Annotated in this window: 58 protein-coding genes, 1 tRNA gene, 1 other RNA gene and 1 pseudogene (2 of these 61 only partly in view); 25 read left to right on the forward strand and 36 right to left on the reverse strand. The window is 56.1% G+C overall.

Features of this window, described 5'->3' with window-relative positions; genetic code table 11:
* The 3 genes from MX657_RS18365 to actS all read right to left on the reverse strand — a co-directional run.
* Positions 1-184, reverse strand: the 5' portion of a protein-coding gene (locus tag MX657_RS18365; RefSeq protein WP_029739941.1) for a DUF1778 domain-containing protein. It extends 83 nt beyond the left edge of the window; the window shows 184 of its 267 coding nt (coding positions 1-184); the start codon lies at positions 182-184; the stop codon falls past the left edge of the window.
* Between the two features lie 349 nt (positions 185-533).
* Positions 534-607: transfer RNA gene (locus MX657_RS18370), tRNA-Gly, on the reverse strand.
* Between the two features lie 80 nt (positions 608-687).
* Complete coding sequence (actS, locus tag MX657_RS18375) at positions 688-1,431, reverse strand: amidase activator ActS (RefSeq protein ID WP_119917109.1); 744 nt, start codon at positions 1,429-1,431, stop codon at positions 688-690.
* Between the two features lie 162 nt (positions 1,432-1,593).
* Between actS and idi the strand changes: the two genes are divergently transcribed.
* Positions 1,594-2,136, forward strand: coding sequence for an isopentenyl-diphosphate Delta-isomerase (gene idi / locus MX657_RS18380; protein ID WP_346806345.1), 543 nt, complete (start codon positions 1,594-1,596; stop codon positions 2,134-2,136).
* Between the two features lie 38 nt (positions 2,137-2,174).
* Here idi and lysS read toward each other — a convergent pair whose 3' ends face one another.
* From lysS to xerD, 5 genes are all read right to left on the reverse strand, one after another.
* Positions 2,175-3,692 (reverse strand): lysine--tRNA ligase, encoded by a 1,518-nt coding sequence (gene lysS, locus MX657_RS18385; protein ID WP_014885130.1) that lies wholly within the window; start codon positions 3,690-3,692, stop codon positions 2,175-2,177.
* 9 nt (positions 3,693-3,701) lie between these two features.
* A protein-coding gene (prfB, locus tag MX657_RS18390; RefSeq protein WP_096151315.1) for a peptide chain release factor 2 occupies positions 3,702-4,800 on the reverse strand; the annotation gives its coding sequence in 2 pieces (ribosomal slippage) (positions 3,702-4,724 and positions 4,726-4,800; 1,098 coding nt in all).
* Between the two features lie 90 nt (positions 4,801-4,890).
* Positions 4,891-6,624: a single-stranded-DNA-specific exonuclease RecJ gene (gene recJ, locus MX657_RS18395; protein WP_346806347.1), complete on the reverse strand. Its 1,734-nt coding sequence runs from the start codon at positions 6,622-6,624 to the stop codon at positions 4,891-4,893.
* A 5-nt stretch (positions 6,625-6,629) separates the two neighbouring features.
* The gene (dsbC, locus tag MX657_RS18400; protein WP_346806348.1) at positions 6,630-7,343 is read right to left on the reverse strand and encodes a bifunctional protein-disulfide isomerase/oxidoreductase DsbC; all 714 of its coding nucleotides are present in this window, start codon (positions 7,341-7,343) and stop codon (positions 6,630-6,632) included.
* A gap of 28 nt (positions 7,344-7,371) precedes the next feature.
* Positions 7,372-8,268, reverse strand: a complete 897-nt coding sequence (gene xerD, locus MX657_RS18405; protein WP_080330070.1) for a site-specific tyrosine recombinase XerD — start codon at positions 8,266-8,268, stop codon at positions 7,372-7,374.
* Between the two features lie 101 nt (positions 8,269-8,369).
* Between xerD and fldB the strand changes: the two genes are divergently transcribed.
* On the forward strand, positions 8,370-8,891 hold the full coding sequence (gene fldB, locus MX657_RS18410) for a flavodoxin FldB (protein WP_080330069.1): 522 nt from the start codon (positions 8,370-8,372) through the stop codon (positions 8,889-8,891).
* A gap of 5 nt (positions 8,892-8,896) precedes the next feature.
* Here fldB and MX657_RS18415 read toward each other — a convergent pair whose 3' ends face one another.
* Both MX657_RS18415 and sdhE read right to left on the reverse strand, forming a co-directional pair.
* A complete protein-coding gene (locus tag MX657_RS18415; RefSeq protein ID WP_028014322.1) occupies positions 8,897-9,307 on the reverse strand; it encodes a protein YgfX in 411 nt (136 codons plus the stop codon).
* Complete coding sequence (sdhE, locus tag MX657_RS18420; protein WP_010435322.1) at positions 9,288-9,554, reverse strand: FAD assembly factor SdhE; 267 nt, start codon at positions 9,552-9,554, stop codon at positions 9,288-9,290. Before sdhE ends, MX657_RS18415 begins: the two co-directional genes overlap by 20 nt.
* Positions 9,555-9,848: 294 nt before the next feature.
* On the opposite strand from sdhE, the gene ygfZ reads away from it, so the two are divergent.
* Positions 9,849-10,829, forward strand: a complete 981-nt coding sequence (ygfZ, locus tag MX657_RS18425; protein WP_346806350.1) for a tRNA-modifying protein YgfZ — start codon at positions 9,849-9,851, stop codon at positions 10,827-10,829.
* 110 nt (positions 10,830-10,939) lie between these two features.
* Here the strand turns inward: ygfZ and trhA are convergent, their stop codons facing one another.
* Entirely contained in the window at positions 10,940-11,599 is a 660-nt protein-coding gene (gene trhA, locus MX657_RS18430) for a PAQR family membrane homeostasis protein TrhA (protein ID WP_217480594.1), read from the reverse strand.
* A 265-nt stretch (positions 11,600-11,864) separates the two neighbouring features.
* Between trhA and MX657_RS18435 the strand changes: the two genes are divergently transcribed.
* Together MX657_RS18435 and bglA are read left to right on the forward strand one after the other, a co-directional pair.
* Positions 11,865-12,596 carry a MurR/RpiR family transcriptional regulator gene (locus tag MX657_RS18435; protein WP_119917103.1) on the forward strand — a complete coding sequence of 244 codons (732 nt, stop codon included), beginning with the start codon at positions 11,865-11,867 and terminating at the stop codon, positions 12,594-12,596.
* A 116-nt stretch (positions 12,597-12,712) separates the two neighbouring features.
* The gene (gene bglA, locus MX657_RS18440; RefSeq protein ID WP_346806352.1) at positions 12,713-14,146 is read left to right on the forward strand and encodes a 6-phospho-beta-glucosidase BglA; all 1,434 of its coding nucleotides are present in this window, start codon (positions 12,713-12,715) and stop codon (positions 14,144-14,146) included.
* 47 nt (positions 14,147-14,193) lie between these two features.
* Here bglA and MX657_RS18445 read toward each other — a convergent pair whose 3' ends face one another.
* The 8 genes from MX657_RS18445 to MX657_RS18480 all read right to left on the reverse strand — a co-directional run bounded on the left by MX657_RS18445 (position 14,194) and on the right by MX657_RS18480 (position 24,167).
* Positions 14,194-14,937, reverse strand: coding sequence for an SDR family oxidoreductase (locus MX657_RS18445; RefSeq protein ID WP_119917101.1), 744 nt, complete (start codon positions 14,935-14,937; stop codon positions 14,194-14,196).
* 67 nt (positions 14,938-15,004) lie between these two features.
* Positions 15,005-17,878, reverse strand: a complete 2,874-nt coding sequence (gene gcvP / locus MX657_RS18450; RefSeq protein WP_119917100.1) for an aminomethyl-transferring glycine dehydrogenase — start codon at positions 17,876-17,878, stop codon at positions 15,005-15,007.
* 70 nt (positions 17,879-17,948) lie between these two features.
* Positions 17,949-18,338: a glycine cleavage system protein GcvH gene (gene gcvH, locus MX657_RS18455; protein WP_014885143.1), complete on the reverse strand. Its 390-nt coding sequence runs from the start codon at positions 18,336-18,338 to the stop codon at positions 17,949-17,951.
* Between the two features lie 23 nt (positions 18,339-18,361).
* Complete coding sequence (gene gcvT / locus MX657_RS18460; RefSeq protein WP_346806354.1) at positions 18,362-19,456, reverse strand: glycine cleavage system aminomethyltransferase GcvT; 1,095 nt, start codon at positions 19,454-19,456, stop codon at positions 18,362-18,364.
* 397 nt (positions 19,457-19,853) lie between these two features.
* Positions 19,854-21,056 carry an FAD-dependent 2-octaprenylphenol hydroxylase gene (gene ubiI / locus MX657_RS18465; protein WP_346806356.1) on the reverse strand — a complete coding sequence of 401 codons (1,203 nt, stop codon included), beginning with the start codon at positions 21,054-21,056 and terminating at the stop codon, positions 19,854-19,856.
* Between the two features lie 12 nt (positions 21,057-21,068).
* The gene (gene ubiH / locus MX657_RS18470) at positions 21,069-22,247 is read right to left on the reverse strand and encodes a 2-octaprenyl-6-methoxyphenyl hydroxylase (protein ID WP_346806358.1); all 1,179 of its coding nucleotides are present in this window, start codon (positions 22,245-22,247) and stop codon (positions 21,069-21,071) included.
* Complete coding sequence (gene pepP / locus MX657_RS18475; RefSeq protein WP_346808574.1) at positions 22,244-23,557, reverse strand: Xaa-Pro aminopeptidase; 1,314 nt, start codon at positions 23,555-23,557, stop codon at positions 22,244-22,246. The genes ubiH and pepP overlap by 4 nt, the downstream gene beginning before the upstream one ends.
* A 31-nt stretch (positions 23,558-23,588) precedes the next feature.
* On the reverse strand, positions 23,589-24,167 hold the full coding sequence (locus MX657_RS18480; RefSeq protein WP_072265689.1) for a YecA family protein: 579 nt from the start codon (positions 24,165-24,167) through the stop codon (positions 23,589-23,591).
* A 167-nt stretch (positions 24,168-24,334) separates the two neighbouring features.
* Here MX657_RS18480 and zapA point away from each other — a divergent pair, with 167 nt between their 5' ends.
* The 3 genes from zapA to MX657_RS18495 all read left to right on the forward strand — a co-directional run bounded on the left by zapA (position 24,335) and on the right by MX657_RS18495 (position 25,510).
* Positions 24,335-24,664, forward strand: coding sequence for a cell division protein ZapA (gene zapA / locus MX657_RS18485; RefSeq protein WP_006811891.1), 330 nt, complete (start codon positions 24,335-24,337; stop codon positions 24,662-24,664).
* A 41-nt stretch (positions 24,665-24,705) separates the two neighbouring features.
* A non-coding RNA gene (ssrS, locus tag MX657_RS18490) (6S RNA) lies at positions 24,706-24,889 on the forward strand.
* 24 nt (positions 24,890-24,913) lie between these two features.
* Entirely contained in the window at positions 24,914-25,510 is a 597-nt protein-coding gene (locus MX657_RS18495; protein WP_119917097.1) for a 5-formyltetrahydrofolate cyclo-ligase, read from the forward strand.
* A 103-nt stretch (positions 25,511-25,613) separates the two neighbouring features.
* Here MX657_RS18495 and serA read toward each other — a convergent pair whose 3' ends face one another.
* The gene (serA, locus tag MX657_RS18500; protein WP_041908347.1) at positions 25,614-26,846 is read right to left on the reverse strand and encodes a phosphoglycerate dehydrogenase; all 1,233 of its coding nucleotides are present in this window, start codon (positions 26,844-26,846) and stop codon (positions 25,614-25,616) included.
* A gap of 266 nt (positions 26,847-27,112) precedes the next feature.
* On the reverse strand, positions 27,113-27,772 hold the full coding sequence (gene rpiA, locus MX657_RS18505) for a ribose-5-phosphate isomerase RpiA (RefSeq protein ID WP_080330058.1): 660 nt from the start codon (positions 27,770-27,772) through the stop codon (positions 27,113-27,115).
* A gap of 127 nt (positions 27,773-27,899) precedes the next feature.
* On the opposite strand from rpiA, the gene argP reads away from it, so the two are divergent.
* Positions 27,900-28,793 (forward strand): DNA-binding transcriptional regulator ArgP, encoded by an 894-nt coding sequence (gene argP, locus MX657_RS18510; RefSeq protein WP_003860089.1) that lies wholly within the window; start codon positions 27,900-27,902, stop codon positions 28,791-28,793.
* 43 nt (positions 28,794-28,836) lie between these two features.
* Here argP and MX657_RS18515 read toward each other — a convergent pair whose 3' ends face one another.
* The 7 genes from MX657_RS18515 to tkt form a co-directional block, all read right to left on the reverse strand.
* Positions 28,837-29,568: an oxidative stress defense protein gene (locus tag MX657_RS18515; RefSeq protein WP_080330057.1), complete on the reverse strand. Its 732-nt coding sequence runs from the start codon at positions 29,566-29,568 to the stop codon at positions 28,837-28,839.
* A 93-nt stretch (positions 29,569-29,661) separates the two neighbouring features.
* A complete protein-coding gene (gene argO / locus MX657_RS18520; RefSeq protein ID WP_003860085.1) occupies positions 29,662-30,297 on the reverse strand; it encodes an arginine exporter ArgO in 636 nt (211 codons plus the stop codon).
* Between the two features lie 143 nt (positions 30,298-30,440).
* On the reverse strand, positions 30,441-31,295 hold the full coding sequence (gene mscS, locus MX657_RS18525; RefSeq protein ID WP_119917093.1) for a small-conductance mechanosensitive channel MscS: 855 nt from the start codon (positions 31,293-31,295) through the stop codon (positions 30,441-30,443).
* Between the two features lie 186 nt (positions 31,296-31,481).
* Entirely contained in the window at positions 31,482-32,561 is a 1,080-nt protein-coding gene (gene fbaA / locus MX657_RS18530) for a class II fructose-bisphosphate aldolase (RefSeq protein ID WP_061097137.1), read from the reverse strand.
* Between the two features lie 92 nt (positions 32,562-32,653).
* A complete protein-coding gene (gene pgk, locus MX657_RS18535; protein WP_023309116.1) occupies positions 32,654-33,817 on the reverse strand; it encodes a phosphoglycerate kinase in 1,164 nt (387 codons plus the stop codon).
* 49 nt (positions 33,818-33,866) lie between these two features.
* Entirely contained in the window at positions 33,867-34,886 is a 1,020-nt protein-coding gene (gene epd / locus MX657_RS18540; protein WP_080330054.1) for an erythrose-4-phosphate dehydrogenase, read from the reverse strand.
* Between the two features lie 337 nt (positions 34,887-35,223).
* Entirely contained in the window at positions 35,224-37,215 is a 1,992-nt protein-coding gene (gene tkt / locus MX657_RS18545) for a transketolase (RefSeq protein WP_218727421.1), read from the reverse strand.
* A gap of 272 nt (positions 37,216-37,487) precedes the next feature.
* On the opposite strand from tkt, the gene MX657_RS18550 reads away from it, so the two are divergent.
* Entirely contained in the window at positions 37,488-38,246 is a 759-nt protein-coding gene (locus MX657_RS18550) for a M48 family metallopeptidase (protein WP_080330052.1), read from the forward strand.
* A 211-nt stretch (positions 38,247-38,457) separates the two neighbouring features.
* Positions 38,458-39,726, forward strand: coding sequence for an OprD family outer membrane porin (locus MX657_RS18555; protein WP_218727427.1), 1,269 nt, complete (start codon positions 38,458-38,460; stop codon positions 39,724-39,726).
* A 50-nt stretch (positions 39,727-39,776) separates the two neighbouring features.
* Here the strand turns inward: MX657_RS18555 and speB are convergent, their stop codons facing one another.
* From speB to MX657_RS18580, 5 genes are all read right to left on the reverse strand, one after another.
* Positions 39,777-40,697 carry an agmatinase gene (gene speB / locus MX657_RS18560; RefSeq protein WP_002434404.1) on the reverse strand — a complete coding sequence of 307 codons (921 nt, stop codon included), beginning with the start codon at positions 40,695-40,697 and terminating at the stop codon, positions 39,777-39,779.
* 203 nt (positions 40,698-40,900) lie between these two features.
* A complete protein-coding gene (speA, locus tag MX657_RS18565; protein ID WP_080330050.1) occupies positions 40,901-42,877 on the reverse strand; it encodes a biosynthetic arginine decarboxylase in 1,977 nt (658 codons plus the stop codon).
* A gap of 8 nt (positions 42,878-42,885) precedes the next feature.
* Positions 42,886-43,017, reverse strand: a complete 132-nt coding sequence (gene yqgB / locus MX657_RS18570; RefSeq protein WP_057979949.1) for an acid stress response protein YqgB — start codon at positions 43,015-43,017, stop codon at positions 42,886-42,888.
* A gap of 94 nt (positions 43,018-43,111) precedes the next feature.
* A complete protein-coding gene (locus tag MX657_RS23735) occupies positions 43,112-43,255 on the reverse strand; it encodes a hypothetical protein (RefSeq protein ID WP_419179132.1) in 144 nt (47 codons plus the stop codon).
* 68 nt (positions 43,256-43,323) lie between these two features.
* On the reverse strand, positions 43,324-43,542 hold the full coding sequence (locus tag MX657_RS18580; RefSeq protein WP_139784218.1) for a hypothetical protein: 219 nt from the start codon (positions 43,540-43,542) through the stop codon (positions 43,324-43,326).
* A 138-nt stretch (positions 43,543-43,680) separates the two neighbouring features.
* On the opposite strand from MX657_RS18580, the gene metK reads away from it, so the two are divergent.
* From metK to ruvX, 8 genes are all read left to right on the forward strand, one after another.
* Positions 43,681-44,835: a methionine adenosyltransferase gene (metK, locus tag MX657_RS18585; protein ID WP_014885184.1), complete on the forward strand. Its 1,155-nt coding sequence runs from the start codon at positions 43,681-43,683 to the stop codon at positions 44,833-44,835.
* Between the two features lie 395 nt (positions 44,836-45,230).
* Positions 45,231-46,628: a galactose/proton symporter gene (gene galP, locus MX657_RS18590; RefSeq protein WP_346806366.1), complete on the forward strand. Its 1,398-nt coding sequence runs from the start codon at positions 45,231-45,233 to the stop codon at positions 46,626-46,628.
* A gap of 58 nt (positions 46,629-46,686) precedes the next feature.
* Positions 46,687-47,184, forward strand: a complete 498-nt coding sequence (locus MX657_RS18595; RefSeq protein ID WP_346806368.1) for a SprT family zinc-dependent metalloprotease — start codon at positions 46,687-46,689, stop codon at positions 47,182-47,184.
* Between the two features lie 94 nt (positions 47,185-47,278).
* A complete protein-coding gene (endA, locus tag MX657_RS18600; protein WP_346806370.1) occupies positions 47,279-47,986 on the forward strand; it encodes a deoxyribonuclease I in 708 nt (235 codons plus the stop codon).
* A 51-nt stretch (positions 47,987-48,037) separates the two neighbouring features.
* Positions 48,038-48,769, forward strand: a complete 732-nt coding sequence (gene rsmE / locus MX657_RS18605) for a 16S rRNA (uracil(1498)-N(3))-methyltransferase (protein WP_346806372.1) — start codon at positions 48,038-48,040, stop codon at positions 48,767-48,769.
* Positions 48,770-48,788: 19 nt separating this feature from the next.
* Positions 48,789-49,736 carry a glutathione synthase gene (gshB, locus tag MX657_RS18610; RefSeq protein ID WP_033146605.1) on the forward strand — a complete coding sequence of 316 codons (948 nt, stop codon included), beginning with the start codon at positions 48,789-48,791 and terminating at the stop codon, positions 49,734-49,736.
* Positions 49,737-49,810: 74 nt separating this feature from the next.
* Entirely contained in the window at positions 49,811-50,371 is a 561-nt protein-coding gene (locus MX657_RS18615) for a YqgE/AlgH family protein (RefSeq protein WP_008499752.1), read from the forward strand.
* Positions 50,371-50,787 carry a Holliday junction resolvase RuvX gene (gene ruvX / locus MX657_RS18620; RefSeq protein ID WP_021242076.1) on the forward strand — a complete coding sequence of 139 codons (417 nt, stop codon included), beginning with the start codon at positions 50,371-50,373 and terminating at the stop codon, positions 50,785-50,787. The genes MX657_RS18615 and ruvX overlap by 1 nt, the downstream gene beginning before the upstream one ends.
* Positions 50,788-50,797: 10 nt before the next feature.
* Here ruvX and MX657_RS18625 read toward each other — a convergent pair whose 3' ends face one another.
* On the reverse strand, positions 50,798-51,778 hold the full coding sequence (locus tag MX657_RS18625) for a type IV pilus twitching motility protein PilT (RefSeq protein WP_218727435.1): 981 nt from the start codon (positions 51,776-51,778) through the stop codon (positions 50,798-50,800).
* Between the two features lie 17 nt (positions 51,779-51,795).
* Between MX657_RS18625 and MX657_RS18630 the strand changes: the two genes are divergently transcribed.
* From MX657_RS18630 to MX657_RS18655, 6 genes and pseudogenes are all read left to right on the forward strand, one after another.
* The gene (locus MX657_RS18630) at positions 51,796-52,497 is read left to right on the forward strand and encodes a YggS family pyridoxal phosphate-dependent enzyme (RefSeq protein WP_080330043.1); all 702 of its coding nucleotides are present in this window, start codon (positions 51,796-51,798) and stop codon (positions 52,495-52,497) included.
* A 21-nt stretch (positions 52,498-52,518) separates the two neighbouring features.
* A complete protein-coding gene (locus tag MX657_RS18635; RefSeq protein WP_080330042.1) occupies positions 52,519-53,085 on the forward strand; it encodes a YggT family protein in 567 nt (188 codons plus the stop codon).
* Positions 53,082-53,378, forward strand: coding sequence for a DUF167 family protein YggU (yggU, locus tag MX657_RS18640; protein ID WP_014885193.1), 297 nt, complete (start codon positions 53,082-53,084; stop codon positions 53,376-53,378). The genes MX657_RS18635 and yggU overlap by 4 nt, the downstream gene beginning before the upstream one ends.
* A 3-nt stretch (positions 53,379-53,381) precedes the next feature.
* Positions 53,382-53,975: an XTP/dITP diphosphatase gene (locus MX657_RS18645; RefSeq protein ID WP_048979374.1), complete on the forward strand. Its 594-nt coding sequence runs from the start codon at positions 53,382-53,384 to the stop codon at positions 53,973-53,975.
* Positions 53,968-55,110 carry a radical SAM family heme chaperone HemW gene (gene hemW, locus MX657_RS18650; RefSeq protein ID WP_346806377.1) on the forward strand — a complete coding sequence of 381 codons (1,143 nt, stop codon included), beginning with the start codon at positions 53,968-53,970 and terminating at the stop codon, positions 55,108-55,110. The genes MX657_RS18645 and hemW overlap by 8 nt, the downstream gene beginning before the upstream one ends.
* A 24-nt stretch (positions 55,111-55,134) precedes the next feature.
* Positions 55,135-55,254: pseudogene (locus MX657_RS18655) on the forward strand (DUF559 domain-containing protein); the annotation flags it as partial.
* A gap of 95 nt (positions 55,255-55,349) precedes the next feature.
* On the opposite strand, the gene MX657_RS18660 reads toward MX657_RS18655, so the two are convergent.
* Both MX657_RS18660 and MX657_RS18665 read right to left on the reverse strand, forming a co-directional pair.
* Complete coding sequence (locus MX657_RS18660) at positions 55,350-56,066, reverse strand: DUF2884 domain-containing protein (RefSeq protein WP_346806379.1); 717 nt, start codon at positions 56,064-56,066, stop codon at positions 55,350-55,352.
* Positions 56,067-56,123: 57 nt separating this feature from the next.
* Positions 56,124-56,335: the 3' portion of a YggL family protein gene (locus tag MX657_RS18665; protein WP_003862421.1), read on the reverse strand. The gene runs 115 nt beyond the window's last position; only the last 212 of its 327 coding nucleotides appear in the window; its start codon lies beyond the right edge, outside the window; the stop codon is at positions 56,124-56,126.

Raw genomic sequence — 56,335 nt, forward strand, 5'->3', positions numbered from 1 at the left:
ACTCTGCATACTGCTCATCGTTAAAATTAAATACGCGACGATCGAGGATCACATTCTCCGCAGCCTGACATGCCATTTCCAGGATGAAGTCTGTGCGTGATTTATGGAGAATCTCTGCTGCAGCATCAATGAGTGCTCTTTGAGACTCCTTAGCTCTAAGGTTGAGCTGAACATCTGATTTCATGGTGCCTCCTTGTATAGCAATTGCTTTACAAGCATAACACAAGCAAAGCGTATAGCAAACGCTATACAAATTCACCAGAAAGTACCTTCAAACTATCGTATGTTAGATACGCCAGAAAATGAGCAGGGAAAAGTCCTGTTGCTGCAAGTTTTCCTTGGTGTGTTGCTCTATGGGATGAAGTGGTGAAGTGCATTACCGGGTGTGTCGGCCTCGGGATATTTGGTCGACATTCTGGTTTTGGGGAGGGCTTGGGTTGGCGGTCTAGTTACCTGGACTGATTATTTTCTGCACCAGAGACGAATACGCATACTCAAAATCATGTTGAAGAAATCAGCACTTGATCAAAGACTGGAGCGGGCGAAGGGAATCGAACCCTCGTATAGAGCTTGGGAAGCTCTCGTTCTACCATTGAACTACGCCCGCTTTGAGGTGCGTAAGGCATTATAGACCTTACAAACCTTCATACAAGCCTCTTCGCAACTAACCGGCGATTAAATAATCACTTAGCACTTCGGTTTGCTGCCGGGCGCAGGAAGATAACGCTGCGGATCGATGGCCGTCGCCTTATAGCGGATCTGGAAGTGCAGCTTCACCGAATCCGTACCGGTGCTGCCCATGGTGGCAATCTTCTGCCCCGCCTTCACGTTCTGCCCGTTGTTGACCAGCATCGTGTCGTTATGTGCGTAGGCGGTGATGTAATCTTCCCCGTGCTTAATCATGATCAGGTTACCGTAGCCGCGTAGCTGGTTACCGACGTAAACCACCTTCCCTGCCCCGGAGGCATAAACCGGCGTACCGCGCGCGGCAGCAATATCGATACCTTTGTTACCGCCCTCAGACAGGGAGTACGGCAGCACCACTTTCCCGCTGGCAGGCCAGATCCAGCAGCGCTGGCCAACCGGTGGCCATGAAGACTGCGGTACCGCGTAAGACGGCGTCACTTTGGCGGTTTTGCCTTTCGATGAGGATTTTTTACCCGAGGACGAACTGCCATTCACCTTCAGTTTTTGCCCAACCTCAATGGTGTACGGCGGAGAGATGTTATTCAGGCGCGCCAGATCCTTCACGCTGGTTCCCGTTGCACGTGAAATCCGATACAGCGTGTCCCCGCGCTTAACGGTATAAACCGAACCGGAATAGCTACCCATATCCGACGATTTGCTCCCGGAACAGCCGACCAGGAGTAGCGTCAGCGTCAAGCAAAAGATGGCGATGATGGGTTTTCTCGTCAGGCTTCCTGCAAACAAAACAGATCCTCGGTCAGCGTGAATGGCGCACTATAATACCAGCCCGAACGGATATGGGTCAGCCCTTTTAAGCTCCGCGAGATAAACCGTTCATATCAGAATCCAGTATAATGTTGCCGCTGATGGTGCAGAACCATCCGCATCGTTGGCACTGGAGCATGAATGAGTATTCAAGAACACGTTATTTTGGTTAATGACCAGGGAATGGTGATTGGCACTCAGGAAAAATACGCCGCGCATACTGCCCAAACCCCGCTGCATCTGGCGTTCTCATCCTGGCTGTTTAACGCCGAAGGCGAGTGTCTGGTAACCCGACGCGCACTAAGTAAAAAAGCCTGGCCGGGCGTCTGGACGAATTCTGTCTGCGGTCACCCTCAATCTGGTGAACCAACGGAAGAGGCAATTATCCGTCGCTGCCGCGATGAGATTGGTGCAGAAATTACCGCGATTACGCCTGTCGCCTCAGAATTCCGCTATCGCGAAACGGATCCTTCCGGGATCGTGGAAAACGAGATTTGCCCGGTCTTCGCGGCACGGGTCACCAGCGACCTGCGTATTAATCACGATGAAGTCATGGAATTTGAGTGGGTCACGCTGGAATCATTATTCCGCGCGCTGGACGCCGCACCATGGAGCTTTAGCCCGTGGATGGTGCAGGAAGCAACGGTCGCGCGAGATGCGCTGAGAGCATTCGCCACGCAATAAAAAAGCCCCTTTCGGGGCTTTTTTTGCTTCTTTACGCCTTACTTCACCGGACGCATCGCCGGGAACAGGATCACATCACGAATGGTGTGGCTGTTGGTGAACAGCATCACCATACGATCGATACCGATACCCAGACCCGCCGTTGGTGGCAGGCCGTGTTCCAGCGCGGTCACGTAGTCTTCGTCGAAGAACATCGCTTCGTCGTCGCCTGCCGCTTTCGCGTCAACCTGATCCTGGAAACGCTGCGCCTGGTCTTCCGCATCGTTCAGCTCGCTAAAGCCGTTGCCGATTTCACGGCCGCCGATGAAAAATTCGAAACGGTCGGTGATTTCCGGGTTCTCGTCATTACGACGCGCCAGCGGAGATACTTCCGCCGGGTATTCGGTAATGAAGGTCGGCTGAATCAGATGTGCTTCCGCCACTTCTTCGAAGATCTCGGTCACAATACGGCCCAGACCCCAGCTCTTCTCAACCTTGATGCCGATGCTTTCAGCGATGGCTTTCGCAGAGTCGAAATTATCCAGATCCGCCATGTTGGTTTCTGGACGGTATTTCTTGATCGCTTCGCGCATGGTCAGTTTTTCGAACGGCTTGCCGAAGTCGAAGACTTCTTCACCGTAAGGGACCTGCGTGGTGCCAAGAATATCCTGCGCCAGGGTGCGGAACAGGGATTCGGTCAGCTCGATCAGATCTTTGTAATCCGCATACGCCATATAGAGTTCCATCATGGTGAACTCTGGGTTATGACGAACGGAGATACCTTCGTTACGGAAGTTACGGTTGATTTCGAACACGCGGTCGAAACCACCGACCACCAGACGCTTCAGGTACAGTTCCGGCGCGATACGCAGGTACATGTCCAGGTCCAGGGCGTTGTGATGGGTGATGAACGGACGCGCAGACGCGCCGCCAGGGATCACCTGCATCATCGGGGTTTCCACTTCCATAAAGTCGCGGTTCACCATGAACTGGCGGATACCGGCCATGATCTGGGAGCGAATTTTGAAGGTCTTGCGGGATTCATCATTAGAGATGAGATCCAGATAACGCTGACGGTAGCGCGCTTCCTGATCCTGCAGGCCGTGGAACTTGTCCGGCAGCGGGCGCAGGGCTTTGGTCAGCAGACGCAGCTCGGTGCAGTGGATAGACAGTTCACCGGTTTTAGTTTTGAACAGTTTACCTTTCGCGCCCAGGATATCGCCCAGGTCCCACTTCTTGAACTGCTCGTTGTAGATGCCTTCAGGCAGGTCATCACGGGAAACGTACAGCTGAATACGGCCGCCTACGTCCTGCAAGGTCACGAAGGAGGCTTTACCCATGATACGACGGGTCATCATGCGGCCTGCAACAGCCACTTCGATGTTCAGCGCTTCAAGCTCTTCGTTCTCTTTACCGTCGAAGTCAGCGTGCAGTTGGTCTGAGGTATGGTCACGACGAAAATCGTTCGGGAACGGCACGCCCTGCTCGCGCAGCGCTGCCAGCTTCTCGCGGCGGGTTTTCAGTTCGTTGTTAAGATCGACTACCGCGTCAGCGCCCTGTGCTTGTTGTTCAGACATGTTGGTTCCTCATAACCCTGCTTTCAAACTTGCTTCGATAAATTGGTCCAGGCTGCCGTCCAGCACCGCCTGCGTGTTGCGGGTTTCAACCCCGGTACGCAGGTCTTTGATGCGGGAGTCATCAAGGACGTAAGAACGGATCTGGCTGCCCCAACCGATGTCAGACTTGTTGTCTTCCATCGCCTGTTTCTCAGCATTTTTCTTCTGCATCTCCAGCTCATAAAGCTTCGCTTTCATCTGCTTCATGGCCTGGTCTTTGTTCTTATGCTGGGAACGGTCGTTCTGGCACTGTGTTACCAGCCCGGTTGGAATGTGGGTAATACGCACCGCCGATTCCGTACGGTTAACGTGCTGACCACCCGCGCCGGATGCGCGGTAAACGTCGATACGCAGGTCCGCCGGGTTAATTTCGATATCAATATCTTCGTCAACTTCCGGGTACACAAACGCGGAACTAAAGGAGGTATGACGACGGCCACCGGAGTCGAACGGGCTCTTACGCACCAGGCGATGAACGCCAGTCTCGGTACGCAGCCAGCCGTAGGCGTAATCGCCAATAATTTTGATGGTCACGGATTTCAGACCCGCAACTTCACCTTCAGACTCTTCGATAATTTCGGTTTTAAAGCCGCGCGCTTCCGCCCAACGCAGATACATACGCGTCAGCATGCTGGCCCAGTCCTGCGCTTCGGTACCGCCAGAACCTGCCTGAATATCGAGATAGCAGTCAGCGCTGTCGTATTCACCGGAGAACATACGGCGGAATTCCAGCTGCGCCAGCTTCTCTTCCAGCACGTCGAGTTCTGCCACGGCTTCGTTAAAGGTTTCTTCGTCGTCGGCTTCGACGGCCAGCTCCAGCAAACCGGAAACATCTTCCAGCCCCTGGGCCATTTGATCCAGCGTATCTACGATAGCTTCGAGAGAGGAACGCTCTTTACCCAGCGCCTGTGCGCGTTCAGGTTCGTTCCAGACGTCCGGCTGTTCCAGCTCGGCGTTTACTTCTTCAAGACGCTCTTTCTTGGCATCGTAGTCAAAGATACCCCCTAAGAACGTCAGAGCGCTCCGTGAGGTCCTGAATACGGTTTTTTACCGGATTAATTTCAAACATGGTCTGTTTTCTTTTATGGACTTGTCAAAATGCGGTGATAAGAGCGGGATTGTACCGAATCCACGCCCTTTTTTATAGAGATTACTGCCGCTAAATTGGCCAGATATTGTCGATGATGATCTGAAGGGTGCGGTTACCGCGAAACTCGTTTATATCCAGTTTGTACGCCAGCTCAACCTCGCGCACGCCGTTGTCCGGCCAGATGGATGTGTCAACGTTGAAGGCGATGCCGTCCAGCAGCGGTCCGCCGCCCACGGGCTCGACCATCACTTTCAGATGACGTTCGCCGACGATACGCTGCTGCAGCAGACGGAATCGCCCGTCGAACAGCGGTTCCGGGAACATCTGCCCCCATGGACCGGCATCGCGCAGCATCTGCGCGACCTCCATCGTCATTTCGGAGACAGAAAGCTCACCGTCAGAGACCACTTCGCCCTGCAGCAGCGCCGGGTCAATCCAGTCAGTCACCAACTCGCCAAACAGGCGCTGGAACTCGTCGAACTTCGCCTCTTCCAACGACAGGCCTGCCGCCATCGCGTGGCCGCCGAACTTGATCATCAGACCCGGATACAGCGTATCCAGACGCTCCAGCGCATCGCGCATGTGCAGCCCCTGAATCGAACGGCCAGAGCCTTTCAGCGTGCCGTCGCCCGCAGGCGCAAACGCGATCACCGGGCGGTGGAAGCGCTCTTTAATGCGCGACGCCAGAATGCCGACCACGCCCTGATGCCACTCAGGATGGTACATCGCCAGCCCGCCCGGCAGCGTATCGCCGCTGCGCTCAAGTTTTTCGCACAGGGTCAGCGCTTCGGCCTGCATCCCCTGCTCAATCTCCTTACGGGTCTGGTTCAGGGCGTCCAGTTCGTTCGCCAGCACGCGCGCTTCGCCAATGTTGTCGCACAGCAGCAACGCCACGCCGACGGACATATCGTCCAGCCTTCCGGCAGCGTTAAGACGCGGCCCGAGGGCAAAGCCTAAGTCACTTGCCGCAAGCTTAAGCGGGTCGCGGTTGGAGATTTCCAGCAGCGCCTTAATCCCCGGGCGGCACTTGCCTGCCCGAATGCGGCTTAAGCCCTGCCAGGTGAGAATACGGTTGTTGGCATCAAGCGGCACCACGTCCGCCACGGTGCCCAGCGCCACCAGGTCGAGATATTCGGCCAGGTTTGGCACGGCAATCCCGCGGAACTCGAACCAGCCCTTATCGCGTAACAGGGTACGCAACGCCAGCATCAGATAAAACGCCACGCCCACGCCAGCGAGGGATTTCGACGGGAAATCGCAGTCACGCAGGTTGGGATTAATAATCGCTTCTGCATCCGGCAGCGTTTCGCCGGGCAGGTGATGATCGGTGACCAGCACCGGGATCCCTAAAGCGTGAGCATGATCGACGCCCGCATGGGAAGAGATCCCGTTATCGACGGTCATGATCATCTGCGCACCGCGGGCGTGGGCCTGATCGACCACCTCCGGGCTGAGGCCGTAGCCGTCTTCAAAGCGGTTCGGCACCAGATAGGTGACGTTATCGCAGCCCAGCGCGCGCAGGCTGAGCACGCTCAGCGCGGTGCTGGTTGCGCCGTCGGCGTCGAAATCGCCAACCACCACAATGCGCGTTCCCTCACGAAGCGCGTTGTAGAGCATTTCGGTAGCTTTTTCGATACCGCTCAGCTGCTGCCAGGGCAGCATCCCTTTCACGCTGCGCTCAAGATCCTCCGCGCGACGCACGCCGCGGCTGGCGTAGAGGCGCTTCAGGAGCGCCGGGAGATCGTCCGGCAAATCAACGTGTTCAACCGCCTCGCGGCGGCGCAATTTGATGGGGGCTTTCACGCGAATTATTTACCACCAAATTGTTTCTGGTGCGCGTCGAGGAACTCTTTCATCTCTTTCGGCCCCTGGTAGCCCGGAACAACGTAGCCGTTACTCAGGACAATCGCTGGCGTACCGCTCACGCCAAACTGCACGCCCAGCGCGTAGTGGTTAGCAATGTCGATGTCGCAGGAGGCAGGCTTAACGTCTTTACCGTTCATCGCGTCATCAAACGCTTTGTTGCGGTCTTTGGCACACCAGATCGCTTTCATGTCCTGCTCTGGCTTGCTCTGTACGCCTGCGCGCGGGAAGGCCAGGTAACGCACGGTAATGCCCAGCGCGTTATAGTCTTTCATCTGTTCATGCAGCTTGTGGCAGTAGCCGCAGGTGATGTCGGTGAAGACGGTAATAATGTGTTTTTCCTGCGCCGCTTTATAGACGATCATCTCTTTTTCGAGCGCGTTCAGGTTTTTCATCAGCAGTTGGTTGGTGACGTTCACCGGCTGCGCACCGCTCACGTCGTACAGCGGTCCCTGAATGAAGTGTTTGCCGTCTTCGGTGACGTACAGCACGCCGCTGTTCGTCAGTACCGTTTTCATACCGGCGACCGGCGCAGGCTGGATGTCGCTGCTGGTAACGCCAAGCTTAGCCAGGGACTGTTTGATGGCGGCGTCATCCGCATGGGCGAAACCGGTAAATGAGGCTGCCAGCAGGGTGAACAGCGCGAAAGACTTTTTCATAATTGATCCTGTTACAATTTGTCGGCACTCACGCACGAGGGTGGTGCTGTTGGTGTAGCTGCCGCAGGCGTTCCGTCGCGACATGGGTGTAAATTTGCGTCGTTGAAAGATCGCTGTGTCCCAGCAGCATCTGCACCACGCGTAAATCTGCGCCGTGGTTTAACAGATGCGTCGCGAAGGCGTGACGCAATACGTGCGGCGAAAGCTTTTCACTGTCGATACCCGCCAGTGTGGCGTAATGCTTGATGCGATGCCAGAAGGTTTGTCGCGTCATCTGCTGCGCGCGCTGGCTCGGAAACAGAACGTCGACAGACGCGCCATTGAGCAGCCAGGGGCGGCCGTGCTCAAGGTACGTTTCCAGCCAATAAACCGCCTCTTCTCCCAGCGGAACCAGCCTTTCCTTATTGCCTTTACCGATGACGCGCACCACGCCCTGACGCAGGCTGATGTCGCTCATCGTCAGGCCAACCAGTTCCGAAACGCGCAAGCCGGTAGCATACAATAGCTCAAGCATGGCTTTATCGCGTAACTCCAGCGGCAGGTCAACAGCCGGTGACTGTAATAATCTCTCAACTTGTGCTTCGCTGAGATCTTTCGGCAGCCGCTGCGGGAGTTTCGGGGACGCCAGCAGCGCGCTGGGATCGTCTTCGCGAAGTTTCTCACGGTAAAGGTGCTGGAAAAGCCGACGCATGGCGCTGAGCAAACGTGCAGAACTGGTGGCTTTGTACCCCCCTTCTACACGCTCAGCAAGCAGCGCCTGCAGGTCGTCGCTTTGCGCGCTCGCAAGCGATAACTCCCGACGCGCCAGCCACTCCACCAGCATGGTGAGATCGCGCCGATAGGCACTGAGCGTATTCTCAGCCAGATTCTTCTCCAGCCACAGTGCGTCGAGAAACTGTTCAACGAGTGCGAGATCCTTTTCCACATCAGCCCCTTTGATTCTGCAGTCAGGCCATTATGCCTGATTGCGGCCGGTTTCTGGTACACTACGCGCAAAGACAAAGCATGAATTGAGATAGTTACGCGATGAATATTGGTCTGTTCTATGGTTCCAGCACCTGCTACACCGAAATGGCGGCAGAGAAAATTCGCGACATCATTGGCCCGGAACTGGTGACGTTGCATAACCTGAAAGATGATGCGGTCGCGCTGATGGAGCAGTACGACGTGCTTATCCTCGGCATTCCAACCTGGGATTTTGGTGAGATACAGGAAGACTGGGAAGCCATCTGGGATCAGCTCGATTCCGTGAATCTCGACGGCAAAATTATTGCGATGTACGGCATGGGAGACCAGTTAGGCTACGGAGAATGGTTCCTGGACGCACTCGGCATGCTGCACGACAAGCTGGTGCCGAAAGGGGTGACGTTTATCGGCTACTGGCCAACCGAAGGGTATGAGTTCACCAGTCAAAAACCGATTATTGCCGACGGCGAGCTGTTTGTCGGGCTCGCGCTGGATGAAACCAATCAGTACGATCTCAGCGATGAGCGCCTGCAAACCTGGTGCGAGCAGATCCTTGGCGAAATGGCAGAAAAATTTAGCTAACGCCCCTACTCCTGCGTCGGCTGTTGCAGCAACATCCGGCGCAGATCTCGCCATTCAGACGCGTCCATACTGTCCGCCGCCAGCCACAGGTGTTGGCAACGTCCGCCCCCCACTTTGCGTAACCGTAGCATCATGCCGGCGTTAAGCATCCAGGGCACACCGAGAATATCCCACTCTTTTCCCTGCCAGCGCAGGCGGGAATCCATCAGCAGCTTGATCTCGCCCTGACGCGCGTTAATGCGACGCTGGCTACGTACGCTGTCAAAAACAACAAACGAAAGTAACAGCAGCCACAGCGGCGTATAGCTGAGCGGCCATGGCATCAGTAGCACGATGGCCGCAACCAGGCCGTGGAGCAACAAAGACATCCACTGCGAGCGCCACGAGACGCGAAGATCAGATTGCCACAGGACCACGTTCCCGATTCCGTGTTTGAATTAATTGCACCATCCGTTGCAACTCGGTGTCGGCGGGTTTGCCGTGGTTCATCAGCCAGTTGAATAAATCTGGATCATCAGACTCAAGCAGACGAACAAACAGACGCTTATCATCATCGCTTAAGCTGTCGTATTCATATTCGAAGAAAGGCATGATGGAAATATCAAGTTCACGCATGCCGCGACGGCATGCCCAGTGAATACGGGCCTTGTTGTTAATATCCATGTTCAGGTTCCTGCATTACGTTTGGCACAGTCGGTACCCCGTTCTCTGTTCTTAATTTCTCTACGGGGACACCAGCTAGTGTAACGTGTTTTTGACCGTTTCATTACTGGAATATTGCGATCGACGAGCTGGCTTCCAGAATAATCCCTACAAAGACAGCGGATTACACTATTTTGCGTAGCGCTACGCATAACCGGTTTATGGCACAAATGGTCTGCTGAAAGCGCTTGCAATGCCTGCAGGCTCTTTTACCATTAGGCATTATCAAAGCGTTAAGCAATTCAGGATACCGTTATGGCATTTACACCATTTTCTCCTCGCCAGCCCGCCGCCTCTGCGCGTCTGCCGCTGACGCTTATTTCTCTTGATGACTGGGCGCTGGCAACCCTCTCCGGCGCCGACGCCGAAAAATACCTGCAGGGTCAGGTGACTGCGGACGTTGCGCAGTTGACTGAACACCAGCATCTGCTGGCCGCGCACTGCGATCCTAAAGGCAAAATGTGGAGCAACCTGCGTCTCTTCCGCCGTCAGGACGGTTTTGCCTTTATTGAGCGCCGCAGCCTGCGCGATGCGCAGCTCAAAGAGCTGAAAAAATACGCGGTCTTTTCCAAAGTCACCATCGCCCCGGACGACGAACATGTTCTGCTGGGCGTGGCGGGCTTCCAGGCGCGTGCGGCGATGCAAAATCTGTTTGCTGCGCTACCGGATGCGGAAAAACAGGTGGTCAGCGAGGACGCAACCTCCATCCTGTGGTTTGAACATCCGGCAGAGCGCTTCCTGTTAGTCACCGATGTCGCAACGGCGGAACGGGTCACCGAGGCACTGCGCGGCGAAGCGCAGCTCAACAACAGCCAGCAATGGCTGGCGCTGAACATCGAAGCGGGTCTGCCGGTGATTGACGCGGCCAACAGCGCGCAGTTTATTCCCCAGGCAACCAACCTTCAGGCGCTGGGCGGCATCAGCTTCAAAAAAGGCTGCTACACCGGCCAGGAAATGGTAGCGCGTGCAAAATTCCGCGGGGCAAACAAACGCGCGCTGTGGACGCTGGCGGGCCATGCCAGCCGTGTACCGGAAGCGGGTGAAGACCTGGAACTGAAGATGGGTGAGAACTGGCGCCGCACCGGCACCGTGTTAGCCGCCGTACAGCTTGATGATGGCCGTCTGCTGGTGCAGGTTGTCATGAACAACGATATGGAAGCCGACAGCGTATTCCGTGTACGTGACGATGCCAATACATTGAGTATTGAGCCGCTGCCGTATTCACTGGATGAGTGATGCTGTATCGCCCGGTGACGCTGCGCTTACCGGGCCTACGGTTTTGGTGTCCTCCCTCTCCCCGGGGGAGAGGACCGGGGTGAGGGCAACCGCCCGCACGGTAGAAAAAACTACACCTGCCCCACGTACAAATAAATCGCCAAAAAGTGGCACACGCTGCCGCCCAGCACAAAGCCATGCCAGATGGCATGGTTGTATGGGATGCGCTTGCAGACGTAGAAAATGACGCCCAGCGAGTAGACCACACCGCCCACCGCCAGCAGCGTAACGCCCCCTACTGCCAGCTTAATCGCCAGCTGATACACCACAATCAGCGACAGCCAGCCCATGGTCAGATAGGTGACCAGCGACAGCACCTTAAACCGGTGCGCGATGGTCAGCTTAAACAGGATCCCCAGCAGCGCCAGGCTCCAGATAACAATCATCAGGCCACGCGACAGGGGGGAATTGAGCCCCACCAGCAAAAACGGGGTGTAGGTGCCTGCAATAAGCAGATAGATTGCGCAGTGGTCAAATTTCTTGAGCCATATCTTAGCCCGCTGATGTGGAATCGCGTGATAGAGCGTCGATGCCAGGAACAGCAGGATCATGCTTCCGCCATAAAGGCTATAGCTGGTAATTGCCATCGCGCTGGCATTGGTATCTATCGCCTGTACCAGCAATAACACTAAACCGACAATCCCAAACACCAGGCCAATGCCGTGGCTGATGCTGTTGGCTACTTCCTCAGCCAGCGAATATCCCTGTGCGATTAATGGTCTGCTCGCCATACAAAACTCCGGGAAAACGTAAGATGATTATTCATCGCATATCTATGCTAACTGAGAATGATTCCAGTGAACACCTGTTAGCTAAAATAAATTCATTTCAAAATTTATACCTGAAAATCATAGATATATACAAACCTTTCACCTAACAATTGTTCACGTAAAAATTTAATCATTAAGAATCAAGGGCATAAAATTGGATCCTGCCGCCTGGCTGCATGGTATGATGGATAAATGAGGTCTGAATGAGAGTTTTGCCACTGTGAGTATGTTCACCCACTCCGCCATTGCCAGTCTCAATAATCTGGAAATGATGGTCTATAACTATGTCATTAAAAATCGTGACAAAGTGATGTACATGACCATCCGCGAGCTGGCGGATGCGGCTGGCGTCTCAACCACCACCATCCTGCGCTTTTGCCGCAAGCTCAACTGCGAAGGGTATTCTGAATTTCGCGTGCGCTTTAAGCTCTATCTTGAGCAGAACGAGCCCCAGCAGACGAATTTCGGTGCAAGCGAAATTATCAGCTTCTTTAAAAGCGTGAATAACGAAGAGTTCGATGCGTTATTAAATGACGCGGTAAATATCATTCTCTCTTCAGAGCGCATTATATTTGTCGGGGCGGGAACGTCAGGCTCACTGGCGAAATATGGTGCACGTTTCTTTTCGAATATTGGTAAATTCAGCAATCATATTGATGATCCTTATTTCCCGGTCACCAATGATATGGCGAAAAATGCGCTGGCGATTGTGCTCTCCGTCTCGGGTGAAACTGAGGAGATCCTGCGCTTCGCCAGCCAGTTCAGCCTGCATCACTGCAAGGTGCTCTCTATTACCAGCCACGAGCACTCGCGCCTGGCAAAACTGGCGGATTTTAATCTCTCCTGGCACGTTCCCCAGACGCGAATTGGCGGTGTCTACGATATCACCACGCAAATTCCCGTCATCTATATTCTGGAATCTCTCGGACGCAAGCTGGCGAAGAAACTGACGGAATAAAACACCCTGTTTTTTCGATGTGACAAATTACAATTTCCGCAAATTGTTATATCGTGACATTCAATTTCGCTTTGCTAGACTCGATGCCAGTAAGCCATTTATTGAGAATAGTAGCGATGAAAAAATTAACCTTACCGAAAGATTTTCTATGGGGCGGCGCGGTGGCCGCTCACCAGGTTGAAGGCGGCTGGAACAAAGGCGGCAAAGGGCCAAGCATTTGCGACGTGCTGACCGGCGGCGCACACGGCGTGCCGCGCGAAATCACGCAGGAGGTGGTGCCGGGTAAATACTACCCAAACCACGAGGCCATCGACTTCCACGGCCACTACAAAGAAGACATCAAGCTGTTTGCCGAGATGGGCTTCAAGTGTTTCCGCACCTCTATCGCCTGGACGCGCATCTTCCCGAAAGGTGATGAAACGCAGCCAAACGAAGAAGGGCTGAAGTTCTATGACGACATGTTCGATGAGCTGCTGAAGTACAACATCGAGCCGGTGATCACCCTCTCCCACTTCGAAATGCCGCTGCACCTGGTGCAGGAGTACGGCAGCTGGACCAACCGCAAAGTAGTCGATTTCTTTGTACGCTTCGCGGAAGTGGTGTTTGAGCGCTACAAGCACAAGGTCAAATACTGGATGACCTTCAACGAAATCAACAACCAACGCAACTGGCGCGCCCCGCTGTTCGGCTACTGCTGCTCGGGCGTGGTCTATACCGAACATGAAAACCCGGAAGAGACCATGTACCAGGTGCTGCACCACCAGTTTGTGGCCAGCGCCCTGGCAGTGAAAGCCGCGCGACGCATCAATCCGGAGATGAAAGTCGGCTGCATGCTGGCGATGGTGGCGCTCTATCCGTTCTCCTGCAAACCGGAAGACGTGATGTTCGCCCAAGAATCTATGCGTGAGCGCTATGTCTTTACCGACGTCCAGCTGCGTGGTTACTACCCGTCCTACGTACTGAACGAGTGGGAGCGCCGCGGTTTTTCCATCAAAATGGAGGCGGGCGACGAGCAAATCCTGCGTGAAGGCACCTGCGATTACTTAGGCTTTAGTTACTACATGACCAACGCGGTGAAGGCGGAAGGCGGCACCGGTGACGCCATCTCCGGCTTCGAAGGCAGCGTGCCGAACCCGCACGTGAAGGCGTCCGACTGGGGCTGGCAGATTGACCCGGTGGGCCTGCGTTATTCCTTGTGCGAGCTTTACGAGCGTTATCAGAAGCCGCTGTTTATCGTGGAAAACGGCTTTGGCGCCTACGATAAGGTGGAAGAAGACGGCAGCATCAACGATGACTATCGCATCGACTACCTGCGTGCCCACGTGGAAGAGATGATCAAAGCCGTCACGCACGATGGCGTGGATCTGATGGGCTATACGCCGTGGGGCTGCATCGACTGCGTGTCGTTCACCACCGGCCAGTACAGCAAGCGCTACGGCTTTATCTACGTCAACAAGCACGACGACGGCACGGGCGACATGTCCCGCTCCCGTAAGAAAAGCTTCGAATGGTATAAAGAGGTGATTGCCAGCAACGGCGAGAAACTTTAACGCCGTGATCCCCTCTCCCCTTTGGGGAGAGGGTTAGGGTGAGGGGTTTATTTCCCGCCAGCCAACTCTAAAAAACTGCCCGTCACGTAAGACGCCTTCTCGCTCAGCAGCCAGACAATCGCCTGCGCCACCTCTTCCGGCTGGCCGCCGCGCTGCATCGGCAGCAACGATTTCACGCGATCCACCCGCCCCGGCTCTCCGCCGGACGCGTGAATATCGGTATAAATCAGCCCAGGCCGCACGCAGTTCACGCGAATACCCTGCGCCGCCACCTCCAGCGATAGCCCGGTGGTCAGGGAATCTACCGCGCCTTTAGAAGCAGCGTAATCGACATATTCTCCCGGCGCGCCCAAACGCGACGCCGCGGAAGAGACATTCACAATCGCCCCGCCCTTGCCGCCATGCTTGATGGACATGCGTTTCACCGCCTCACGACAGCAGAGAAAGTAGCCCGTGACGTTGGTCGCCAGCACGCGGTTAATGCGCTCTGCGGACAGATTCTCAATGGTGGATTGCTCAAACAGAATGCCCGCATTATTGACCAGCGCACGAAGCGGCTCGCCTTCACGATCGATGCTGTCGAACATCGCCAGTACCTGCGCTTCGTCGCTGATGTCCGCGCGCACGGCAAACGCTTTACCACCTGCCTCAACGATCTGATTGATGACGTCCGTCGCGGCTTTAATGTTGTGGTGATAGTTCACCGCCACGGTGTAGCCTTCGTGTGCCAACTGCAGCGCGGTGGCTTTCCCAATGCCGCGGCTGGCGCCGGTGACCAGTGCAATTGCCATTCACAACCTCCAGAAAAAAAAAGCCGGGTGGCGCTAACGCTTACCCGGCCTACAGTATGGCAAATAATTACTGGTATTCGCTCATCGGCACGCAGGAGCAGAACAGGTTACGGTCGCCGTACACGTCATCAAGACGCTTCACGGTCGGCCAGTATTTGTTTGCCACACCTGCCGGGAAGACGGCCAGTTCGCGGGAATAACCGTGGTTCCATTCGGACACCATCTCATGCTGGGTGTGCGGGGCGTTAACCAGCGGGTTATCTTCCAGCGTCCACTCGCCGTCCTGCACGCGATCGATCTCCATGCGGATGGCCAGCATCGCGTCGATAAAGCGGTCCAGCTCGGCTTTGCTTTCAGACTCGGTTGGCTCCACCATCAGCGTGCCCGCAACCGGGAACGACATGGTTGGCGCGTGGAAGCCGTAGTCGATCAGACGCTTGGCAATATCCAGTTCGCTGATGCCCGTCGCTTCTTTCAGCGGACGAATATCCAGAATGCACTCGTGCGCCACGCGACCGTCACGGCCGGTATAGAGCACTGGGAAGGCGGACTTCAGGCGAGTCGCAATATAGTTAGCGTTCAGGATAGCCACCTGGCTCGCCTGCTTCAGCCCTTCCGCGCCCATCATGCGGATGTACATCCAGCTGATAGGCAGGATTGATGCGCTACCGAACGGGGCCGCAGAGACCGCGCCCTGACGGGTCAGCATGCCTTCAATCTGCACCACGCTGTGGCCCGGCACAAACGGCGCCAGGTGCGCTTTCACGCCGATTGGTCCCATTCCCGGGCCGCCACCACCGTGCGGAATGCAGAAGGTTTTGTGCAGGTTCAGGTGCGACACGTCCGCGCCGATAAAGCCCGGAGAGGTAATGCCCACCTGAGCGTTCATGTTCGCGCCGTCGAGGTAAACCTGACCGCCAAACTGGTGCACCACTTCGCACACTTCACGGATGGTCTCTTCGTACACGCCGTGGGTGGACGGGTAGGTCACCATGATGCAGGAGAGTTTGTCGCCCGCCTGCTCGGCTTTCGCACGCAGGTCGGCCAGATCGATGTTGCCGTTCTTATCGCAGGCCACGACCACCACTTCCATGCCCGCCATCTGGGCTGAGGCCGGGTTGGTACCGTGGGCGGAGCTTGGGATCAGGCAGATATCGCGGTGACCTTCGTTGCGGCTTTCGTGATAGTGACGGATCGCCAGCAGGCCCGCGTATTCACCCTGCGCGCCGGAGTTCGGCTGCATGCAGAGCGCGTCGTAACCGGTCAGCTTCACCAGCCAGTCGGAAAGCTGGTTGATCATCATGTGATAACCTTCCGCCTGCTCTGGCGGGCAGAACGGGTGCAGCTCGGAGAATTCAGGCCATGTGATCGGGATCATCTCTGCCGCGGCGTTCAGCTTCATGGTGCAGGATCCCAGCGGGATCATCGCCTGGTTCAGCGCCAGATCTTTGCGCTCCAGAGAGTGCATATAGCGCATCATCTCGGTTTCGCTGTGGTAGCGGTTAAACACCGGGTGAGTCAGGATCGCGTCATTGCGCAGCATGCTTTCCTGAATAGAGCGGCTGTCGAGCGCGACCTCTTTGTCAAGCGTATCAATGTCCAGACCGTGTCCGTCGCCCAGCAACACGCTGAACAGATTCAGGATATCGTCGCGAGTGGTGCTTTCATCCAGCGTAATGCCGACCGCATTGTGGATGTCGCTGCGCAGGTTGATTTCTGCTGCATCCGCGCGCGCCAGCACGGCCGCTTTGTCTGCCACTTCCACGCACAGGGTATCGAAGTAGTGGGCGTGGCGCAGCTTGAGGCCTTTCTGCTGCAGGCCGCAGGCCAGAATATCGGCCAGGCGGTGAATGCGGCTGGCAATGCGCTTCAGGCCAGCCGGACCGTGGAATACCGCATACAGGCTGGCGATGTTTGCCAGCAGGACCTGGGAAGTACAGATGTTGGAGTTCGCTTTCTCACGGCGGATATGCTGCTCGCGGGTCTGCATCGCCATGCGCAGCGCGGTGTTACCGGCAGCATCTTTTGACACGCCGATGATACGGCCTGGCATGGAGCGTTTGAATTCATCTTTCGCGCCGAAGAACGCCGCGTGCGGGCCGCCGTAGCCCATCGGCACGCCAAAGCGCTGCGCGGAGCCGAATACAATATCCGCGCCCTGTTTGCCCGGCGCGGTCAGCAGCACCAGCGCCATAAAATCGGCGGCAACGCTGACAACCACTTTGCGGGATTTCAGCTCGGCAATCAGCGCGCCGTAGTCGTGTACTTCACCGGTGGTGCCCACCTGCTGCAGCAGCACGCCGAAGACGTCCTGGTGATCCAGCACTTTGTCGGCGTCGTCGACGATCACGTCAAAGCCGAAGGTTTCCGCGCGGGTGCGCACCACGTCCAGCGTCTGCGGATGCACGTCTGCCGCCACGAAGAAGCGGTTGGCATTTTTCAGCTTGCTCACGCGTTTTGCCATCGCCATCGCTTCGGCGGCGGCGGTCGCTTCATCCAGCAGAGACGCGGAGGCAATGTCCATACCGGTCAGATCCAGCGTCACCTGCTGGAAGTTCAGCAGCGCTTCCAGACGGCCCTGGGAGACTTCTGGCTGATAAGGGGTGTAAGCGGTGTACCAGCCCGGGTTTTCCAGCATGTTGCGCAGGATAACCGGCGGCAACTGCACGTTGGTGTAGCCCATGCCAATGTAAGACTTATAGCGCTTGTTCAGGCCTGCGATAGCCTTCAGCTCCGCCAGCGCGGCGAACTCCGTGGTGGCTTCCCCCACCTGAGGCGGCGTGGCAAGCTGGATATCTTTTGGCACAATCTGGCCGATCAGTGCGTTTAATGAATCCGCGCCAACCGTCTTCAGCATCTCCTGCTGTTGCTGAGCATCCGGCCCAATGTGACGTTCAATGAAGGCGCCACGGTTTTCAAGCTGGCTTAAAGTCTGTGTCATGAGCGATGGTTCCTGAAACGTGCAGTGAATGTGTTTTCTCCCTCTCCCCAAAGAGGAGAGGGATAATGGCTTACTCGTCTTCTAACAGTGCTTCGTACGCGGTCGCATCCAGCAGCGCGGCAACCTGAGATTCGTCGCTGGCTTTGATTTTGAAGATCCAGCCGCCTTCATATGGCTCGCTGTTAACCAGTTCCGGGGAGTCGCTCAGCGCGTCGTTCACGGCAACAATCTCGCCGCTTACCGGTGCGTAGATATCGGATGCCGCTTTGACGGACTCCGCCACGGCGCAGTCATCGCCCGCGCTGACGGTTGCGCCCACTTCAGGCAGGTCAACAAACACCATGTCGCCCAGCAGCTCTTGCGCGTGCTCGGTGATCCCAACGGTATAAGTGCCGTCCGCCTCTTTGCGCAGCCACTCGTGTTCTTTGCTGTATTTCAGTTCTGCTGGCACATTGCTCATTGAAGTTCTCCTGATAAAAATAGTTAGGCGACCGGCTTACCGGCGCGAACAAAAATCGGTTTGGTCACGTGGACCGGCATTTCGCGGTTGCGGATTTGTACCACCGCCGTGTCGCCAATGCCCGCCGGCACGCGTGCCAGTGCAATACTGTAGCCCAGCGTCGGGGAGAAGGACCCGCTGGTGATCACGCCTTCGCGAGGATTGCCGTCGGCATCGGTAAAACGCACCGGCAGTTCGCCGCGCAGCACGCCTTTTTCCTTCATTACCAGACCAACCAGTTGTTCAGTGCCCTTCTCACGCTGCATCTCCAGCGCTTCACGGCCAATAAAGTCACGGTCAGCTGGTTCCCATGCGATGGTCCAGCCCATGTTAGCGGCCAGCGGAGAGACGCCTTCATCCATCTCCTGACCGTAGAGGTTCATCCCGGCTTCCAGACGCAGCGTATCGCGTGCGCCCAGACCCGCAGGCTTCACGCCCGCTACCACCAGCGCACGCCAGAAATCGGCGGCTTTCTCGTTCGGCATCGCAATTTCGTAGCCCGCTTCCCCGGTGTAGCCGGTGGTGGCGATAAACAGATCGCCCGCCTGCACGCCGAAGAACGGCTTCATGCCTTCAGTTGCTTTACGCTGCTCGTCGTTAAACAGAGACGCGGCTTTCGCCTGCGCGTTCGGCCCCTGCACGGCGATCAGCGACAGATCGTCACGGACGGTGATGTCGATGGCATAAGGTTCGGCGTGTTGGGTGATCCAGGAGAGGTCTTTTTCGCGGGTGGCGGAGTTTACAACGAGGCGGAAGAAATCTTCAGTGAAGTAGTAGACGATAAGGTCATCAATCACGCCGCCCGAGGCATTCAGCATGCCGGTATAGAGCGCTTTACCCGGCGTCTTCAATTTGGCGACGTCATTTGCCAGCAGATAACGCAAAAACTCCCGGGTGCGGCTACCGCGCAGGTCGACAATCGTCATGTGGGACACGTCGAACATACCGGCATCGGTGCGCACCGCGTGGTGCTCATCAATCTGCGAGCCGTAGTGCAGCGGCATCATCCAGCCATGGAAGTCCACCATGCGGGCGCCGCATAACACGTGCTGTTCGTACAAAGGAGTCTGTTGAGCCATCTTGTCCTCGTTGAAAAATTCACCGTGAAACCCGGTATCGGCCTCGTTCCCGAATGCCGACGCAAACGTTCTCTTTTACCTGAACTTACCACCGAAACCGGCGGTTAACCATAAGGTAAAACGGGTCATCACATTAGCTTATGACCAAAAAACGCTGAAAAGCCTACAGAGTTATTCACTGGAAAAATGCGATTAACCCCGCACAAAATTAACAATGATCTAACAGGATTTAGCACATGGTGATATTTCGTGCGGAAAAACGGGCCGAATTTCCGTCACATAAAAATCATGACATGAGAAAAACTAATGCGAAAAATGGCGTGGAATTAGAATATTTCAAACGAGGGAATTCCCCCGGCGCAGAGGCCGGGAAAATAAAGTGTGACGGGGATCGAGATTAGCGTAACCAGTCGGGAAGATCGTTAAGACCCATTGCCTGACGCAGAAGTTGAGGTTTGACGCCGGGAAGGGTATCTGCGAGTTTAAGACCGATATCGCGCAGCAGTTTTTTCGCCGGATTTGCCCCGGCAAACAGCTCGCGGAATCCCTGCATCCCCGCCAGCATCATCGCCGCGCTGTGCTTGCGGCTGCGCTCATAGCGACGCAGATACAGATGCTGACCGATATCTTTACCTTCACGGTGCAGGCGACGTAGTTCTTCCACCAGTTCCGCCGCGTCCATAAAGCCGAGGTTAACGCCCTGCCCCGCCAGCGGATGAATGGTATGGGCCGCATCGCCCACCAGCGCCAGACGGTGCGCCGCAAACTGACGCGCGTAACGGCCGGTTAACGGGAACACCAGCCGCTCGCTTTCAAGCGTGCACAGGCCAAGACGGTTATCAAACGCCACGCACAGCGCCTGGTTAAAGGCCTCCGGTGTCACATCCTGCATCTGCTGCGCTTTTTCCGGCACCAGGGACCAGACAATCGAGCACAGATGCGGATCGGCAAGCGGAAGGAAGGCCAGAATACCGTCGTTGTGGAAAATCTGCCGCGCCACGCCGCCGTGCGGCTCTTCGGTACGGATCGTTGCCACCATCACATGATGGCGGTAATCCCAGTACGTCAGCGGAATATCGGCCTTGTTGCGCAGCCAGGAGTTGGCGCCATCGGCCCCCACAACCAGGCGCGCGGTCAGCATGTCACCGCTTTGCAGAGTGATAAACGCCTCGTTTTCGCCCCATGCCACCTGTTGGATCTGCGCAGGTGCTACCAGCGTCACGTCGCTGCACTGCTCTGCTTTCTGCCACAGCGCGTGGTGGATCACCGCATTCTCAATTATATGGCCCAGATGGCTATAGCCCATGCTTTCATCATCAAAGGCAATGTGGCCAAAACTGTCTTTGTCCCACACTTCCATGCCGTGATAGCAGCTGGCACGCTGGGCAATAATATCTGACCAGACGCCGAGACGCGTCAGCAGCTTTTCGCTGGCCGCGTTAATCGCCGACACGCGGAGTTCCGGCGGGGCATCAGGTGCGACAGGCTGAGGCTGCTTTTGCTCCAGCACGGCCACGCGCAGGCCGCTGCCCTGTAAACCGCAGGCCAGCGCCAGCCCAACCATTCCGCCGCCAACGATAGCAACATCAACATTTTGCACAGTGATAACTCCTTAACGCGCGACCCAACCCAGGGTCCGCTGCGCCAGCACGTCACGTGCCGGAATGAACAGTTCCATCGCCATCAGCCCGAGGTTGCGACCGGCAACCAGCGGCGCCCAGCGATTGGCAAACAGATGGACCAAACCATCGGTGACGCCGATTGTCGCCTCTTTATCGGCCTGACGTCGCTTCTGGTAATGGCTTAGCACCGAATAAGCGCCGCAGTCTTTTTGTTCGCCCCACGCCTGAGAAAGGGTTTCGGCCAGGCTCATCACATCCCGCAGGCCGAGGTTAAAGCCCTGACCTGCGATAGGGTGAAGGGTCTGCGCCGCGTTGCCGACCAGCGCCACCCGGTGGGAAACAGACTGTGATGCGGTGGTTAACGATAGCGGATAGACCGCACGTTTTCCCGCCAGGGTAATACGCCCGAGCCGCCAGCCAAAGGCTTTCTGCAGCTCGTTACAAAAACGTTCGTCGGACCAGGACTTAACCTCTTCGGCTTTATCCAGAGGGTGGCACCAGACCAGCGAACAGCGACCTTCCGACATCGGCAGCATCGCCAGCGGACCGTGCTGCGTGAAGCGCTCAAACGCCCGGCCATTGTGTTCCGCGGCGGTCGAGACGTTCGCAATAACCGCAACCTGCCCGTAAGGCTGCTGACGCCACTCTACACCACACTGGGTGCCGAGCGCCGAGCGCGATCCGTCCGCGGCAACCAGAAGCTGGCCATCGAGAACAACACCATTATCCAGCGTCACGCTGACCGCATCTTCACTGCGGGTGAAGCTATCAACGCGTGCCGGACAGTGCAGCGTCACGCCTGGCGCGTCCTGCAACAGACGGAACAGGCGCAGGCCGACATCGTGGAGTTCTACAACCTGGCCCAGCGCGGCAATACGGTAGTCATGGGCATCCAGCGTGACAAACCCGGCATGGCCGCGATCGCTCACGTGCACGGTATTAATGGCGGTGGCGCAATCGGCGATGGCCTGCCAGATACCAATCCGGGACAGCTGCTGGCAGGTGCCCTGCGCCAGGGCAATGGCGCGTGAATCAAACCCAGGGTGATGCTTCGCCTGCGGCGCGACGGCTTCAACCAGATGAACCGGAAGCTGACCCTTCGTCAACTGCGAGATGGCTAACGCCAGCGTGGCGCCGGTCATGCCGCCGCCCACGATGATCACGCTCATACGCGCGCCGCTGCCATCAGCGCCTCGATATCATCCGCTTTTTTTACCACGCTCGCGGTCAGGTTTTCGTTGCCGGTTTCGGTGATGACGATGTCGTCTTCAATACGAATGCCAATTCCGCGGTATTCCTCTGGCACATCGGCATCCGGCGCGATGTACAGCCCCGGCTCGACGGTCAGCACCATGCCCGGCTCCAGCACGCGCGAACGTTCAGGGCCGTAAGCGCCCACGTCATGCACATCCAGCCCCAGCCAGTGGCTCAGGCCGTGCATAAAGTACGGGCGGTGAGCGTTCTCGGTAATCAGGGTGTCGACATCCCCTTTGAGGATCCCAAGCTTAACCAGCCCGGTAATCATGATGCGCACCACCTCGCCGGTCACTTCCTGAATGGAGGTACCCGGGCGATACAGCGTCAGCGCCGTCTCGAGTGATTCGAGAACAATGTCATAAATCGCCCGCTGCGCCGGTGAGAATTTACCGTTCACCGGGAAGGTACGGGTGATGTCGCCCGCATAGCCCTGATATTCGCAACCGGCGTCAATCAGCACCAAATCGCCGTCGCGCAGCGCGCTTTCGTTTTCGGTGTAGTGCAGAATGCATCCGTTTTCCCCGCCGCCAACAATGGTGTTGTAGGACGGGAAGCGCGCGCCGTGGCGGTTAAATTCGTGGTGAATTTCGCCTTCAAGCTGGTATTCGAACATTCCGGGACGGCATTTTTCCATCGCGCGGGTGTGCGCCAGGGCGCTGATTTCGCCCGCGCGGCGCAGCACGTTGAGCTCTTCTTCAGACTTAAACAGGCGCATCTCGTGCACCACCGGACGCCAGTCCGTGAGCGTTGCGGGCGCGGAAAGGTTCTGGCGCGAACCTTTACGCAGCTTATCCAGCGCGTTGAAAACAATCTCATCGGCGTAGGCGTATTCGCCCTGGGCGTGGTAGAGCACGTCCAGGCCATTCAGCAGCTGATAAAGCTGCTGGTTGATTTCGCTAAACGCCAGCGCGCGGTCAACGCCCAGCTTTTCCGGTGCGGCCTCTTGCCCTAAGCGGCGGCCAAACCAGATTTCAGCCGTCAGATCGCGCACGCGGTTGAAAATCACGCTGTGGTTGTGGGTGTCATTGCTCTTGATCAGCACCAGTACCGCTTCCGGCTCGTTAAATCCGGTGAAGTACCAGAAATCGCTGTTCTGGCGATAGGGGTATTCGCTGTCGGCGCTGCGCGTCACTTCCGGCGCGGCAAAAATCAGGGCCGCGCTGCCCGGCTGCATGTTTGCCAACAAAGCCTGGCGGCGGCGAGAATACTCTTGTTGCGAGATAACCATGACACCCTCCTGTGCGTTATTTTTCTTAATGTAAGGTTGGCTTGCGAACTTCCGGCGCGGTCGGCTGCGAGCGCGTAAAGTTGTCGTGGCACAGCAGCGCCGCCACGCGCACGTACTCGATGATCTCTTCGAGAGACATCTCCAGCTCTTCCTGATCTTCGTCTTCATCGTAGCCAAGCTGGGCGATGTTGCGCAGATCGTCGATCGCTTCACCCGCTTCGCCGGTCACTTTATCGAGCTTCGGCTGGGTAACGCCCAGGCCAAGCAGATAGTGGTTTACCCAACCCGCGAGCGCATCGGCGCGATCGAAGACGCTGACATCGTCGCCTTCAGGCAGATAAAGCTGAAAAAGGAAGCCATCGTCTTCCAGCGAATCGCTGGTTGCGGCGTGCATTTTACGCAGCGCTTCCGCCAGTTCGTGGCCAAACGCCAGCCCTTCGTTCGTGAGGTCGTGGATCAGCGGCTGCCATGAGCTGTCGCTGTTTCCGCCGCACAGTATGCCGCTGATCAGACCGTGCATTTCGGCAGGGGTAAGACCGACTCCCTGCTGGTTCAGTAACTGGTTTAAATCCTTGTAACCAGGCATTTCGTTCTGTATAGACATACGCATTCGTCATCAAAGGGAGGATATTCATGATATGCTACCACTTTGGACCCTGGTGATACCAGAAAAGGGCTTGTATCTTCACATCAGGGTAGCTATAGTGTCGCCCCTTCGCAGCCCCCGGGCCAGTTAGCGAAGGCAGCGCAGTCAATCAGCAGGAAGGTGGCATGTCTGCACAACCCGTCGATCTCCAGATTTTTGGCCGTTCACTGCGAGTGAATTGTCCGCCTGAACAAAGGGATGCTTTGAATCAGGCTGCGGACGATTTGAATCAGCGGTTGCAAGATCTAAAAGAACGCACTAGAGTCACAAATACTGAGCAGCTGGTTTTCATCGCCGCGTTGAATATCAGCTATGAACTGACTCAGGAAAAAGCGAAGACCCGCGACTACGCGGCTAGCATGGAGCAGCGCATTAAAATGCTCCAGCAGACCATTGAACAAGCGTTGCTTGATCAAGGTCGCAATCCCGAAAGACCGGGACCAAAGTTTGAATAACACTTCGCAGTTGACTATGGTAGAGTAACTGTGAAGACAAAATTTCTCTGAGATGTTCGCAAGCGGGCCAGTCCCCTGAGCCGATATTTCATACCACAAGAATGTGGCGCTCCATGGTTGGTGAGCATGCTCGGTTCGTCCGAGAAGCCTTAAAACTATGACGACACATTCACCTTGAACCAAGGGTTCAAGGGTTACAGCCTGCGGCGGCATCTCGGAGATTCCCTCTTTCTTCTTCTACCGACTACCATGACTCAATTCCCTGAAGTTTCTGCTTCACGCCAGGACATCCGTCAGCTCATTCGCCAGCGTCGTCGCGCACTTACGTCCGAACAACAAGCACACTTTGCGCAGCAGGCCGCCGCCCGGATGATGGCCTATCCGCCTGTCGTGATGGCCAACACGGTCGCCCTGTTTCTGTCGTTTGATGGCGAGCTGGATACCCAGCCGCTTATCGACCAGCTCTGGCGCGCCGGAAAACGGGTTTACCTGCCGGTACTGCATCCGTTTAGCAAAGGTAATCTGCTGTTTCTGCACTACCACCCGCACAGCGAACTGGTGGTGAATCGTCTGAAAATCACCGAGCCAAAACTCGACGTGCGCGACGTATTACCGCTGTCCGAGCTGGACGTGCTGATTACGCCGCTGGTGGCGTTTGATGAGCAGGGACAGCGCTTAGGTATGGGCGGCGGTTTTTACGACCGAACGCTGCAAAACTGGCGGCAGTATGGTTTGCAGCCGGTGGGGTATGCGCATGATTGCCAGGCTGTAGAAGCCTTGCCGGTGGAGAAATGGGATATTCCGCTGCCTGCGGTGGTAACGCCAAGTAAAACGTGGCTTTGGTAGCATAAAGCCGGGTGGCGGCTGCGCCTTACCCGGCCTACGAAAAACCTCGAACATTGTAGGTCGGGTAAGCGTCAGCGCCACCCGACACCACAGACCGCACGGATCAGTACAGCAGACGCGCGCGAATTGTCCCCGGTATGGCCTTCATGCTCTGCAGCGCTTTCTCGGCAACATCTTCATCGGCTTCAATATCGATAACCACGTAGCCCATCTGCGAGTTGGTTTGCAGGTACTGGGCGGCAATGTTAACGCTCTGCTCGGCAAAGATCTGGTTGATGGCGGTCAGCACGCCAGGACGGTTTTCGTGGATGTGCAGCAGACGACGACCACCGTGCAGCGGCAGAGACACTTCCGGGAAGTTCACCGCAGAGAGCGTTGAACCGTTGTCGGAATATTTGCTCAGCTTACCCGCCACTTCCAGACCGATATTTTCCTGCGCTTCCTGAGTCGAACCGCCGATGTGTGGCGTCAGGATCACGTTGTCGAATTCGCACAGCGGAGAGTTAAACGGATCGCTGTTGGTGGCAGGCTCCGTCGGGAACACGTCGATGGCCGCCCCCGCCAGATGCTTACGCTTCAGCGCGTCGCACAGCGCAGGAATATCGACCACCGTACCGCGAGCGGCGTTGATCAGCAGAGAGCCCGGCTTCATCAGCGCCAGCTCTTCCGCGCCCATCATGTTTTTGGTGGAGGCGTTTTCCGGCACGTGCAGGCTCACCACGTCGCTCATGTTCAGCAGGTCAGAGAGATGCTGCACCTGCGTCGCGTTACCCAGCGGCAGCTTGCTTTCAATATCGTAGAAGTAAACGTGCATCCCCAGCGACTCCGCCAGGATCCCCAGCTGGGTACCGATGTGGCCGTAGCCGATGATACCCAGTTTTTTACCACGGGCTTCGTATGAGCCTGCGGCCAGTTTGTTCCACACGCCGCGGTGCGCTTTGGCGTTAGCTTCCGGGATACCGCGCAGCAGCAGCAGCAGTTCGCCAATCACCAACTCCGCCACGGAACGGGTGTTGGAGAACGGCGCGTTAAAGACCGGGATACCGCGTTTGGCGGCAGCGTTCAGGTCGACCTGGTTGGTGCCGATGCAGAAGCAGCCAATAGCAACCAGCTTTTCTGCCGCTGCAATCACGTCTTCAGTCAGGTGGGTACGGGATCGCAGGCCAATGAAGTGGGCATCACGGATAGCGGCTTTCAGCTCTTCCGTGTCCAGCGCACCTTTGTGAAATTCGATGTTGGTGTAACCCGCCGCACGAAGGCTATCAAGCGCTTTCTGGTGCACGCCCTCGACCAGCAGGAATTTAATCTTGTCTTTCTCCAGTGATACCTTTGCCATTTCCCCGACCCTGTTTTTATCTGAACTGATGTTGTGCTGGATTAAAATCCGCTGTAGCCAACATATCAAAAAAAACTATTGCAGCAATATGAACGTTTGCGTCGGCACTCTGAAGAAAAGTCATACAGGGCTAAATGGCAGAGGAAAATGCTGCGGAAATTTATGAACGCGGCAGGATCGGCAAAAGAGGCGGAAAAACGTGACACAAGTCACCGAATTTAGCTTTTCAAAAATTTTTTAGCGGGGGGAAGGCTCCCCCCGTCAGATCATTTTACGATGGTTTTCACACCGTCAGCCGTACCGATCAGCGCCACGTCCGCGCCACGATTGGCAAATAACCCTACAGTGACGACGCCTGGAATGCCGTTGATGGCGTTTTCCATGGCAATCGCGTCGAGAATCTCCAGACCGTGAACGTCGAGGATCACGTTACCGTTGTCAGTGACCACACCCTGACGATATTCCGGACGACCACCCAGCTTCACCAGCTGACGCGCAACCGCACTACGGGCCATTGGGATCACTTCGACCGGCAGCGGAAAATTACCCAGAATGTCGACCTGCTTGGAGGCGTCCGCGATGCAGATAAACTTGTCCGCAACGGAGGCAATGATCTTTTCGCGCGTCAGCGCCGCGCCGCCGCCTTTAATCATCTGCATATGGCCGTTGATTTCATCCGCGCCATCAACGTAAATCCCCAGACGATCCACTTCGTTGAGATCGAAAACGGTAATGCCGAGGCTTTTCAGCTTTTCCGTGGAGGCATCGGAGCTGGATACCGCGCCCTCGATCTGCCCCTTCATCGTGCCCAGCGCATCGATAAAGTGTGCCGCCGTCGACCCCGTACCAACACCGACAATGGTACCTGGCTGTACGTACTGGAGAGCGGCCCATCCTACTGCTTTTTTCAGTTCATCCTGCGTCATGATCGTTTTGCCTGTGGTGTGAAAACTCAGGGCGCATTATAGAACACGTCGAATGGATTTCGTCTGCCACGAAGGGAAAATTGTGTCATAGTGCAGATTAAGCAAAATTAAGGAGTCAGCCAGAGCAATGAAACGTCCGGACTACAGAACACTACAGGCACTTGATGCAGTTATTCGTGAACGCGGTTTTGAACGCGCGGCGCAAAAGCTGTGCATCACCCAGTCCGCCGTATCACAGCGTATCAAACAGCTTGAAAACATGTTCGGGCAGCCGCTGCTGGTGCGTACCGTGCCGCCGCGTCCAACGGAACAAGGGCAAAAGCTCCTCGCCCTGCTGCGCCAGGTTGAACTGCTGGAAGATGAGTGGCTGGGTGATGAACAAACGGGCTCCACGCCGCTGCTGCTCTCGCTGGCGGTCAACGCTGACAGTCTGGCAACCTGGCTGTTGCCGGCTCTTGCGCCAGTGCTGGCCGACTCCCCTATCCGCCTGAATCTCCAGGTTGAAGATGAAACCCGCACCCAGGAGCGCCTGCGTCGCGGTGAAGTGGTTGGGGCGGTCAGTATCCAGCCTCAGGCGCTGCCGAGCTGCCTGGTGGATCAGCTAGGTGCGCTGGACTACCTGTTTGTCGGTTCAAAAGCCTTCGCTGAGCGCTACTTCCCGAACGGCGTCACCCGCGCCGCGCTGCTGAAGGCGCCTGCCGTGGCGTTCGACCATCTGGACGATATGCATCAGGCTTTCCTGCAGCAGAATTTCGACCTGCCTCCGGGCAGCGTGCCGTGCCATATCGTCAACTCGTCAGAAGCCTTTGTGCAGCTTGCACGTCAGGGCACCACCTGCTGCATGATCCCACATCTGCAAATTGAGAAAGAGTTAAAAAGCGGTGAGCTGATTGATTTAACGCCGGGTCTCTATCAGCGCCGGATGCTGTACTGGCACCGCTTTGCGCCGGAAAGCCGCATGATGCGCAACGTCACCGACGCGCTGCTGGCATTTGGGCACAAGGTTTTGAGGCAGGATTAAAAAGAAAAGCCGGGTGGCGGCTACGCCTTACCCGGCCTACTGATTATTGTGCAGGTTTCGGCTGTGCTGCAACAGGCTCCAGCTGGAAGACCACATCCACCTGATCGTCGAACTGAATGGTTGGCTGCTCGTAGGTTTCCTGAGCAGAAACCGGGGCGGCATCCGCCTTCATCATCCGCACCATCGGGCTTGGCTGGTAGTTAGAGACGTGGTAACGCACGCTGTAAACCGGGCCGAGCTTACTCTTGAAGCCGGACGCCAGCTGTTCCGCCTGATGAATAGCATCGTCAATCGCCGCTTTACGCGCTTCGTCTTTATACTTCTCCGGTTGCGCAACGCCCAGCGACACAGAACGGATTTCGTTCAGGCCCGCCTTCAGCGCGCCGTCCAGCAGGGAATTCAGCTTGTCCAGCTGGCGCACGGTCACTTCCACAGTGCGCACGGCGCGATAGCCTTTCAGGATACTTTTGCCGTTCTGGTAGTCGTAATCCGGTTGGGTACGCAGGTTCGCAGAGCTGATGTCTTTTTTAGCAACACCGTTCTGTTCCAGGAAAGAGAGATATTGCGCAACACGATCGTCTGCCTGTTTTTTGGCGGAAGCGGCATCTTTTGCAGCCACATTCACTTCAATTGCCAGGGTTGCAACATCCGGTACCGCGTCCACGCTTGCGGTGCCTGACGTGACGATGTGCGGGCCATCCGGCAGTTCACTTGCCTGCACCGACACCGCACCTAAACTTACTAATGCCGCCAGGGCCATCACTTTAAACTTCACTGTCATTCCTCCATGTTGCGAAGAGTGCCCCAACAACAGGGCGCATGCCAGCAAGCTTAGCGGGTCTTGTTCAGATGTCCATAAGACAAACGCTTAGTTGAACAATCCCTGTACGTGATGAATCCCCTCTTTCGCCAGCTGGAAAGCGATAAACCACATCACCAGCCCCACCAGCGTATTAATGATGCGCTGCGCTTTAGCAGTCCGCAGGCGCGGTGCCAGCCACGCTGCCAGGATTGCCAGGCCGAAGAACCAGAGGAAAGAGGCACTGACCGTGCCGAGCGCAAACCAGCGTTTCGGCTCAACGTCCAGCTGTCCGCCCAGGCTGCCCAGCACCACAAAGGTATCGAGGTAGACGTGCGGATTTAGCCAGGTGACCGCCAGCATGGTGACGATAATCTTCCAGCGCCCTTGCTTCATCACTTCGGCGCTCGCCAGTTCAAGATTGCTGCTCATTGCAGTTTTCAGGGCACCGAATCCGTACCACAGCAGGAACGCCACGCCGCCCCAGGTGACCAGCGCCAGCAGCCATGGGGATTGCATCAGCAACGCGCTGCCGCCAAAGATCCCGGCGCAAATCAGCAGCAAATCGCTCACCGCGCATAGCAGGGCAATCATCAGATGATACTGGCGGCGAATGCCCTGGTTCATCACAAACGCATTTTGTGGACCAAGGGGGAGGATCATGGCCGCGCCTAACGCAAGCCCCTGAAAATAATACGATAACATGAAGAAATTCTCACAGTATTGTTCTGGAAGTTGACTATACTGCGCGAATTACATAAGAGGAAATGGATAATATTAATTGGGGATTAGCACGGCTAATAACCAAAAAGCCCGGTGGCTAGCGCTTACCGGGCCTACTGGTAAAGTTACTCTGCTTCTTTGACTTTTTTAACATTTACGTCCATCTGCGGGTACGGGAAGCTGATGCCGTTGGCGTCAAACTCGCGTTTGATGCGTTCCAGTACGTCCCAGTAGACGTTTTGCAGATCGCTGCTTTTGCTCCAGATACGCACCACAAAGTTAATCGAGGACGCGCCCAGCTCGTTCAGGCGAACCGTCTGCTCTTTGTCTTTCAGAATGCGATCGTCTGATGCAATGATGTTGCTGATCAGCGACTTCACCTGATCGATGTCGGAATCATACGCCACGCTGATAATCAGCTCGTTACGGCGCACCGGCTCGCGGGAGAAGTTAATGATATTGCCGGCGATGATTTTACCGTTCGGCACCACCACAATACGGCCATCAACGGTACGCAGCGTTGTTGAGAAAATCTGCACCTGCAGCACGGTTCCGGCAATCCCGCCAAGATCAACGTATTCACCCGAGCGGAACGGACGGAAGGTGACCAGCAGCACGCCTGCCGCCAGGTTTGAAAGCGAGCCCTGCAGCGCCAGCGCAGTAGCCAGACCAGCGGCACCGAGCACAGCAATAACCGATGCCGTCTGAACGCCCACGCGCCCCAGAGCTGCAATCAGCGTGAACGCGATGATGCCATAGCGCACCAGTGCAGAAAGGAAATCAGCCACTGTGGCGTCAATGTGACGAGCAAGCATCACGCGATTGACCGCGTTCGATACAATCCGCGCCACGATCATCCCGACGATGATAATGACAATGGCAGCAGCAATATTAACGGTGTAGCTCAGCAATAACGCCTGGTTGCGCACCAGCCAGTTACCGGCGTGATTGATGCTGTCTACAACATCGAGTTGTTCCATTTATTCTTCCTTTTGTTAAACCAAAACACTAAATCTATCCCTCAGGGAGACAGGCAGGTCAGTAAAGGGTAAACAAAAAGCGCAAGTTTTGCCAAACAGATCACAAAAGCAGATGTTGCAGCATGTTGAGAACGCATAAAAAAAGGCCCGCATTTGCGGGCCTTCTGATGCTGTTAGCAGCTCAAATTACAGAACGTCGATCGCGTTCAGTTCTTTGAATGCCTGCTCCAGACGGGTCACCATGGACGTCTGTGCAGCGCGCAGCCATACGCGTGGATCGTAGTATTTCTTGTTCGGCTGGTCTTCGCCTTTCGGGTTGCCCAGCTGGCCCTGCAGGTAAGCTTCGTTGGTTTTGTAGTATTGCAGGATACCGTCCCAGGTTGCCCACTGGGTGTCGGTATCGATGTTCATTTTCACTACGCCGTAGCTTACGGAGTCTTTGATTTCCTGAGCAGAAGAACCGGAACCGCCGTGGAAGACGAAGTTCAGGCTGTTGTGCGGCAGGTTGTGTTTCTTGGAAACGTATTCCTGAGAATCGCGCAGGATGGTCGGGGTCAGAACCACGTTACCTGGTTTGTAAACGCCGTGCACGTTACCGAAGGACGCTGCGATGGTGAAGCGTGGGCTGATTTTGCTCAGCTCGGTGTAGGCGTAATCAACGTCTTCTGGCTGGGTGTACAGGGCAGAAGCGTCCATGTGACTGTTGTCCACGCCGTCTTCTTCACCACCGGTGCAACCCAGTTCAATTTCCAGGGTCATGTCCATTTTGGCCATGCGCGCCAGGTATTTAGAGCAGATTTCGATGTTTTCGTGCAGTGACTCTTCAGACAGGTCGATCATATGAGAAGAGAACAGTGGCTTACCGGTTGCTGCGAAGTGTTTTTCACCCGCGTCCAGCAGACCGTCGATCCACGGCAGCAGTTTCTTCGCGCAGTGGTCAGTGTGCAGGATAACTGGCACACCGTAGTGCTCAGCCATCTGGTGAACGTGGTGCGCACCAGAAATAGCACCCAGGATTGCAGCGCCCTGAGGAATGTCAGTTTTCACGCCTTTACCTGCGATGAACGCAGCGCCGCCGTTAGAGAACTGAACGATAACTGGCGCTTTAACTTTAGCAGCAGTTTCCAGTACGGCGTTGATGGAGTCGGTACCCACGCAGTTAACTGCTGGCAGAGCGAAGTTGTTTTCTTTAGCTACCTGGAACACTTTCTGTACGTCATCACCAGTGATAACGCCAGGTTTTACGAAATCAAAAATTTTAGACATGTTGCTTAGTCCTGTATCTTCGGCCGTTAGAAAAGGTGCGAGCTCTTATAAGCGCGCTGAAAATTGGGCAGGTTTCCCTGCCCCTGAATGGCTTACTTCTTAGCGCGCTCTTCGAGCATTGCTACTGCTGGCAGAACTTTGCCTTCCACGAACTCGAGGAATGCGCCGCCACCAGTGGAGATGTAGGAGATCTTGTCAGCGATACCGAACAGGTCGATTGCTGCCAGGGTGTCACCACCGCCTGCGATAGAGAACGCTTCGCTGTCTGCGATAGCGTTAGCAACGATTTCAGTCCCTTTACGGAAGTTCGGGAATTCGAACACGCCGACAGGACCGTTCCACAGGATAGTTTTTGCGTTTTTCAGGATTTCAGCCAGTTTCTGTGCAGAAACGTCGCCCAGGTCCAGGATCTGCTCTTCATCTTTGATGTCGTTAACAGATTTCAGGGTCGCGGTTGCGGTTTCAGAGAACTCGGTCGCCACGCGAACGTCAGTTGGAACCGGGATATCACAGGTGCCCAGCAGGCGTTTGGCTTCGTCAACCAGGTCTGCTTCATACAGCGATTTACCCACGTTGTGGCCCTGAGCGGCAACGAAGGTGTTTGCGATACCACCGCCAACGATCAGCTGGTCAGCGATTTTAGACAGGGAATCCAGAACGGTCAGTTTGGTAGACACTTTTGAACCACCAACGATAGCGACCATTGGACGAGCAGGTTCTTTCAGTGCTTTACCCAGCGCTTCCAGTTCGTCAGCCAGCAGAGGACCCGCACACGCGACGTCGGCGAATTTACCGATACCGTGGGTAGACGCCTGCGCACGGTGAGCCGTACCGAATGCATCCATGACGAATACGTCGCACAGTGCAGCGTATTTTTTGGACAGGGTTTCGTCGTCTTTCTTCTCGCCTTTGTTGAAGCGAACGTTTTCCAGAACAACCAGTTCACCGGCAGCGACTTCAACGCCGTCCAGGTAATCTTTCACCAGGCGAACCGGGTTGGACAGTTTGTCTTTCAGGTAATTAACAACTGGCAGCAGAGAGAACTCTTCGTTGTACTCGCCTTCGGTTGGACGGCCCAGGTGGGAGGTGACCATCACTTTCGCGCCCTGCTTCAGAGCCAGTTCGATGGTTGGCAGAGATGCACGGATACGCGCGTCGCTGGTCACTTTGCCATCTTTAACCGGTACGTTCAGATCGGCACGGATGAAAACGCGTTTACCAGCCAGATCCAGATCGGTCATCTTAATTACAGACATGGTGAATCCTCTCGTTGATTCTTAAAGTTTTGCAGACGCACGATGCGTCTTACCTGAAACCTTGAGCGGCCATTGCTAACGTGGTGTCGAGCATTCGGTTAGCAAAGCCCCATTCGTTATCACACCAGACCAGCGTCTTGATAAGGTGTGCACCACTGACTCGAGTTTGTGTGCCATCTACGATGGCGCTGTGCGGGTCGTGGTTAAAATCTACTGAGACCAACGGTAATTCCGTATAGTCAACTATACCATGAAATGCCCCCTGTGCCGCTTTTTGCAGCAACAGGTTGACTTCACAGGCTTTTACCGGTTTTTTCACCGTCACGCTGAGATCAATTGCGGTGACGTTTATCGTGGGAACACGCACGGCAATCGCTTCAAAACGGTCGTTAAACTGCGGGAAAATGCGGGTGATCCCGGCAGCCAGCTTTGTATCCACCGGGATGATAGACTGGCTCGCCGCGCGAGTGCGTCGCAAATCCGGGTGATAGGCGTCGATAACCTGCTGATCGTGCATGGCGGAGTGAATCGTGGTCACGGTGCCGGATTCTATGCCATACGCATCGTCTAACAGTTTGATGACCGGAATAATGCAGTTGGTGGTGCAGGAGGCGTTGGAGACAATACGGTGTTCGGCCTGCAGCTCATGCTGGTTGACGCCAAACACGACGGTTGCGTCGAGGTCGTTACTGCCGGGATGAGAAAAGAGGACTTTTTTTGCACCAGCAGCCAGATGTGCTTCGCCATGTTCGCGGCTGCCATAAACGCCGGTACAGTCCAGTACCACATCTACACCCAGTTCACGCCACGGTAGCCCTGCAATGCTGCTCTCATGCAGTACGCGGATGGCATCGTCGCCGACAAACAGCTGATCTCTTTCCTGGCGAACGTCCCAGGCAAAGCGTCCGTGGCTGGTGTCATATTTCAACAAATGCGCCATGCCCGCAGCATCCGCCAGTTCGTTGATTGCTACCACGGTAATTTCCGCACGACGCCCGGATTCATATAAAGCACGAACCACGTTGCGCCCGATGCGACCGAAGCCATTAATCGCTACGCGTACGGTCATAGATCTCCTGCAAAGCTATCCCTGAGTTTGAGGTGGCTGAAAGAGTAATCCAGCTACGCCCGAAGGGGAATCTTTGCTATCACAAACTGCGATTGATTGGTCAATTGTCGAACATTTAATCGACTGAAACGCTTCAGCAAGAATAAGCGAATCGAGGAATAAAAGGAATGTCTGTCCAGATGAATAAGCGAGCTATATGACTTGCGTCACATTTTGGGTGGAATAATGCTTACAAAAAAGCCGGGTGGCGCGTTAGCGCTTACCCGGCCTACTTTATTCTCCCTCTCCCCGTGGGAGAGAGCCAGGGTGAGGGCATCAGCCCGCACCGGACAAACAATTACAGCAGTTCTTTTGCCTTAGCGACAACGTTCTCAACGGTGAAGCCGAACTCTTCGAACAGCAGTTCTGCAGGAGCAGATTCACCGAAGGTGGTCATACCGACGATAGCGCCGTTCAGACCCACGTATTTGAACCAGTAGTCAGCAATACCCGCTTCCACTGCCACGCGAGCGGAAACCGCTTTAGGCAGTACGGATTCACGGTAAGCCGCATCCTGCTTGTCGAACGCATCGGTAGACGGCATGGAAACCACACGCGCCTTCACGCCCTCGGCAGTCAGTTTTTCCCATGCTGCTACAGCCAGTTCAACTTCTGAACCGGTGGCGATGAAGATCAGCTCAGGCTGGCCCGCGCAATCTTTCAGCACGTAACCACCGCGTGCGATGTTCGCCAGCTGCTCTGGAGTACGCTCCTGCTGCGCCAGGTTCTGACGGGAGAGGATCAGCGCGGTTGGACCGTCCTGACGTTCAACGCCGTACTTCCACGCTACCGCGGATTCAACCTGGTCACATGGGCGCCATGTGCTCATGTTCGGGGTCACGCGCAGGGAAGCCACCTGCTCTACCGGCTGGTGAGTTGGGCCATCTTCGCCCAGACCAATGGAGTCATGGGTGTAGACCATCACCTGACGCTGTTTCATCAGCGCAGCCATACGCACGGCGTTACGTGCATATTCCACGAACATCAGGAAGGTGGAGGTGTACGGCAGGAAACCGCCGTGCAGAGAGATACCGTTGGCAATCGCGGTCATACCGAATTCACGTACACCGTAATGGATGTAGTTACCGGCAGTATCTTCGTTGATTGGCTTAGAGCCAGACCACAGGGTCAGGTTAGACGGCGCCAGGTCAGCGGAGCCGCCCAGGAATTCTGGCAGCAGCGGACCAAACGCTTCAATCGCATTCTGAGACGCTTTACGGCTCGCGATTTTAGACGGGTTCGCCTGCAGCTTAGCGATGAACTCGTTCGCTTTCGCGTCGAAGTCAGACGGCATGTCACCTTTCATACGACGGGTGAATTCAGCCGCTTCCTGAGGGAACGCTTTCGCATAAGCAGCGAACTTCTCGTTCCAGGCCGCTTCTTTCGCCTGGCCCACTTCTTTTGCATCCCACTGAGCATAGATTTCAGACGGGATTTCGAATGCAGGGTGTTTCCAGCCAAGCTGCTCACGGGTCAGTGCGATTTCCGCATCGCCCAGCGGTGCGCCGTGGGAGTCATGGGTGCCCGCTTTGTTCGGAGAACCGAAGCCGATGATGGTTTTGCACATCAGCAGGGACGGTTTGTCGGTCACAGCACGCGCTTCTTCTACTGCACGTTTAATCGAGTCAGCATCGTGGCCATCAACGCCACGCACAACGTGCCAGCCGTAGGCTTCGAAACGTGCTGCGGTGTCGTCAGTGAACCAGCCTTCAACATGACCGTCGATGGAGATACCGTTGTCGTCATAGAACGCAACCAGTTTGCCCAGCTTCAGGGTACCGGCCAGGGAGCACACTTCGTGAGAAATGCCTTCCATCATGCAGCCGTCGCCCAGGAATGCGTAAGTGAAGTGGTCAACGATGTCGTGGCCAGGACGGTTGAACTGCGCCGCCAGGGTCTTCTCGGCAATCGCCATACCCACTGCGTTAGCAATACCCTGACCCAGCGGGCCGGTGGTGGTTTCTACGCCAGCGGTGTAACCCACTTCCGGGTGACCTGGAGTTTTGGAGTGCAGCTGACGGAAGTTTTTCAGCTCTTCGATAGGCAGATCGTAGCCGGTGAGGTGCAGCAGGCTGTAGATCAGCATAGAGCCGTGGCCGTTAGACAGCACGAAACGGTCGCGGTCAGCCCATGCCGGGTTCTGAGGGTTGTGGTTAAGGAAATCACGCCACAGGACTTCGGCGATATCAGCCATACCCATAGGGGCACCCGGGTGGCCGGATTTGGCTTTCTGTACTGCGTCCATGCTCAGCGCACGAATAGCATTAGCAAGCTCTTTACGTGAGGACATTTTAACTCCAGATCGGACTGTTAAAGGCCATGCCCTTGACGACAGCGCGTTTTGGGCTACGCCGGAAAAAAGTGCCAACAATGTAACCCAAGCCGCAGGGCATGTACATGGAGCATTCTTTTGCAGGATAAGAAATCTCTGGATCATGCTCGCATGTTGCGCAATCTGCTCGCCCGCCCCTGTAGATATTCCTTATACTTAGCCCGACACCGGCTTCGCTGACGGTGCACTTTTCGGATTTTATTCAGATTAACGAGTACGGAAGCAACCTCATGAAAATGCGTGCAATAGTGCTGGCCCTGGGTACGACGCTCCTGCTGAGCGGCTGTCAGAGTATGGATTCTAACGGTCTGATGACGTCAGGCGCAGAAGCCTTTCAGGCCTATTCCCTGAGCGACGCGCAGGTGAAAGCGCTGAGCGATCAGGCCTGTAAAGATATGGACGGAAAAGCCACGCTTGCCCCGGCTGACAGTACCTACACACAGCGTCTGAATAAGATTGCTTCCGCGCTTGGCGATAACATCAACGGCCAGCCGGTTAACTACAAGGTTTACATGGCGAAAGACGTCAACGCCTTTGCGATGGCCAACGGCTGCATCCGCGTCTATAGCGGCCTGATGGACATGATGACCGACAACGAAGTCGAAGCGGTGATCGGCCACGAAATGGGCCACGTTGCGCTCGGCCACGTCAAGAAAGGGATGCAGGTTGCCTTAGGCACTAACGCCATCCGCGCGGCGGCGGCTTCTGCGGGCGGTATCGTTGGCAGCCTGTCCCAGTCACAGCTGGGTGACGTAGGCGAAAAGCTGGTTAACTCCCAGTTCTCACAGCGTCAGGAATCCGAAGCGGACGACTACTCCTACGATCTGTTGCGCAAACGCGGCATTAACCCATCAGGTTTAGCCACCAGCTTTGAAAAACTGGCCAAACTGGAAGCGGGACGCCAAAGCTCCATGTTTGACGATCACCCGGCCTCAGAAGCGCGCGCGCAGCATATTCGAGACCGTATGGCCGCTGACGGAATTAAATAATATTGGAAGGAGGCAATTTTGCCTCCTTTTTATTTCGCATGAATTGCCAACTTAATCGCACGTATCGGTAACCCCCCCTGAACACCGCGTTAAATCAGCCCTTCCCTATTGAAATGTCTGGTCACATATTTATTGCAATCGTTAACCATTCCGGTAATTATCAAACGCGCAGTAATTCAATTTAATATATTAAGACAGAGACGTTCCCTCCGTGAAAAAAGAATTATCATTAATTGCTTTAAGTTTATTCGCCGCATTACCTGCCGCTGCCAGCCAGCAATCTGACAGCAAAGGTTTTATCGACGACAGCCATTTAGACCTGTTTTTACGCAATGCGTATATCAGCCGTGATTACCATCAGGGCCAGCAGGATAAAGCCGAATGGGGCCAGGGTATCATCGCCACCTTTGAATCCGGTTATACCGAAGGGCTGGTGGGCTTTGGCGTGGACGGCATCGCACAGTACGGCGTGCGCCTGGATGGCGGTCGCGGCAAGAGCGGTGCGGGCGGCATCGACTTCTTTAAACAGGACGATGATGGCCGGGCCAAATCCGATCTGGCAAAGTTTGGCGCGACGGCCAAAATGCGCATCTCTAATACCGTACTGAGTTATGGCAATCAGCGTCCTGAGCTGCCAATTGTCAATGCCGACAGCTCCCGTCTGCTGTTTGAAAGCTACACCGGTACCATGCTGACCTCGAAGGAGATCGACGGGCTGGAAGTGAACGCCGGTTATTTCACCGACGAGCAGCGTAAAAGCGACGACCGCCACGACAGCGGCCTGAAAAGCCTGACCTTCGGCGGCGCAAGCTACCAGTTCAACGACCAGTTCAGCGGCGCGCTATACGCCTCTCATAACGAAGAGGTGATGAACAAACAGTATCTTGGTCTGAACTTCAAACAACCGTTCAGCACGGGGCAGCAGCTGGTACTCGACTTCAACGGTTATAACTCACGTCTGGATCAGGGTTACGCGGACAGCCTCGACACGGGCCGCAGTAACTCCATCTGGAGCCTGGCGGCGAGCTACATCTGGGATATTCATACGTTCAAAGTGGCATACCAGCAGAGCAGCGGCAGCACCGGCTACAACTACGGCGGCTATCGCGACAAGGGCGGCGTGGGTGACGGCGGCAACACCATCTGGCTGGCGAACTCTTACTGGTCTGATTTTAACGGCGAAGATGAACGTTCCTGGCAGGCGTCGTACGGCCTGGACTTTGGCGGCCTCGGCCTGCCGGGCCTGAGCTGGACCACGGCCTACGTGCGCGGCGACAACATTAAGACGTCTGAAACCAGCAACGGCAAAGAACACGAGTGGTTTAACCAGATCCAGTACCAGGTGCAGGACGGTCCGGCGAAGGATCTGAAACTGAAACTGCGCTATTCCGTACTGCGCGTCTCCAGCAACGCCAGCGACTATAACGTGGGCGGGGACGAGATCCGCGCTTACGTAGAGTACCCGTTCAACGTGTTCTGAAGGCAATAAAAAACCTCTCAAGTGAGAGGTTTTTTCACACCAGGCGAGGCTTACTCGCCTTTTTTGGCAGCCTGAATGTAGAGCATTTCCAGCGCCAGGGTCGCTGCGGCCAGCGCAGTGATCTCAGACTGGTCATAGGCCGGCGCCACTTCCACCACGTCCATACCCACGATGTTCAGATCCTTCAGACCGCGCACCAGCTTGATGGCGCGATCGGACGTCAGGCCGCCGATCACTGGCGTACCGGTACCCGGCGCAAAAGCCGGATCCAGGCAGTCGATATCAAAGGTCAGATAGACAGGCATATCACCGACGATCTGCTTAACCTGCGCGATGATGTCGTCCACGCCACGATCGTTGACCTGGCATGCGTCCAGCACGGTGAAGCCGTTGTCTTTGTCGAACTCGGTGCGAATACCGATCTGCACGGAGTGGTTCGGGTCGATCAGACCTTCGTTCGGCGCGGTGTAGAACATGGTGCCATGGTCGAACTCGCAGCCGTTCGCGTAGGTGTCGGTATGCGCATCAAAGTGTACCAGCGCCATTTTACCGAAGTGTTTGGCGTGAGCGCGCAGCAGCGGCAGGGTCACGAAGTGGTCACCGCCGAAGGAGAGCATGCGCTTGCCGGCCGCCAGCAGCTTCTCCGCGTGGGCCTGCAGCTTTTCACTCATCTCGCGCGCGTCGCCGAAGGCGTACACCAGGTCACCGCAGTCCACCACATTCAGACGCTCGCGCATGTCGAAGTTCCACGGGAAGCGGTTGTGCTCCCAGGCCAGGTTGGTGGAAACCTGACGGATCGCGGCCGGACCGTGACGACCGCCCGCGCGGCCAGAGGTCGCCATATCGAACGGTACGCCGGTGATTACCCAGTCCGCGTCGCTGTCGTACGGCTGGAAGTTCATCGGAAGGCGTAAAAAACCAAACGCGTTAGATACCAGAGAGTTATCGTACTGATGACCTAAAGTGCTCATGTCCTGACCTCATTGAAAGTCGATGGGTTGAAAACTGTAAAAAAAATCCCTTCCGCGTCGTTAAGCCCGACGAGGAAGGGATCGATTCGTAAAGCGCTTATTGAGACGAATTATCGCCGGTAAGGCATACGGGTTCAAGTGAGTATAGGGCATTACGCTGTCTTTGCCCCTCACCCTCTCCCCAATGGGAGAGGGAAGAATGCCTACTCGTCTTCCAGATAGGTATATCCGTACAGACCCGCTTCAAACTCTTCGAGGAACTGCTGCTGCAGCGCATCGTCCAGACCGGTGTTTTTCACCTGGTCGCGGAACTGGGTGAGCAGTTTTTTCGGATCCAACTGCACGTATTCCAGCATGTCCGCCACGGTGTCCCCTTCATCTGACAGCTCCACTTCCACACTGCCGTCAGGGAACACGAACACGTCAACCGCTTCGGTATCGCCGAACAGGTTGTGCATGTTGCCGAGGATCTCCTGATACGCCCCCACCATAAAGAAGCCCAGCATCGGCGGGTTCTCCGGGTCGTATTCCGGCATTGGCATGGTGGTGGCGATACCGTCCCCGTCAACGTAGTGGTCGATAGCGCCGTCGGAGTCACAGGTGATGTCCAGCAGCACCGCACGGCGTTCCGGCGCGTGGTTCAGCCCTTCCAGCGGCAGAACAGGGAACAGCTGGTCGATACCCCAGGCGTCCGGCATCGACTGGAACAGCGAGAAGTTGACGTAGATCTTATCCGCCATACGCTCCTGCAGCTCGTCGATAATCGGACGGTGCGCGCGGTTGCTCGGGTCGAGCTGTTTCTGCACTTCATGGCACATGTTCAGATAGAGCTGCTCCGCCCACGCGCGCTCCTGCAGGCTAAAGGTGCCTGAAGAGTAGCCAACGTGAATATCGTGCAGATCCATCTGACTGTCGTGCAGCCATTCGCGCAGGGAACGGCGCGTACCCGGCTCGTGCATCTCCTGCCAGGTTTCCCACATGCTTTGCAGGGAACGTGGGGCATCGTCTGCCGGAGGCGTCGCTTCGGTAATTTCGCTACGCTCGACGCCGATGATGTTAGAGACCAGCACCGTATGGTGCGCGGTTACCGCGCGGCCGGATTCGGTGATCACCGTCGGGTGCGGCAGGCCGTGCTCTTCACAGGCATCGCCAATCGCCCAGATGATGTTGTTGGCATATTCGTTCAGGCCGTAGTTCACCGAGCAGTCGGACTGCGAGCGGGTCCCTTCGTAGTCCACGCCCAGGCCGCCGCCCACGTCAAAGCACTGGATGTTCACGCCAAGCTTGTGCAGCTCAACATAGAAACGCGCCGATTCGCGCACGCCGGTGGCGATGTCGCGAATATTCGCCATCTGCGAGCCGAGGTGGAAGTGCAACAGCTGAATGCTGTCCAGACGACCGCGTTCGCGCAGAATTTCCACCAATTGCAGCACCTGGTTCGCCGCGAGGCCGAACTTGGATTTTTCACCGCCGGAGGACTGCCATTTCCCGGAACCCTGCGATGCCAGACGCGCACGCACGCCAAGGCGCGGGATAACGTTCAGACGCTCGGCCTCTTCCAGCACGATCGCGATTTCGGTCATCTTCTCGATAACCAGATAGACCTTGTGACCCATCTTCTCGCCAATCAGCGCCAGACGAATGTATTCGCGATCTTTATAGCCGTTACAGACGATCACCGAGCGGGTCATGCCCGCATGGGCCAGGACCGCCATCAGCTCCGCTTTCGAGCCCGCTTCCAGACCCAGCGGTTCGCCGGAGTGGATCAGGGATTCAATCACGCGGCGGTGCTGGTTCACCTTGATCGGATAAACCAGGAAATAGTCGCCGTTATAACCATACGATTCACGCGCGCGCTTGAACGCGGCGTTAATGGAACGCAAGCGATGTTGCAGGATCTGCGGGAAGCAGAACAGTGCAGGCAGACGCTGGCCCTGTGCTTCACGGGCTTTCACCAGCTTAGCGAGATCCACGCGCGCTTCAGGGACGTCCGGATCCGGGCAGACGCTGATGTGGCCCAGCTCGTTGACGTCGTAGTAGTTATTGCCCCACCAGGCAATATTGTAAGTGCGCAGCATCTTGCTGGCTTCCTGGGAGCTCATCGCAACCTCCTGCATAGAACGTAGTACACCCTGTTCGCCCGCTGACGAAGGCGAAAAAGAAGACATGTCGTCAGACATAGCGAACCTCAACTCTTTGTATTAAGTGTAAAACAGTTGACTACTATCGCAGCGTTATACGGCGATAACAACCCATTAACGGCTCCGTTTCCCAGCAGAGTATGCTGAAATCCAGACCGTGCGACCGGTTTCTTATTCATATCATTGTAAAACACGTATCCGAACTCTGTATGACAAGGTTCGGCGAAACCACGAGAAAACTCTTGTATTAACAAGAGCGCCCTTGTTCAGTTTTCACAGAGCGTAACCGGCCCTTGAATCCTGAGAAGCGCCGAGATGGGTATAACATCGGCAGGTTTGCAGACTAGAAATGCGGGTTGCGGGAATCAAATGCGTGCCAGAACGGCTGCGCTGAATTAGCGGAAAACGATGGTTCATTATCTCGTATCACCTCCACGGCCGCCTCTGCTGAAACGGACCTCAAGCCAAAGCTAACAGTTCACTGCTTAACCCGGCTGGAAGTGGCGACACGATGAGTTCATCGAGCGCTTTTTTTGTATGAGCCGCGCGCCGCGTTTTATACCGAGAAGGGGGCTAAAAAGCAAAACAAAAATGCGCGTGTTGCCAGCAGCGTCAGGAAAAATTTCCAGCAGCCATTTCAACGCAGTGAGAGATGAATCAAAAAAAACTGGAAATCGGGCGAAGAAGTGACCTAAAATAGCCATCCAGATGTTAATCCATCTATACTGATTAACACTCATACTGCCAGTGTCAAAAACCTGCAGGCCTTGGTAGAATTATCTCCTTTGGCTATTCCACACAGCAGCTTGAGCTAACCAAATTCCTCTTAGGTGAAATAAAACATGGCAAAACACCTGTTTACGTCCGAGTCCGTATCAGAAGGACATCCTGATAAAATTGCTGACCAAATCTCCGATGCGGTGCTGGATGCGATCCTGGCGCAGGATCCTAAAGCACGCGTAGCGTGTGAAACCTATGTCAAAACCGGCATGGTTCTGGTTGGCGGTGAGATCACCACCAGCGCATGGGTTGATATCGAAGAGATCACCCGTAACACGGTGCGTGAGATCGGCTATGTGCATTCTGATATGGGCTTTGATGCCAACTCCTGCGCGGTACTGAGCGCGATTGGCAAACAGTCTCCTGACATTAACCAGGGCGTTGACCGTGCCGATCCGCTGGAACAGGGCGCGGGCGACCAGGGCCTGATGTTCGGCTATGCAACCAATGAAACCGACGTGCTGATGCCAGCCCCGGTTACCTACGCACACCGTCTGGTGCAGCGTCAGGCTGAAGTGCGTAAAAATGGCACCCTGCCGTGGCTGCGCCCGGATGCGAAAAGCCAGGTGACCTTCCAGTACGACGACGGCAAAATCGTCGGCATTGATGCAGTGGTGCTGTCTACCCAGCACTCCGAAGAGATCGATCAGAAATCCCTGCAGGAAGCAGTGATGGAAGAGATCATCAAGCCGGTTCTGCCGACCGAATGGCTGAGCTCTGCAACCAAATTCTTCATCAACCCAACAGGACGCTTCGTTATCGGCGGCCCAATGGGCGATTGCGGCCTGACCGGTCGTAAAATCATCGTTGATACCTACGGCGGCATGGCGCGTCACGGTGGCGGCGCGTTCTCCGGTAAAGATCCGTCTAAAGTTGACCGTTCTGCCGCGTACGCTGCACGTTATGTGGCGAAAAACATCGTTGCTGCCGGCCTGGCCGACCGCTGTGAGATCCAGGTTTCCTACGCTATCGGCGTGGCTGAGCCAACCTCTATCATGGTGGAAACCTTCGGTACCGAGAAAGTGCCTTCAGAACAGCTGACCCTGCTGGTGCGTGAGTTCTTCGACCTGCGCCCATACGGCCTGATTCAGATGCTGGATCTGCTGCACCCAATCTACAAAGAAACCGCTGCATACGGTCACTTTGGTCGTGAACATTTCCCATGGGAAAAAACCGACAAAGCCGCTCTGCTGCGTGAAGCTGCCGGTCTGAAGTAATCGACTGACAGCTGCTTTATAAAAGGCCAGCCTTCGGGCTGGCCTTTTTTGTGTCGGGTGGCGGCGGCGGCTGCGCCTTACCCGACCTACGGGGTGCCACCACCCGGCAATGTTTGAAACCGATTACACCGCGCCGGATATATCCCGCTTTCAGAATATTCTCTTTGCATGATCGCCTTTCTTCTGCTGTTACATTTCCTTTCAGTTAAGTCTGAAATTCAAACAAACGCGATGCGCATCACCTCGTTTACCTCTATATTTTCAAAGCTTTAATAATTTTTACGGTTTCATGTTAGTGTAACCGATTACACCATTGTGATTAATCTCACATATTTTTACGGGTCGCTCACCTACCCTTTACATCAATAAAACTGATAACCCAACTGGAGGGCATAATGCCTGACAATAAAAAACAGGGGCGTACGTCCAACAAGGCGATGACATTCTTCGTCTGCTTCCTCGCCGCCCTGGCAGGATTACTCTTTGGCCTGGATATCGGCGTTATTGCCGGCGCCCTTCCCTTTATCGCAGACGAATTCCAGATTAACGCGCATACCCAGGAATGGGTGGTCAGCTCCATGATGTTCGGTGCGGCCGTTGGGGCCGTCGGCAGCGGCTGGCTCTCCTTCAAGCTCGGACGCAAAAAGAGCCTGATGATTGGCGCGATCCTCTTCGTCGCCGGTTCACTCTTCTCTGCTGCTGCACCTAACGTTGAAGTGCTGATCCTCTCCCGCGTGCTGCTGGGCCTTGCGGTGGGCGTGGCGTCATACACCGCCCCGCTCTACCTCTCTGAAATTGCACCGGAGAAAATCCGCGGCAGCATGATTTCCATGTACCAGCTGATGATCACCATCGGTATTCTCGGCGCGTACCTGTCTGATACCGCCTTCAGCTACAGCGGCGCATGGCGCTGGATGCTCGGCGTGATCATCATCCCGGCCATTCTGCTGCTGATTGGTGTCTTCTTCCTGCCGGACAGCCCGCGCTGGTTTGCCGCGAAGCGCCGCTTCCATGACGCCGAACGCGTTCTGCTCCGCCTGCGTGATACCAGCATGGAGGCAAAAAACGAGCTGGATGAGATCCGCGAAAGCCTGAAGGTAAAACAGTCCGGCTGGGCGCTGTTTAAAGAGAACAGCAACTTCCGCCGCGCGGTGTTCCTCGGCGTGCTGCTGCAGGTGATGCAGCAGTTCACCGGGATGAACGTCATCATGTACTACGCGCCAAAAATCTTCGAACTGGCGGGCTACACCAACACCACCGAACAGATGTGGGGGACCGTTATCGTCGGTCTGACTAACGTACTGGCGACCTTTATCGCCATCGGTCTGGTTGACCGTTGGGGCCGTAAGCCAACCCTGACGCTGGGCTTCCTGGTGATGGCGGCGGGCATGGGCGTTCTCGGTACGATGATGCATGTGGGCATCCACTCGCCAACTGCCCAGTACTTCGCGGTGGGTATGCTGCTGATGTTTATCGTCGGGTTCGCGATGAGCGCCGGTCCGCTGATTTGGGTACTGTGCTCTGAGATCCAGCCGCTGAAAGGGCGTGATTTTGGTATCACCTGCTCTACCGCAACCAACTGGATTGCCAACATGATCGTCGGCGCAACGTTCCTGACCATGCTCAATACCCTGGGCAACGCGAACACCTTCTGGGTCTACGCCGGTCTGAATATCTTCTTTATTGTGCTGACCATCTGGCTGGTTCCGGAAACCAAGCACGTTTCGCTGGAACATATTGAACGTAACCTGATGAAAGGTCGTCCGCTGCGCGAAATCGGCGCCCACGACTGATCCACATGCGGGAGGCGCCCCTTGCGCCTCCCCGCTTCCCGCTTTATGCTCTGCCCCTATGAAAGCTCCCCGTCTCCCCATCGCCATTCAGCAAGCCGTTATGCGCAGCCTGCGGGAAAAACTCGCCCAGGCGAATCTGAAGCTCGGCCGCAACTATCCTGAACCGAAGCTGGTCTATCAGCAGCGCGGCACCGCGGCGGGCACCGCCTGGCTGGAATCGTATGAGATCCGACTGAACCCGGTACTGATGCTGGAAAATCAGCAGGCATTTATTGAAGAGGTCGTGCCGCACGAGCTGGCGCACCTTCTGGTGTGGAAGCACTTTGGCCGCGTCGCGCCGCACGGAAAAGAGTGGAAGTGGATGATGGAGGCAGTGCTCGGGGTGCCGGCCCGCCGCACGCATCAGTTTGAGCTGGAATCGGTGCGCCGTAACACCTTCCCCTACCGCTGCCAGTGCCAGCAGCACCAGTTGACCGTCCGCCGCCATAACCGCGTGATGCGCGGCGAGGCCACCTACCGCTGCGTGAAATGCGGCGAGCCGCTGGTCGCGGAATAATCAGCTGAACTTTCAGGAACTTTCCTGATCTGACTGATTGCATACGGGAACAACATTCGTTACGTTGCGGGCTCGTTTTGACACGGAGTGTAAGATGTCCCGTAATGTTTCTCTCGCGGTTGCCTTCCTGGCAACGGCGCTCTCCGGCCACGCTCTGGCCGACGGTATCAACAGTTTCTCTCAGGCTAAAGCCGCTGGCGTGAAGGTGAACGCCGATGCACCTGGCGATTTCTACTGCGGCTGCAAAATCAACTGGCAGGGCAAAAAAGGGGTCGTTGACCTCGAATCCTGCGGCTATAAGGTGCGTAAAAACGAGAACCGCGCCAGCCGCATCGAGTGGGAACATGTGGTCCCGGCGTGGCAGTTTGGCCACCAGCGCCAGTGCTGGCAGGACGGCGGACGTAAAAACTGCGCCAAAGACCCGGTTTATCGTCAGATGGAAAGCGACATGCATAACCTGCAGCCTGCGGTTGGTGAAGTGAACGGCGACCGCGGCAATTTCATGTACAGCCAGTGGAACGGTGGCGAAGGCCAGTACGGCCAGTGCGGCATGAAGGTGGATTTCAAAGAGAAAGTCGCCGAGCCCCCTGCCCGCGCGCGCGGCAGCATCGCCCGTACCTACTTCTATATGCGTGACCGTTATGACCTCAACCTTTCGCGCCAGCAGACACAGCTGTTCAATGTCTGGAACAAGCAGTATCCGGTAACCGAGTGGGAATGCCAGCGTGACGAACGCATCGCCAGAGTCCAGGGGAATCACAACCCTTACGTCCAGCGGGCTTGCCAGGCGCAAAAGAGCTAACCTACACTACGGCAATTCGCTTACACCGCATGACATATGGAATTTTTGACTATGCGCATTCCCCGCATTTATCACCCTGAATTGATTACCGCAGGCCGCGAAATCGCCCTGTCTGACGATGCCGCTAACCACGTTGGCCGCGTGCTGCGCATGGGCGCAGGCCAGGCCATCCAGCTGTTCGACGGCTCTAATCAGGTTTTCGACGCGGAGATCACGCGGGCGGATAAAAAAAGCGTGCATGTAAATGTATTGCGCGGTGAAGTGGACGACCGTGAATCGCTTCTGCATATCCACCTTGGGCAGGTGATGTCGCGCGGGGAAAAGATGGAGTTCACCATTCAAAAATCCATAGAGCTGGGTGTAAGCCTCATTACGCCACTTTTTTCCGAGCGCTGTGGCGTTAAACTGGATGCGGAACGTCTGAACAAAAAGATCCAGCAGTGGCAGAAAATCGCCATTGCGGCCTGCGAGCAGAGCGGCCGCAACCGTATTCCGGAGATCCGCCCGGCGATGGATCTGGAGGACTGGTGTGCAGAAGAGGATAGCGGGCTGAAGCTCAATCTTCATCCGCGCGCCAGCGCCAGCATCAATACGCTGCCGCTGCCCGTTGAGCGCGTACGCCTGCTGATTGGGCCGGAAGGCGGCCTGTCGGCTGACGAAATTGCCATGACGGCGCGTTACCAGTTTACTGATATTCTGTTGGGACCTCGCGTTCTGCGCACTGAGACAACGGCACTCACGGCCATTACCGCGCTACAGGTACGGTTTGGCGATCTGGGTTGAAGTATAAACGGAGAAGAACATGATAAAGCTCGGCATCGTGATGGATCCCATCGCAAACATTAACATCAAGAAAGATTCCAGCTTCGCCATGCTGCTGGAAGCGCAGCGTCGCGGCTATGAACTCCACTATATGGAGATGAACGATCTTTACCTGATCAACGGTGAAGCCCGCGCACGCACCCGCATCGTTAACGTCGAGCAGAACTACGACAAATGGTACGAATTCGGCACCGAGCAGGACATTGCCTTGGCCGACCTCAACGTTATCCTGATGCGTAAAGACCCGCCGTTCGACACCGAATACATCTATAGCACCTATATCCTTGAACGTGCAGAAGAGAAAGGGACGCTGATCGTCAACAAGCCGCAGAGCCTGCGCGACTGTAACGAGAAGCTCTACACCGCCTGGTTCTCTGACCTGACGCCGGAAACGCTGGTGACCCGCAGCAAAGCGCAGCTGAAAGAATTCTGGCAGAAGCACGGCGATATCATCATGAAGCCGCTGGACGGCATGGGCGGTGCGTCTATTTTCCGCGTGAAAGAGGGCGACCCGAACATTGGCGTGATCGCCGAAACGCTGACCGAGCTGGGCACGCGCTACTGCATGGCGCAGAACTATATTCCGGCGATCAAAGACGGCGACAAACGCGTGCTGGTCGTGGATGGCGAGCCGGTTCCTTACTGCCTGGCGCGTATTCCGCAGGGTGGCGAAACGCGCGGTAACCTGGCGGCCGGTGGCCGTGGTGAACCGCGTCCGCTGACCGAAAGCGACTGGGAAATTGCCCGCCGCGTCGGCCCAACGCTGAAAGCCAAAGGCTTGATCTTCGTTGGCCTGGATATCATCGGCGATCGCCTGACTGAAGTGAACGTCACCAGCCCAACCTGCATTCGCGAAATTGAGGCGGAGTTCCCGATCTCGATCACCGGAATGCTGATGGACGCTATCGAAAAACGTTTACAGAAATAACCTGTGACAGCGCCTGTGTTTATCCCCATACTGGGCGCTGTCGCTTTTTAAACCAGGAAACAGTACCTCTGACAATGAATTTACAGCATCACTTTCTTATTGCCATGCCTGCTCTCCAGGATCCGATTTTTCGCCGCGCCGTGGTTTATATTTGTGAATACAATGAAGACGGCGCGATGGGTATTATCATCAACAAACCGCTGGAAAACCTGCAGGTTGAAGGTATTCTGGACAAGCTGAAAATCCCGGCTGAAGCGCGCCTGCCGGAAATCCGGCTTGATAAACCGGTGATGCTGGGTGGACCTCTTGCCGAAGATCGCGGCTTTATCCTGCATACCCCGCCGGTATTCTCTTCCAGTATTCGCATCTCCGACAACACCGTGATCACCACCTCGCGCGACGTGCTGGAAACGCTGGGCACCGCTGAGCAGCCTTCGGAAGTGCTGGTGGCGCTGGGCTATTCGTCGTGGGAGAAAGGCCAGCTTGAGCAAGAGATCCTCGATAACGCCTGGCTTACCGCACCTGCGGACATGAATATTCTGTTTAAAACCCCGATTGCCGATCGCTGGCGTGACGCGGCAAAGCTGATTGGCATCGATATCCTGACAATGCCTGGCGTAGCGGGGCACGCCTGATGAGCGGAACACTGCTGGCCTTCGATTTTGGCACCAAAAGCATCGGCGTCGCCGTGGGCCAGCGCATCACCGGTACCGCGCGTCCGCTCACGGCCCTGAAGGCCAACGACGGCACGCCAGACTGGAACCTTATTGAGCGCTTGCTCAAAGAGTGGCAGCCGGATGACGTTATCGTTGGGCTGCCGCTGAACATGGACGGCACGGAACAGCCGCTTACCGCCCGGGCGCGTAAGTTCGCCAATAAAATCCATGGCCGCTTTGGCGTCTCCGTGAAGCTTCACGACGAGCGTCTCAGCACCGTCGAAGCGCGTGCGGGCCTGTTCGAGCACGGCGGGTTCCGGGCGCTCAACAAGGGCAGCGTGGATTCCGCTTCAGCCGTCATCATCCTCGAAAGCTATTTCGAACAGGGCTTTTAAACGCAGGGGCCTACAGCCGCCCCTGCGCCCGTCTCTCCGCCAGGCTCTGGTCAAAGTTCTGCATGCCCGCCTGCTGGCCGGTTTGAATGATGCCGGGCAGTTGCCACGTCTTCCCTTCACGAATCAGATTCGCCGCAGCAGCGGTGTTCACCAACAGTTCATATAGCGCGACGCGCCCGCCCTGGAGATCGGGAAGCAGCTTTTGCGCCAGCACCGCCCTCAGGCTGCCGGCCAGCTGGTTACGCACCGGATCTTTCTCCTGCGCCGGGAACGTATCGACCAGCCGTTCAATTGCCTGCGCTGCCCCACGCGTGTGCAGCGTCGCCAGCACCAGATGCCCGGTCTCCGCCGCCGTCAGCGCCAGGCGGATCGTTTCGCTGTCGCGCAGCTCTCCCAGCAAAATAACGTCCGGATCCTCGCGTAATGCGCCGCGCAGCGCCTCGGCAAAGGACGGGCTGTGTTGCCCAATCTCGCGCTGCTGAATCAGGCAACGTTCACTCTGATACATAAACTCCACCGGATCTTCGAGCGTGAGGATATGGCCGTCAGTCTGGCGGTTGAGAAAATCGACCATCGCGGCCAGCGTGGTGGATTTACCGCTGCCGGTGGCCCCCGTCACCAGAATCAACCCGTTGTCACTGGATAACAGTTCGGGAAGCGCCCGCGGCACACCCAGCGAAGCGAGCTGCGGACAGGAACGCGGCAACAGGCGCAGGGTAACGGAGACGCCCTTCATCTGCTTAAACGCACTGCCGCGCAGACGCTGGTTTCCTGCGACCGTCACGGCAAAATCGACCTGCCCGTTTGCCCACCAGGCTCCCTGCTGCTCGTCGTTCAGCCACGCCTTTAATAACGCCCCGACGTCAGGCGGCGGAAACGGGGCCGGTTCAAGGCGGCCTAGTCTGCGCCAGCGCGGTGGTGAATCACTGCACAGGTGTAGATCGGAGACGTTATGCTTTACACTAAGGGCCACAATTTCTTCCACATCCATAGACTACTCCTCGGGAAATGAACGACATTGCGCATAACCTGGCACAGGTCCGGGACAAAATCTCAGCCGCTGCAACACGTTGCGGCCGTGCTTCAGAAGAAATTACATTGCTTGCAGTCAGTAAAACTAAGCCTGCGAGCGCCATCGCAGAAGCGATTGCTGCGGGCCAGCGGGCGTTTGGTGAAAACTACGTGCAGGAAGGCGTGGATAAAATTCGCGACTTCCAGGAACAGGGGACGTCCGATCTGCAATGGCACTTTATTGGCCCGCTGCAGTCGAACAAAAGCCGTCTGGTGGCAGAGCACTTCGACTGGTGCCATACCATCGACCGTCTGCGTATTGCTTCCCGTCTGAATGACCAGCGTCCGGCTGAAATGCCAGCGCTTAACGTGCTTATCCAGGTCAACATCAGCGATGAAAACAGCAAGTCCGGCATTGCGTTGAGCGAACTGGATGCGCTGGCCGCAGAGGTGGCCGCCCTGCCGCGCTTAACCCTGCGCGGGCTGATGGCCATTCCGGCGCCTGAGTCAAGTTATGAAAGGCAGTTTGCCGTGGCACAGCAAATGGCTGTAGCATTTGAGGCGCTTAAAGCGCGCTATGAAACGGTAGACACGCTTTCACTGGGCATGTCGGATGATATGGAAGCCGCCATCGCGGCAGGCAGCACTATGGTGCGCATCGGTACCGCCATTTTCGGTGCGCGCGACTACTCAAAATAATAAGGAAACCTGAGGAACGCCATGAAGACGTTGACTTTCCTGCTCTCAACAGTGCTTGAACTGTATACGATGGCGCTTTTGCTGCGCGTCTGGATGCAGTGGGCCCGCTGTGACTTTTACAATCCGTTCTCGCAGTTTGTCGTGAAAATCACGCAGCCTGTTGTCGGACCGCTGCGCCGTATTATCCCGGCCATGGGCCCCATCGACAGCGCTTCGCTGCTGGTGGCGTTTATTCTGAGCGTGCTCAAAGCCATCGTGCTGTTTATGGTTATCACCTTCCAGCCGATTATCTGGATTGCCGCCATCCTGATTCTGATCAAAACCGTCGGTTTGCTGATCTTCTGGGTGCTGCTGGTTATGGCGATCATGAGCTGGGTGAGCCAGGGACGTAGCCCGGTGGAGTACGCCTTGATTCAGTTGGCCGAGCCGCTGCTGCGTCCGATCCGTAACCTGCTTCCGTCCATGGGCGGCATCGACTTCTCCCCGATGATCCTGGTGCTGCTGCTTTATGTGGTCAACATGGGGATCGCTGAGCTGTTACAGTCTACGGGCGATATGCTGCTGCCGGGGCTGTGGATGGCGCTATGAGTGCAGTAAGCACCTGCGCTGACGGGCTGGTTTTACGGCTGTATATTCAGCCGAAAGCCAGCCGTGACAGTATTGTTGGGCTGCATGGCGACGAGCTAAAAGTCGCCATCACCGCCCCGCCGGTCGATGGCCAGGCGAACGCGCATCTGACCAAATATCTGGCAAAACAGTTTCGCGTCGCCAAAAGCCAGGTCATCATTGAAAAAGGTGAACTTGGGCGGCATAAACAGGTAAAAATCCTTAATCCGCAATCTATCCCGACGGAAGTCGCGGCTCTGACAGAACAGGACTAAACCATGCAGAAAGTTGTTCTCGCGACCGGTAACGCCGGTAAAGTGCGCGAGCTGGCCTCGCTATTAAATGATTTTGGGCTGGACGTGGTGGCTCAGACCGATCTTGGCGTGGAGTCCGCCGAAGAGACGGGGCTGACGTTTATCGAAAACGCGATCCTGAAAGCGCGCCACGCTGCGCAGATTACCGGCCTGCCAGCGATTGCCGATGACTCCGGCCTGGCCGTGGATTTTCTCGGCGGTGCGCCGGGGATTTACTCCGCGCGCTACTCCGGCGTGGACGCTACCGACCAGCAGAATCTGGAAAAGCTGCTTGTCGCTCTGAAAGATGTACCGGATGAACAGCGCACCGCGCAGTTCCACTGCGTGCTGGTTTATATGCGTCACGCGGAAGACCCGACGCCGATCGTCTGCCACGGCAGCTGGCCGGGCGTAATTACACGTGAAGCGGCGGGCAACGGCGGCTTTGGCTACGATCCGATTTTCTTTGTCCCGACCGAGGGCAAAACCGCTGCGGAACTGACCCGCGAAGAGAAAAGCGCGATATCCCACCGTGGACGCGCGCTGAAACTATTACTGGAAGCACTGCGTAATGGCTAATTTGCCGCCTCTGAGTCTGTATATTCACATCCCGTGGTGCGTGCAGAAATGCCCGTACTGCGATTTCAACTCGCACGCGCTAAAGGGCGAAGTGCCGCACGATGACTACGTTGCTCATCTGCTGGCCGACCTGGACCTCGATGCACCTTACGCACAGGGACGTGAAGTTAAGACCATTTTCATTGGTGGCGGTACGCCGAGCCTGCTGTCCGGCCCGGCGATGCAAACGCTGCTGGACGGCGTGCGTGCGCGCCTGAACCTGGCGGCGGATGCTGAAATTACAATGGAAGCCAACCCCGGCACCGTTGAAGCCGACCGTTTTGTCGACTATCAGCGTGCGGGCGTGAACCGTATCTCCATCGGCGTGCAGAGCTTTAGCGAGCCGAAGCTGAAACGACTGGGGCGCATTCACGGCCCGGAAGAGGCGAAGCGTGCGGCCAACCTGGCTACCGGGCTTGGGCTGCGCAGCTTTAACCTGGATTTGATGCACGGCCTGCCGGATCAGTCGCTGGAAGAAGCGCTGGACGATCTGCGCCAGGCAATTGAACTGAACCCGCCGCACCTGTCGTGGTATCAGCTCACCATTGAGCCCAACACGCTGTTTGGCTCTCGTCCACCGGTATTGCCGGATGACGATGCGCTGTGGGATATCTTTGAGCAGGGCCATCAGCTGTTAAATGCCGCAGGCTATCAGCAGTATGAAACGTCGGCCTATGCGAAGCCGGGCTACCAGTGTCAGCACAACCTGAACTACTGGCGCTTTGGCGACTATCTGGGCATCGGCTGCGGCGCGCACGGCAAGGTGACCTTCCCGGACGGGCGCATTCTGCGCACGGCCAAGACTCGCCACCCGCGCGGGTATATGGAAGGCCGCTACCTGGAGCGTCAGCACGACGTTGAGGCGGCGGATAAGCCGTTTGAGTTCTTTATGAACCGCTTCCGTCTGCTGGAAGCAGCGCCGCGCGCGGAGTTTGCGCTGTACACCGGCCTGGCGGAATCGGTGATTCGTCCGCAGATTGACGAGGCGCTGGCAAAGGGGTATCTCACCGAGAGTGAGGAATGCTGGCAGATCACCGAGCACGGCAAGCTGTTCTTAAATTCCCTTCTTGAGCTGTTCCTCGCCGACGATTCCTGAACAATTCATTCTGCCAGTTGAGGGAAAGGCTGGTACGTCATTCGTTTCTGGAACAACGAACTCTGGGATAACGAAGAGGCTGTGTTAGAGAGGATCCTTGAGACGCTGCAAATGCTGCAACCCTCACCCCAGCCCTCTCCCTGAAAGGGAGAGGGAGCAAACCAATACCTCCCCCCTTTGGGAACAGGGAGCAAACTATTCCCTCTCCCCTCTGGGGAGAGGGTTAGGGTGAGGGGAACTTACTTCAGCGTCCCCACCAGCGCCTTTCGGCTATCCTCCAGCGACATCACGCGTTTACACACGTCTTTGCCGAACTGCTGGAAATCATCTTCCTGGTTCTTCCACTCGTTCTGAATGGAGGTCTGCAGGCCGCCCAGACTGCCCAGCACGCCCTGCAGCGGGTTACCGCCGCCTTTCAGCACGGCTTTGGCCCCCATCTCGTTGATGCTGTCCTGCAGAATACCGCCCATCGCCTGATTCACCAGCTGCTGTCCGTCAGCACGAACCTGATCAATCGCCTTGTAGTGGAACGTCAGGCCGTCGGAGCGGGTCTCGATAATGCGGTTCATCTGCTCTTTAAGCTGTTTGTCGAGCCTGGTCAGGCGGGTGCGCATATTGCTGCTCTCACCCACCTCTTTGGTGATGATCTTATCCAGCGCGACGCGGCTCTTTTCGACGCGCGTCAGCGCGCCGTCATTAATCCACGGCAGCGCGGTACGCAAATCGGCCTGATAGTCTTTCGCCTGCTCGCGCTGGGCGGCGGTCAGGTTCTGTGGTTTACCGTTAAAGGTGACGTTCCCTTCCGGCGTAATCACCAGATTGCCGTTCTCGCCTTTGACCTGCACGGTTTGCGGGCTTAACACCACGTCATCACGCGGGGTGACGCTACATTGATAATCCGCATGGGCGGTGAATCCGGTTGCCATCAAGGCAACAGCCAGCAACGTTTTGCGCATCTTTAACACTCCCTCAGACAAAATGGGCCAGCTAATGCTGGCCCGCTTACTGCTTTATTAGTCCCACCAAACGTCGAAAAGTTCGCTGACGCGGACATCTTCCAGCTTGTGGTCTTCAAGCCATTTACGCACCAGCGCCTGATGTTCTTCGGTGCACTTACCGACTTCCTGGGTGCAGATCAGGCCTTCCCATGCCAGGTAGCCGCTACCGTCGAAGGCCAGCTTGTTTGGCTCGATCACCTCGTTGATGAACGCATCCACGTCCTGAT

Source organism: Enterobacter chuandaensis (genome assembly GCF_039718975.1).
GTDB classification, from domain to species: Bacteria; Pseudomonadota; Gammaproteobacteria; order Enterobacterales; family Enterobacteriaceae; genus Enterobacter; species Enterobacter chuandaensis.

Excerpts from the sequence above, each read along its gene's own strand:
- zapA (WP_006811891.1), top strand. The coding sequence starts at position 24,335 with ATGTCTGCACAACCCGTCGATCTCCAGATTTTTGGCCGTTCACTGCGA.
- gshB (WP_033146605.1), top strand. The coding sequence starts at position 48,789 with ATGATAAAGCTCGGCATCGTGATGGATCCCATCGCAAACATTAACATC.
- rpiA (WP_080330058.1), bottom strand. The coding sequence starts at position 27,772 with ATGACGCAGGATGAACTGAAAAAAGCAGTAGGATGGGCCGCTCTCCAG.
- fbaA (WP_061097137.1), bottom strand. The coding sequence starts at position 32,561 with ATGTCTAAAATTTTTGATTTCGTAAAACCTGGCGTTATCACTGGTGAT.
- mscS (WP_119917093.1), bottom strand. The coding sequence starts at position 31,295 with ATGGAACAACTCGATGTTGTAGACAGCATCAATCACGCCGGTAACTGG.
- bglA (WP_346806352.1), top strand. The coding sequence starts at position 12,713 with ATGAAAAAATTAACCTTACCGAAAGATTTTCTATGGGGCGGCGCGGTG.
- argO (WP_003860085.1), bottom strand. The coding sequence starts at position 30,297 with ATGTTATCGTATTATTTTCAGGGGCTTGCGTTAGGCGCGGCCATGATC.
- yggU (WP_014885193.1), top strand. The coding sequence starts at position 53,082 with ATGAGTGCAGTAAGCACCTGCGCTGACGGGCTGGTTTTACGGCTGTAT.
- MX657_RS18595 (WP_346806368.1), top strand. The coding sequence starts at position 46,687 with ATGAAAGCTCCCCGTCTCCCCATCGCCATTCAGCAAGCCGTTATGCGC.
- galP (WP_346806366.1), top strand. The coding sequence starts at position 45,231 with ATGCCTGACAATAAAAAACAGGGGCGTACGTCCAACAAGGCGATGACA.
- endA (WP_346806370.1), top strand. The coding sequence starts at position 47,279 with ATGTCCCGTAATGTTTCTCTCGCGGTTGCCTTCCTGGCAACGGCGCTC.
- gcvH (WP_014885143.1), bottom strand. The coding sequence starts at position 18,338 with ATGAGCAATGTGCCAGCAGAACTGAAATACAGCAAAGAACACGAGTGG.
- MX657_RS18550 (WP_080330052.1), top strand. The coding sequence starts at position 37,488 with ATGAAAATGCGTGCAATAGTGCTGGCCCTGGGTACGACGCTCCTGCTG.
- ubiH (WP_346806358.1), bottom strand. The coding sequence starts at position 22,247 with ATGAGCGTGATCATCGTGGGCGGCGGCATGACCGGCGCCACGCTGGCG.
- MX657_RS18495 (WP_119917097.1), top strand. The coding sequence starts at position 24,914 with ATGACTCAATTCCCTGAAGTTTCTGCTTCACGCCAGGACATCCGTCAG.
- MX657_RS18435 (WP_119917103.1), top strand. The coding sequence starts at position 11,865 with ATGTTCACCCACTCCGCCATTGCCAGTCTCAATAATCTGGAAATGATG.
- ygfZ (WP_346806350.1), top strand. The coding sequence starts at position 9,849 with ATGGCATTTACACCATTTTCTCCTCGCCAGCCCGCCGCCTCTGCGCGT.
- MX657_RS23735 (WP_419179132.1), bottom strand. The coding sequence starts at position 43,255 with ATGAACCATCGTTTTCCGCTAATTCAGCGCAGCCGTTCTGGCACGCAT.
- hemW (WP_346806377.1), top strand. The coding sequence starts at position 53,968 with ATGGCTAATTTGCCGCCTCTGAGTCTGTATATTCACATCCCGTGGTGC.
- serA (WP_041908347.1), bottom strand. The coding sequence starts at position 26,846 with ATGGCAAAGGTATCACTGGAGAAAGACAAGATTAAATTCCTGCTGGTC.
- idi (WP_346806345.1), top strand. The coding sequence starts at position 1,594 with ATGAGTATTCAAGAACACGTTATTTTGGTTAATGACCAGGGAATGGTG.
- MX657_RS18625 (WP_218727435.1), bottom strand. The coding sequence starts at position 51,778 with ATGGATGTGGAAGAAATTGTGGCCCTTAGTGTAAAGCATAACGTCTCC.
- MX657_RS18480 (WP_072265689.1), bottom strand. The coding sequence starts at position 24,167 with ATGTCTATACAGAACGAAATGCCTGGTTACAAGGATTTAAACCAGTTA.
- pgk (WP_023309116.1), bottom strand. The coding sequence starts at position 33,817 with ATGTCTGTAATTAAGATGACCGATCTGGATCTGGCTGGTAAACGCGTT.
- MX657_RS18445 (WP_119917101.1), bottom strand. The coding sequence starts at position 14,937 with ATGGCAATTGCACTGGTCACCGGCGCCAGCCGCGGCATTGGGAAAGCC.
- metK (WP_014885184.1), top strand. The coding sequence starts at position 43,681 with ATGGCAAAACACCTGTTTACGTCCGAGTCCGTATCAGAAGGACATCCT.
- MX657_RS18580 (WP_139784218.1), bottom strand. The coding sequence starts at position 43,542 with ATGGCTATTTTAGGTCACTTCTTCGCCCGATTTCCAGTTTTTTTTGAT.
- tkt (WP_218727421.1), bottom strand. The coding sequence starts at position 37,215 with ATGTCCTCACGTAAAGAGCTTGCTAATGCTATTCGTGCGCTGAGCATG.
- trhA (WP_217480594.1), bottom strand. The coding sequence starts at position 11,599 with ATGGCGAGCAGACCATTAATCGCACAGGGATATTCGCTGGCTGAGGAA.
- MX657_RS18660 (WP_346806379.1), bottom strand. The coding sequence starts at position 56,066 with ATGCGCAAAACGTTGCTGGCTGTTGCCTTGATGGCAACCGGATTCACC.
- MX657_RS18630 (WP_080330043.1), top strand. The coding sequence starts at position 51,796 with ATGAACGACATTGCGCATAACCTGGCACAGGTCCGGGACAAAATCTCA.
- fldB (WP_080330069.1), top strand. The coding sequence starts at position 8,370 with ATGAATATTGGTCTGTTCTATGGTTCCAGCACCTGCTACACCGAAATG.
- MX657_RS18615 (WP_008499752.1), top strand. The coding sequence starts at position 49,811 with ATGAATTTACAGCATCACTTTCTTATTGCCATGCCTGCTCTCCAGGAT.
- epd (WP_080330054.1), bottom strand. The coding sequence starts at position 34,886 with ATGACCGTACGCGTAGCGATTAATGGCTTCGGTCGCATCGGGCGCAAC.
- dsbC (WP_346806348.1), bottom strand. The coding sequence starts at position 7,343 with ATGAAAAAGTCTTTCGCGCTGTTCACCCTGCTGGCAGCCTCATTTACC.
- gcvP (WP_119917100.1), bottom strand. The coding sequence starts at position 17,878 with ATGACACAGACTTTAAGCCAGCTTGAAAACCGTGGCGCCTTCATTGAA.
- speA (WP_080330050.1), bottom strand. The coding sequence starts at position 42,877 with ATGTCTGACGACATGTCTTCTTTTTCGCCTTCGTCAGCGGGCGAACAG.
- rsmE (WP_346806372.1), top strand. The coding sequence starts at position 48,038 with ATGCGCATTCCCCGCATTTATCACCCTGAATTGATTACCGCAGGCCGC.
- lysS (WP_014885130.1), bottom strand. The coding sequence starts at position 3,692 with ATGTCTGAACAACAAGCACAGGGCGCTGACGCGGTAGTCGATCTTAAC.
- ruvX (WP_021242076.1), top strand. The coding sequence starts at position 50,371 with ATGAGCGGAACACTGCTGGCCTTCGATTTTGGCACCAAAAGCATCGGC.
- speB (WP_002434404.1), bottom strand. The coding sequence starts at position 40,697 with ATGAGCACTTTAGGTCATCAGTACGATAACTCTCTGGTATCTAACGCG.
- argP (WP_003860089.1), top strand. The coding sequence starts at position 27,900 with ATGAAACGTCCGGACTACAGAACACTACAGGCACTTGATGCAGTTATT.
- MX657_RS18645 (WP_048979374.1), top strand. The coding sequence starts at position 53,382 with ATGCAGAAAGTTGTTCTCGCGACCGGTAACGCCGGTAAAGTGCGCGAG.
- sdhE (WP_010435322.1), bottom strand. The coding sequence starts at position 9,554 with ATGGATATTAACAACAAGGCCCGTATTCACTGGGCATGCCGTCGCGGC.
- yqgB (WP_057979949.1), bottom strand. The coding sequence starts at position 43,017 with ATGAATAAGAAACCGGTCGCACGGTCTGGATTTCAGCATACTCTGCTG.
- gcvT (WP_346806354.1), bottom strand. The coding sequence starts at position 19,456 with ATGGCTCAACAGACTCCTTTGTACGAACAGCACGTGTTATGCGGCGCC.
- MX657_RS18635 (WP_080330042.1), top strand. The coding sequence starts at position 52,519 with ATGAAGACGTTGACTTTCCTGCTCTCAACAGTGCTTGAACTGTATACG.